The following is a 57,671-nucleotide window of genomic DNA, read 5'->3' on the forward strand; positions in this document are numbered from 1 at the left end:
ATCCACATAGCTGCTCGTCAGCGTGCTCCACTTTTCTTTGCCCAATGCCGCGATATCCAGCTTCAAGAGCGGAAGCTCGGCTGTCTGCGCCTTCGCGCTGCCGAGTTTGTCACCCAGCGACTGATACCCCTCTATCCCGTTAAGCGTGCGATAGCTTGCGATGGAGTCGGGATAATCACCGCCGATTTCAAGCACTACCGTTGGACTTTGCCAGCTCGCTCCCGATTCCGTCCAAACGTTATATTGATGCACGAAAGCACTCTTGCCGGCATCATCCGGCTGATTCTTGAATCCAAGCTCTGTCGTCACGACCGGTTTGCCACCCGCATCCGCGCTCAAATCATAAAGCGCGACATTGCCGCCGGCTGTGCGCAGCGCCGTATACGTAGCAAACATAACGCCGGGATATTGCCCTGCATAAGCATTGTTATCCGTAAAGAAAGAAGGCTTCAGCTTCACGCCCGGCAGCATCGGAAGCAGTCCGTCAACCACATCGTCCGCCGCGAATTTCAGCTCATAGGGAAACCGAAACGACTGCAGCGTGTCATTCGTGCCGTTCTGCACTTCAGCGCGAAGCGCAATGCGATTGCTGTCGTCGAAGGTTGCCGTCACATCCACCGCAAGCTTGCCGCCGTAATGCAGCAGCAGCTCGGAACGTCCGCTCTTCCACTCATAGTCAAACTTTGCCGCACCTAAGCTGTTGATCGATGAATTGTCCTTCAGAAAAGCCCACCACAGCGCCCCTTTGCGGTTGCCTTGCATGACCTTGCTGCCTGTGGTCATGTCCTTGATGTAGGCGATTCCGCCGGTTTCCCGCTGAAAACCGATTTCATAGCTGGCATTGGCAAGCACCAGCAAGCCGGCTGTTTCCTTGAAGCTTACCGGGTGGGAGGTAAACAGATCTTTTCGGAGGGAGAGAAGGGACAGCAGCGCTACCATAAGTAGCGCTGCTGCGAGGAAGAGTCTTGTTCGGGATTCCGGTTTCCAGGCCTGCATCGAACGGGACCTATTCAACCTTGATTGTGTTGTAGAACTTTTCTTGCATGTTTTTCGCTGCCGCATCCAGCTCTGCTTTCATGTCGACGTCTTTCTTCGAGAAGACTTCTTGCACGACATTCGTCATGGCTGCGTAGTAATCTTGCGTATTGAATTGCGCTTCCGGTTTACCGTCAAGCAAGCTCATGATTTCCGGGCTGTATTGATAGACGTTGTCGTATTTGTCGTAAACCGCTTTTACCTTCTGGCCGTATTCCGAGTTATCGTTGTAGTACTGGATAACCGGCGGAATGAAGAATTTGTTGTCCGTTTTGCGTTGTTTGATGCTTTCTTCAACGGACTCCAAGCCTTTATCGGAGAAGTAGTCGAACGTTGCGTAGTTGAACGCCATTTCTTGCTCTTCCTTGGAAGCATTCGGATTGATGACAAGGAAATCGCCTCCGAGTACGCCTGTGTGCTTGCCGCCTTTCTCCGCTGCAGGCATTGGGTACACAAGGATGTCTTCCGGCTTCATGCCGCCTTGGTTCAAGCCTTGGTCAACCGGGCCGTCCGGACCTGCGATAACCATTGCCGTTCTGCCTTGTGCGAATGCGCCTACCGCGTCGCCCCAGCCAAGTGCGAAGTCCTTCGGAATCGCGCTGGCTTCCCAAGCCAGCTTGTGGTAGAACTCAAGCGCTTTAAGACCTGCTTCGGAATTGAAGGCTGCCGTTACTTTGCCGCCGTCGACCGTTTGAATTTCGCCGCCAGCTTCGAACAGGAAGTTGGTCCAGTTCCAGCCCGCTTCATTGCCTTTACCCATTGGAGCGATGCCGGAAATGCCTTTCTTCGGCTCCGCAACCGCTTTCGCCGTATTCAGCATATCGTCCCAAGTCCAGTCAAAGGATGGAACCGCAACGCCTTTATCCGTCAGCATTTTCTTATTCACGACTGTGCCGGTTACGTAACCTTGCTGCGCAATCCCGTACACTTTGTCGCCGATAATGAATTGATTTTGCAGTATCGGGTTCATTTGATCTTTGAACTCATAGTTGTTGAACAGCTCCGTAATATCCGCTGCCCAGCCGCGCTCAGCAAGGAATTTGCCTTCGGTAGCGTAAGTATTGAACAATGTCGGCGCTTCGTTCGCGCCCATCTTGATCCCGATTTCGTTCGGGTTGTACTGCCATTCGCTCTTCACGATCTCAACGTTTGGATATTTCTCTGTAAAACGTTTGATTTTGTCGTCTTCAAGCGCTCTCTTCTCCACCAAATCCGGCGTTGGATAATAAATGCTGATGGTTACTTTCGCGGCAGGCGTTTCTTCCGCAGCTGTGTTATCGCCCGTGTTTGCCGCTGTGTTCGTGTTCGTGCTCGTATTCGATGAGGCCGCATTGTTCGTCTTTCCGGTGTTCTCGCCGGTGTTGTTGTCGTTCGAGCTTCCGCATGCCGACAGGACGCCTGTCATTAGAAACATGCTGGCCAGAATGAATGAAACCTTACGCATCTTACGCATGTTTTATCCCCTTCTCACGTTTATTTACCTTACACGCTCATCATAATAGAGGCGCCGGGAAAGCAGAATGTGTATTCCTATGTCGATCATGTGCAGGTCTACGATTACGCTGTAATCCTATCTAGCCTTTGACTCCGCCCATATGAAGTCCGCGAATAATAAATCGCTGGAAAATCAGGAACACGGCAATCGGCGGCAGCATGACCATGGTCAGCATCGCGAATTTCACGTTCGTATCCAGCCTGCGCACGTTAATGACATAATTGTAGATCGCCGTGGCGAGCGGACGTTTCTGGTCGGTATGCATCACGAGCGATGGCCAGAACCAGTCGTTCCATGCCGTAGAGAAGACGAAGATCGCAAGCGTCGAGAAGATCGGCACCGACAGCGGAATCGCAATCGATACAAACAATCTGAAATCCGATGCCCCGTCGATGCGGCCCGCTTCGAACAGCTCATGGCTGATGCCATCGAAGAAGTTCTTGAGCAGCAGCAGGAAGAAAGCATTCGCTCCGGCCGGCAGCCAGAACGCTTGGAACGTATTGAGCAAGCCCAAATCCTTCAGGTTGACGAAGTTCGGGATGATATACGTCGTCGGCGGGATGAACAAGGCCGCAAGAAAGAAGAAGTTAATCGCCCGGTTGTACGGAATATTGAGCCTCGACAAGCTAAAGGAAGCCAAGCCGAGCACAAGAACCGTGATAAACATATTGCCGCCGAAGATAATCATCGTATTCCGGAAGAAAAGCGGCAGCTGAATGTAGTTCCATCCTTTGGAGTACGTATCCGCCTGCCAGGTCTGAGGAATAAAATGCGGCGGGAACGAGTTGACCTCCACATTGGATTTAAAGCTGTTCAGCAGCGTAACCAATATCGGATAAAGCATGGAGCAGACCATTGCCGCGATGACGAGCAGCATAAGGCCATAAACCAGCTTGTTGGATGTTTTCTGCAAATCATAACGGGATAGTATACCGCGGTCATAGCTCTTCATCTTAGTTCACCTCTCTGCTGGAAAGTCGGTGCTGGAGGACGGCAAGTCCGCCGAGCACGAGGAACATGAGCACGCCAAGCGCGGATGCCGCACCGTAATCGAGCCTTGTGAAGGCGTATTTGACGATGAGCAGCGCATAGGTCAGCGTGGCGTTGTTCGGTCCGCCGTCAAGCATGGCGAACTGCGACTGGAAGCCTTGAGAGGTCGCGATAAGCTGTAAAATAAGCAGGAGAATGACCAGGTTGCGAATGAAAGGCAGCGTAATATGCCGAATCCGGTTCCATACGCCGGCACCGTCGATTTCGGCCGCCTCGTACAGATCACGCGGAATACTCAGCACCGCTGCGAGATAAATCAACATGGCCGCACCGAATTGCTGCCATGTCTCCATGAAGACGAGCGATATCATCGACCATTTCGTATCGGTCATGAAAGAGATCGGCTCAAAGCCGGCCTGCGTTATCGTCGCGTTGATCGGGCCGACCGGATCGTACATCCAGCGCCATAGCCCGTACAAGACCACGACCGGAATGACGTTCGGCAAGTATGCCGCAACGCGCACGAAACCCTGAAACCGTTTAAGCTCCGATATTGCGATCGAGAACACAATCGGTACCCAGAAGCCGATCAATAGGCAGAGCAGCATATAATACAGCGTATTCTTGACCGCTGTCCATACATCTTGATCATGCAGCACGGTCCGGAAATTATCGAGGCCGACAAACGTATTGCCTTTGACGAAATCGACTTGATAGAAGCTGTACACGAATCCTTTCACGATCGGCATCCATAAGAACAGAATGAAGATGACAGCTGCCGGTACGATGAACAGATAACCCCAAATATGTTTTTTAAACCGCGCGGACGTTCCCATATGGTCCCCTCTTTCATGTTGTAGCCTAGAAGAAACGGCTGCCTCCGCTTGGAAGCACGCCGTTTCTACTTGCCTACTTTTATTTTAGAGAAGCGGGTCATGGCTGAACATGTGCAGTTCTATGGGGATCATAGGCGATATTACTTCTTCAGCTCGGTTGGGCTGACGCCGAAATATTTTTTGAATATTTTGCTGAAATGCTCCGGCGACTCATAGCCCACCCGCTCCGCAATCTCGTACCTGCGAAGATCCGTCGTCAGGATCAGCTTCCGGCTCTCTTCCATGCGCAGCTTAATGACATATTCCCATAAATTATGGCCGGTGTTCTTCTTGAACAGATAGCTGAGGTAATTCGGGCTCACATGGTTCTTCTGCGCCACCTCATGTAACGTAAGCCCCTTCTGGGCATAGTGCTCATCGATATAATTCTTCGCTTTATCCACAATAATGTTGTTCTGCGCATCCAGCTCCTCAACCGTCGGATCCTGCTTCGCGTCATAACGGCTCCAGTTGAAGTCGCCATAATAGAAGACGCTCAGCTCCTTCTGGTCATGGTTCCATCTAATCGCCTTCTCCGCCTGTTCGCCGAGCTCGCTTAAGAATTCGACGCCTCTCAACACTTGGCTGATGCCGATGACACAGCTCATGCCAAGGTATTTCGAAATGTTGAATTGCAAGCTGCGACCCAGCATGTCGAGCTGATTGATCCGGGATGTGCCGCTATCCTCGAATCGCTTGTCGTCCCACTGAATGATGATGCTGACCTCATCCTCCGGCGAATAGAAGGCAACCGGATTCCAAGCTTGATCGAGCAGCTCCATCGCAATGTTGAGCGCCGCATACTGCAGCAGTTCCGAGGAGCGGCTTAGCTTCACGCGCAGCACGGAGAAATACGGCCCCGTGAGCACGGTGGCATGTTCATACTTCAAGAGTACGGCGGTTGCCAGCGCTTCGGACTCCGTCGTATCCGTAAGCAGCTTGTTCAGCAGTTCCATCCGTTTCGGCGAAGGCTGCTCCATGTGGAACTGCTCGCGAAAGCCTGCCAGCAGCTCATCCTGCGAAGGGCTTGTTTTGTTTGTATTGAGCAGTACGTTGCGAACCGAGTCGAGAAACTGGTCGCTGTTCAGCGGTTTAATGAGGTAATCCTTCGCGCCGAGCCGAATGGCCAGCTGAGCGTATTGAAACGTCTCGTGTGCGGAGATGATGATCGTCTGCACCCAAGGCTTGATCATTTTGGCCTGATGCATCAGCTCGATGCCGTTCATTTCGCCCATCTGGATATCGGTTACGAGCAAATCAATATCTTCCAGCCTTAGATAATCCATCGCTTCGTACCCGTTATGCGCAATGTACAGCTGGGATATGGCCAGACCGGATGACATGAGCAGACTGCTCAGTCCTTTACAAATTAACGGTTCGTCGTCTACAACCAAGATGGAATACATCTCTTGTGGTTCCCTCCTTGCTCTTGCTTATAGCGTCGGTCCCGCAGCTGCATCGCTGCTTTCGTCGTGGCTGCGCGGCAGTATGATGACAACGCGCGTTCCCCGCTCTTCCCGTTCCTCGTAGCTAATTCCGAAGCTTTTGCCAAAATGAAGCCGAATGCGCTGATCCAAATTCCGGATGCCGTATCCGATTGCCGGGTCGCCTTTCTCTTCGTTCAGCAGCCTATGGATCGCTTCGAAGTCGACTTTCTTGTAGCCGTTATCCTCGACGCGGATAATGATTTTGTCATGGTCCAGCAAGGCGCCGGAGATCGTAATTTCGCCGTCCTCGCCCATATTGCGCACGCCGTGAATGATCGAATTCTCGATTAACGGCTGCAAGGTGATCTTCGGAATCAGATTGTGCAGCAGTTCATCGGGGATGTTCCAGATGACTTGGAAGCCGTACTCGTACCGCTTCTGCTGCAGGCTGATGTAAGCCTTGGCATGCTCCATCTCGTCTTCAAGCGAGATGAGTTCCCGTCCGCGGCTTAAGCTGATCTTCATCAGCTTGGATAGTTCCTTGATCATTTCCGCGGATTCGGAGTTGCCTTCGAGCGTGCTTTTCCAATAAATACTCTCGAGCGTGTTGTACAGGAGATGCGGGTTGATCTGCTGATATAACAGCTGGAGCTGGGACTCCTTCTCCTTGATCTCCATCTGGTATTTGTAATGAATCAGCACATTGAGCCGCCTTGCCATGTCGTATAAGGAGGAGATCAAAACGCCGACTTCGTCTTTGCGTCCTTTGCCCGGCGTCTCCGGTACCCGCTTGCCCGGCTCGTAAGAGCGGACAAAATAAGCCAGCCGCTGAAGCGGAGTCATCAGCGAGCGCCAGAAATAAAGGATGACGATAATGCCGAAGATGGTATACACGATCGAAATAAGCTGGATGACGCGTTTGAGTTCATTTTGCTGCTGGAGCAGGGAATTGACCGGGATCTTATAAACCAGCTTCTGCTGGAGCAGATGATTGTCGTTAATGACGTAGATAAATTCCGGCGTGATGATGTTGCTCATGCCATCGGCCTCGGGTTTAATGCCTGCGGCTTCAGGAGGAAGCTGCAGGGTTGTGCCAATCATGCCCGGCGTGGTCGCCGTCAGCACCCGATTGGCGGAATCGGTAAAATAAATCTCGCCATCGGGCAGCGTCACCGTCTGAAACGACTCTCCAATCTTCTTATCCATCTTCGTTGCGACCAATACACCGATGACGCCGTGGCCGTTCGAGATGTTGTTGACGGAGCGCACGTAGGCCAGCGTCGTCTGCGTGGAGAAGCCGATGTTGTTGCGAATCAGCTTCATGTAGCCCTCCCCCTTCTTCTTCACGGCCTCGTCGAACCATTCCGGCTTGTCGCGATCGGAGAAGAAGTACACGCCTGTCTGCGTCATGGGGATTTTCGGCGCAAAATAATAGTAGTCCTCCGGGTCGTAGACGTAGAGGCTGTAGTAGACCGCTTCGCCGCCATTGACGCTGATCGAATAACCTGCGATGAGCTTATCGAGCTTCGAATACTCCTGCACCCGTTCGAATACGGATTCCCCCGGCGCCGGAACGAGCTGCTGGGTGAGCGGATTTTGAATGATCGTCGTGGTAATCTTGTTGACGGTGTCGATATCACGGCTCAAGAGGGCCATGTTCTGCTTGTTGAGCTCCACGTAGGCATTGGTCACATGGCGCTTCAGAATGAGCTCCGCCCTCGTGTTCCCATACCACTGCAAGAGTAGAATCGGACTCACCATGATGATAAATAGTAAAATAATTTGCTGCCTCACGTTCATCCGTGTGAGCGGGTTCGTCATATGGGCCATCGGTGCAGTCTCTCCTTCTCGCGATACTGGTACTATAACAAGTTGCGCCTCGCGCGCGTATGGCTATTCTTATGGATGTTAGGTGTAGTTCTATCGAGAATGGATCGGGGGAAACGCCGGTCGCGAGCATTGCCTCACGTTAGTCGCGACCGGTAACCCCACTATACTTTTGATCACTATATATACCTTGTATCATTACGTATCAATATTTTCACTACTTTTATTTTGCATGTAGCTGCATCATAATGAAACAGGAGCTTGACCATTCCATATGAAACTTTGGAGGATCCTATGACACAGAAGCTAATTCCGCTACAACGCCGTAATATAAATGCCAGCCAGCTCGTACTCGGATGCATGAGACTTGGAGGCGATTGGAATGCCAACAGTCCGATTACTGCCGAGCATTACCGCGAAGGCAACGAAGCGCTCGATGCCGCGCTTGAGATTGGTATCAACATGTTCGACCATGCCGACATTTATACGTCCGGCAAAGCAGAGCGCGTTTTCTCGCAGCTGCTGAAGGAGCGTGCTACGCTTCGCGAGGAGATCATTATTCAGTCCAAATGCGGCATTCGTTTCGGTGACGAGAGCAATCCGCATCGTTTTGATTTCTCGGCTGATTATATTTTGGATAGCGTCGATGGCATATTGGAGCGCTTGGGCACGGAGTACCTCGATATTCTGCTGCTACACCGTCCTGATCCGCTTGTAGAGCCGGAAGATGTAGCCAGTGCGATCCATGCGCTGAAAGCATCCGACAAAGTCCGCCACTTCGGCGTGTCCAACATGAGCCACGGCCAAATTCGTCTGCTGCAAGCTTACAGCGACGAGCCGTTCATCGTAAACCAGCTCGAAATGAGCCTGCACAAAATCGGCTTCTGCGACACCGCCGTCAGCGTGAACCAAGAAGCATGGCGCAACAACGTGTTCCCGGAAGGCACGATGGAGCATTGCCGCCTGGAGAACATTCAGCTGCAATCGTGGGGACCACTTGCGCAAGGCCGCTACTCCGGCGGTTCCTTGGAAGGCCAGAGCGAAAGCGTCGTGCAAACCGCTGCGCTCGTGGCTCAGCTTGCCGAGAAACATAACACGACGAGAGAGTCCATTGTGCTTTCTTGGCTGATGACGCACCCATCCGGCATTCAGCCGGTCATCGGCACGATCAACCCGGCGCGCATTCGCGCCTGCAAAGACGCGGCCACCCTTCGCCTCTCGCGCGAAGACTGGTACCGCCTGTACGTCGCTTCGCGCGGCGTGAACTTGCCTTAAGCGATTGGATGCCCGAGAGGAACGGAGCCGCACGATAGTGTGCTGCTCCGTTCTTCTCGGGCTTTTGTTTTGTATGGGGAGGTTAGGGAGGAGCTATAAGCGGAATAGCCGCTTATTGCGAGATTTATGGGCGATATGGTGCCACCTTTGGTGGTTGCCTACTCTCGGAGCGCGCTTTAACGCCTGATTTAGTCGAGCTGTCGGAGCTGAGAGTTCCATTTCCGAACTCTCGACTATCTCTTTCGCTATTTACGACACTGAGAGTTCCATTTTCGAACCCTCAAAATCTGTAGCTCCTGATTTAGCCACGTTGCCGGGGCTGAGAGTTCCATTTCCGAACTCTCGGATCTCTTTTTCGCTCGTTACGACGCTGAGAGTTCCATTTCCGAACTCTCGGCTCGCTCTTTCGCTCTTTACGATGCCGAGAGTTCCATTTTCGCACTCTCAGAAGCTGTCGCTCATGATGTTGCGGCATTGTCGGAGCTGAGAGTTCCATTTCCCGACTCTCAGCGTTCCACGAGCCGGGTTCGTCATTGGCTCATAACGACAAAAAGCCCTGCCGCAGTCAATGTGGCAGGACTCTCAACTAGCTGCGCACCGGCTACAGCTCTTTAACCTTATTTCACAAATATCCGCACCTGGTTCGGGCCGGTCCGCTTCATGACGCGATAACCCGCAGCGGCTGCTGTTGCTGCGCCTTCGTCATTAGGCAGGCAGTAGCCCCCCGGCACGCATGTGCCGTCATCCCGCACGAGCAGCTTGCCGACCACGCCGACAGCCACCCACTCCGGACGCTGCGAACGCGGCACATAGCTGAGCGCGTCGTTCCAATCCGGGTTCAGCATCGGCTCCGTCTTGCTGCCGGCTGGTCGCAGTACATTGCCTGCAGCATCAAGTACTTCGGGCACTTCCACCTCCTGATACTGAATGCGGTCCCATTCATCCGTGACAAACAGCTTGTGCCAGCGCAAATCGCTGGAATCGGCTAAGACGGCCGGACGAGCGCTGACTACGCCAAGGATATAATCGTCAAGAGCGTTTGCTCGGCGAATTTTATCGCATCCCTGATCGTCAAACGTAACAAAATAGCCGACATCGATCCCAAGCCCATCTGCCGTTTCGAACATTTCGGCATAATCGGCTGCATTCGGCGAGCTGACTGTGCCATCCAGGTACAAATTGCCGGTCAGCCCTTCAATAACGGCCGAGTTCAAGGTTGGCCCCACCATCAATCCATTAGCCAAGTGCCAGGAATACGGGAATCGGGTTGTCCCATTTTGCCCCATAATGTGAGCGCCGGTATGAACCATATCGACAATCGTATTTTCGCCTTCCGCATGAGAGGACGCCGCAAACGCTTTGGTAGCGGAGCCTTCCGCGTGCGATGCTTGGCCGCCTGCAAGCGTATCGGCTCCTTCGGCATGTGAATAAGGGCCATTCGCGCTTGTACCGATTCCCTCTGCATGGGAGAACGGCCCGCTCGCGCTGGTGTTTGCGCCTTCCGCATGTGTCCCCGGGCCGCTCGCCGTAGTCTGAAAGCCCTCCGCATGAGCGGCAGTTCCGCTGGCTGTTGTCGTTTGCCCTTCGGCGTGGGAAAATGCAGCGATAGCTCTAGGTCCCGGCGCAACCGTCACATCATTCGTGCCGCCTTCGGCATGGGCGGCAAACCCGATCGCCGCCGTGCCTATCCCTTCAGTATGGGAGCTGTCACCCGATGCAACGGTTGGCGCAAAATTACCAAGGGAATCCACCGCGCCACCTTCCGCATGAGAAGCTCGGCCGCTGGCTGTGTTGCTCTCTCCCTCGGCATGGGAGGCTTGGCCGCTCGCAATCGAATCCGCGCCTTCCGCATGCGAATATACGCCGCTTGCACTTGTTCCTATCCCTTCGGCATGGGAGAAGCTCCCTCCGGCTGTCGTGTTCGCGCCTTCCGCATGCGCACTGGGTCCGCTGGCGAGCGTTTGGAAGCCTTCCGCATGAGCGGCCGTTCCGCTCGCGACAGTGGTTTGACCCTCCGCATGGGCAAAGGATGCCGTCGCACGAGGGCCGGGAGCAATCGTGAAATCTACCGTTCCGCCTTCGGCATGGGAGCCGTCTCCGCTTGCTTCAGTTCCTATCCCTTCGGCATGCGAAGAAGAACCGATGGCTTGGTTTGGTGCAGGATTGCCTAACAGATCCACGCCGCCGCCTTCTACGTGGGAAGCCCGGCCGCTTGCCGTATTTCCTTCCCCTTCCGCGTGCGAATTCAAAGCAAGCGCTTGCGTATTGCTGCCCTCCGCGTGCGATGAACCGCCGCCGGCTACAGTCTGAGATCCTTCCGCATGAGCCGCGGCCGCAGACGTTAAAGTCTGATAGCCTTCGGCGTGTGAAGCATCGCCGGCCGTTGTAGATTGGTACCCCTCCGCGTGGGAGGTATCCGCATTAGCCGTCGTTTGATAACCTTCCGTATGGGAAGCTGCACCATTCGAAGTGGTTTCCCGGCCTCCGGCATAGGAGGCGGAACCGTTCGATACCGATGATATCCCCTCCGCATGCGAAGCAAGGCCATTGGCTACACTCAGATAACCCTCTGCATGGGCAGCGTCTCCATTGGCTACGGATGAACTGCCTTCCGCATGGGAGGCAACCCCGCCCGCAAAAGTCGCCGTTCCTTCCGCATGGGCGGTATCCGCCAACGTTTGCGTCTGATAGCCTTCCGCATGGGAAGCTCCTCCCCCTGCCGTCGTCCCACTTCCTTCGGAATGCGAAGCATCCCCGTTCGCGGTTGTTTGAAGCCCCTCGGCATGGGAAGCCATTCCGTTCGCGGTTGTATCACGACCTTCCGCTTCTGAGCATTCACCGACAGGATTTTGATTACAATCCGCCACTGCATTCACTCCTTATCCATAGAAAAATCAACTTACCATCGAGATGGATATAATCCTCTCATCTATTAATCTATGTGGAATGCGCCAACTAGCTTGGACAATTGAAGGAATGTATCTCCGAACGCGCGAATACTTTAGCGATATCCAAATCCACCAGGAGGCGAGCTCCAAATGCCTAAACTGAAAATTCCCCGGTAAGTCCGAGGACCACCCTCTCCCTTTCGGAAGTATGAACAGGATAGACCCATCATACAAACGAGAGGAAGATCGCAATGTGGCCCAAAACAGTAGATTGGAAACAACTTAAGTTCGGCGTGGAAATCGAGTTTATCGGCGGTAAACCCGCAGAGCTGGAGCTGCTGCCCGGCTGGGAAATGTCATTGAATGAGCATCAGCTGGATGAAACCGGCATCGAGTCCGGCAGTGAGCTGAAGCCCCCTCCGATGTTATGGGAGGAGCGGGATCAGATCCGCATCATGCTGAGTCGGCTTCAAGCACAGGGTGCAACTGCGAATTGGAGCTGCGGCCTTCATGTGCATGTCGGTCTCGAAGCATGGGGAGAACAAATGGTGCTCCCGCTTCTGGATGCGGCGCTGACCTATCAGGATACGCTGCAAGCCCTGCTTCAAACGAGCGAGCATCGGCTGCTCTTCTGCCCGCCGGTAACGACAGCGATGCGTGAGCGATTCGCGTTGGATCCTTCCGCCCAAGCCGTACACAACGCCGGCCGCCCGCAATCTCACCGCTGCGGGATCAACACGGCCGCTTGGTTCGATATCGGTACGGTAGAGATTCGCTACGCCAATGGCAGCGTGCATGTCAAAGAGGTGCTGCATACGATTGAGCTATGCCTTCGATTCGTTGCCGCAATTGGAGCCGGAACGGAGCTGCCGCTTGATCCGCAGCAATTCGCCGCTGCCCTCCAAGCACCGGCAAGCGGATATCCCGCTTCGATCCCCGTACCTCGTTGGTATCAGGAGCGAACATGGCTCGAAAATATGCTCATCCCTCTCTTAGAGCCGATTGCCCAGCAGCTTGTGCCGGGTGGTGAGATTCACAACCTACTGCCGGTGTCAGACGGGCTGCTCTTGGTTATTGAGAACCCGGATGGACAGCTGCGGCAGTACATCCTGGATGCGCCGGCCGATGGCTGGCAACTCAAGTCTGCCTCCGTCAAATAACGATAAAGCAGCCGGCCGCGATCACAGCGGCCGGCTGCTTTTCGCGCGCTCGATAGAACCGAATTAAGGTACAGCCCCCAGCTCGTTCGCATGCTTTTCCGAATGATGAATACATTTAAGTATTCGAGGATCAGGAGGAACGAAACATGGCACAAAAGAAGGAATCGTTCATGAGAGGGACGATGGCCTTATCTGTCGCTGCTTTCATCAACCGTATTCTTGGCTTTATCAGCGGCATGTTTGTCGCTCGCGCACTGGGAGCGGAAGGAATTGGCTTGTTAATGATGGCGCACCCTCTCGTGCCTCTTGTCATTACGATAACGGAACTCGGCTTGCCTGTTGCGATATCCAAGCTGGTCGCGGAAGCTTACGCTCGTGATGAGAAAGTGAAAGTCAGGCGTATCCTGCACGTATCCCTGGCGGTAACCGGCTTCCTGAGCGTGGCGCTGACGACGCTTTCCCTGCTGGGCTCGCACTGGATCGCATCCATCCTGCTGAGTGACCAACGCGCCTATTATGCAATGCTCGCGATTACACCGATTGCGCCAATTGTCGCCGTGTCCGCGGTGTTAAAAGGATACTTCCGTGGCGTTCAGCGCATGAAGGTGATCGCCGCTTCCGATGTGCTCGAGTATTCGGTGCAGATTGCCAGTGTTCTCGCGTTGGTGCATTTGCTGCTGCCTTATGGCGTAGCCTACGCCGCCGCCGGCGCAATGGCCGCCTCTGTCATAAGCGAAGCCATCAGCCTTTCCTTCCTAGTGGTCAGCTATAAGCTGCGCGGTGAAGCTAAGCTGCCGGGCGAGACATGGACCGGCCATCTCAAACAAGGCAAAAAGACGCTCTCCGAGCTGCTCCAGATCGGCCTGCCGACAACCGGGCAGGGTATCGTGCATTCGGTATACAGCGCGTTTCAGCCCTTACTTATTGCCACCAGCCTCGCGCTGGCGGGCATAAGCACGGCGCTGGCCACGAAGCAGTTCGGAATGCTGGCCGGTTACGCCTTTCCGCTGCTCTACATGCCAAGCTTTATTACGCAATCCTTGTCTACCGCGCTGATTCCGGCTATTGGAGAAGCGGCAGCGAATAAGAACGACCGGCTTATGCATGAACGGATGAACCAAGCGCTAAACTTAGGATTACTGATCGGTGCACCGGCTACCGTTATCCTGTTCCAGTGGGCGACTCCGCTTACCAAGCTTGTTTATAATGCGCCTGAAGCGGGCTTGCTGCTCAAAATATTAGCGCCGATGTTTTTCCTCCACTACTTCGATGCTCCGCTGCATGCGATTCTGCTCGGGCTTGGCCGGGCCAGCGCAACGCTCTGGAACTACATCGTGTCCACAACGTTCAAAGCCATTGCCATATTCGTGTTTGGCAGCCAATTCGGTATTGTAGGCATCACCTTCGGCATCGGGATCGGGATCGTCATGCAAACGCTGCTGAACTTCTTCTCCATATCCGGCTCGATCGGAATCTATATGAACATTCAACCTTATCTTAAAGTGGGCATCTGCATGCTGCTGATGGCGATTTGCGGGCGATGGTCCTTTGACTATCTAACCGTCGTCCAAGGGATACCGCTCCTCTGGAGCGTTGCCGGTTCCATCTCCTGCGCGCTGCTGATCTACTTCGCTGCTTTGCTATCGATGGATGCTTTGCTAAAGGCTAGCCGATCCATATTGATCCCGCGGTAAGAATGTTGCACACTCGGCAACATTGGCTCAGTCTCTCCCCTCAATTGCACAAATGCGCACGCCAAAAAAGCCGTCTCGACCGTTGCACCCGCAACTATCGAGACGGCTTCATTTATCCCCCGCTATCGGCGTCGGCCATAGTCCGACAATACGATGCGATCCTCAAGCAGCTTGCCGGTTTCCGCATACCGGCAATTAGCCGCCGCTACTTGGAAAGCGTAGGCACGGCGCGGCTTATCCGTATGATTTTGCTTGCTGTGATGCAGCGTTTCGCGATGAAAGAACACCGCATCCCCCGGTGCCATGGGGTTACATGGGATGCCGTTCTCCGGATCAGCGGCCCGCTTATGGCCGCCCTCCGCGTTCAAGTTCGGCTGCCGTCCCAGCCGATGCGAGCGAGGCGCAAGCCACAAGCCCGCATTATCCTGCGTGATCGGATCAAGCGCAATAAACCCGTTCAGCATATGCCCCAGAATATGGGTATATTGATTGTCTTGATGCCACTCCAGCCCGCTGCCATGCGGCGCTACAACGGCGTACATGCCCATCCATATTCGCGCTTTGTCGCCCAGTATCGTTTCGAAGATGTGCACGATGTCCGGGTCCGTCAGAAAAGCAATCGTATGGGGAAACCTGTTCTTCTCTTTCTCCACATCAATAATAGCCTGGCTTCTCCACTTGCCGTCTCCCTGCTCATTAGCAAATTCAACATTCTCGGCATTAATGGCGTCCACCGCATGAGCGGACAGGAAACCCGGGGCATAAAAGTAACCTTCCCGATAAAATTGTTCAATCATGTCTGAGGTCAAAACAAAGTCCGTTATTTTAGACACTGGCTTTCTACCTCCCAGGACTGTTCATTTATAGGATACACTTCCATTCTGAATGCCCCCATCCTGCCTGTCAATCCAAACAAAGAAGCTAGCCGCGATTCCCGCAGCTAGCTTCTTTCCCCGAACATTTCTCTTATCGGTGAGCTTTAAATCCCAATGCCTGCATCAGCTTAGTGAAAATTTCCGTGTTCTCGAAGCTGCCTGCAAACAATTGCGCATTCTTGCCTGTTGCCGTCACCGGAACATCCACTGCCGTATGGCCGGAAGTCGTCCAGTCTACAACAAAGTTAAACTTGGAGTTTGCAATGGCGAAAGGACCGTCTTCCTTCGAAATGCCGTCACCGGTCTCGTCATTAGCGTCCACTTCTTCAATGGACAAGCCGCCTGTTTCATGGTCAGCAAGGACCAGTACAAGCGTATCCGGATTTTTCTTGGCAAAATCCTTCGCGACTTGCACGGAGCGATCCAGCTGTTGACCTGCTTTAATCGTCATTTTGGCATTGTTTTGGTGAGCGAACTCATCCGTTCCTTCCTCTTCTACCATCAGGAAGAACCCTTTTTTGTTAGCCGACAAGGTGTCGATGGCCTTCTTCGTCATATCCGGAAGAGAAACGACCGGGTTGTAGATATCCCCTTCGCCCTCAGCACGCTGTTGGAACATTTCTTCGTTGGCGAACAGTCCGAGAAGCTTGCCGCCTTTCGCTTTTTGCATGTCCGTTTTGTTCGAAACATAGCTGTAGCCCAATTGTTTGGCTTTATTGATTAGATTGCCTTGCGTGCCTTTGCTTTTCTCCGACGGATCTTCAGCGGGCTCGTCCTTGAATTTACCCGGCTCGCCGGCTGGGTACCAGAAATCTTCGCCGCCGCCGAGAAGCACATCAATCTTGCTCTTCGTCAAATATTGCAGCGCGATATCGCTTTGCTTGGAACGGTCTTCAACATGGGCGCCGAATGCTGCGCCGGTAGCGTCCGTTACTTGGCTCGTTGTAACGACACCCGTCGATTTGCCTGCATCCTTCGCGTATTCCATGATCGTTTTGACCGACTTCTTATCGGCATCCATTCCGATGGCGCCATTGTACGTTTTCACTCCGCTGGCATAAGCCGTAGCAGATGCTGCCGAGTCAGTTACAGGTACAGTAGAGCTTGTATGAATAAGTCCTACGAACGGCATAGCGTCCATTGCCAGACTGCCCTTCTCTCCGACAGTTGCCAAACGAATCGCGTTACGCGCTGCGGTCCCCATGCCGTCACCAACGAACAAAATAACATTTTTCGTTTGCGAGGAAGCGGCCTCTGCTTTGTCATTCGACGGTGTAGCCACAATGCTTGTCACAACAAGCGCCGCTGCCGCTGTTGCAGCAAGCGTGCTTTTCAATCCGATTTTCTTTTGCGAAACCATTTTCCTACCTCCTAATAATCTTTTCTACTAGAGTTTACAAAAGGTAGGTTAAGAGGATGTAATCTGGGTATGTAGTTCTTGTTAAGCTGGCATTGATCGCAATGAAACTTTTACCATCTCTTTCATATTCCTTTAATCTTTCTATGCTAGGATGGGTAATGATTCCAAAAAAGAGGAGTGATAGAAACATGAAAGCCAAAATCGTAACCCTTGCAGCAGCATTACTGCTCATTGCAGCATTAGCCAGCGCCTGCGGGAACAACAACGGCAACAACGGCAATGGGAACAGCAACAATGGCGAGAATGAAAGCAAGGCGACTAACGAAACCTCCACGAACACGACAACCGCAGAACCGGATAGCGGATCCACGGTAGAGATCAAGCTCGAAGCCAAAGATTTCGAATACGATCAGAAGGAAATTCACGTGAAGAAGGGCGATCATGTCAAAATCACTCTTCACAGCGACGACGCCGGGCATGGTTTCTCAATTGCGGATTATAATGTAGACATCAAGGGCGATGGCGATGGCGAATTCGATGCCGTGAATGCGGGCACTTTCGAATTCCACTGCTCCGTCATGTGCGGCTCCGGTCATCGCGATATGGTGGGCAAGCTAATCGTTGACGAAGCCTGACAAAGATTGATTTCCCAAATACGAATGGCTGCGCATCGCTGCGCAGCCATCTTTATTGTAAGGCGTGTAGAATATGATCGACCATCTCTGTCGTACTTCGTGTACCGTCGATGACGATGTCCGAGTTCGGCTTGACGCTTCTGAGCATCTCCAGATAAGCATCCCTGCCGCGGGATAGATAGTTGGCTAATTCATGGCGCAAATCATCCATCGACCGATAATTATAATCGCGCAATAGCCTTCGGGCTACCGCAATATCCAATGGGGTATCTATAAATACCGTCAGATCAATGAATTCACGAATATCGTTATTCAAATAGGCAAAAGGATAATCGAGGATAAGATAGCGAAGCTCGGCATCCTGCAGATAGAGCTCGATATCATGCCTGAATGAAGTAAGATTCCATTCATTATAATCGGCTCCTCGTTCCACCCAATCGCAGATATCTTCCGGGCTGTCCTCAAAGTCATAATCGTCAAAATATAAAGCTTGCGCATGCGCTAGTCGTTCTAGCAGCTGCTCGGTCAGCGTCGTCTTCCCGCCTCCGGATACGGCAGCAATGGCAATTACGAAAGGTTTTTCGTCCATCGTTGTCCTCCAAAATTGTGTTCATGTTCCTATATGGAACATTTTTCCCATACCTTGCTAGCATAACACATTCGTTTTGAATTGGAATGGGCTTCCAATCCCTTCATTAGCACCGTAAGTCGTACATAGCCTCTATTGTACTAGCCCTCCAACTTGCATTATACTAATAAAATATATATTAATGAGACGGATCGGTTTGGAGGATCAGCTTGAAAGATCATAGACCCCGCTATCAAATCTTAATCGACTATTATACGGACCGCATTGCATCGGAGGAATTGCGAGCAGGCGATAAGCTGCCGACAGGTCCGGAAATCGCCGAACAGTTCGGCGTGAGCGCCATTACCGTAACCCATGCCATGAGGCGGCTGGAAACGGACGGTCTGATTAAGCGAATCAAGAAAAAAGGTACCTTCGTAACGGATAGAACGCCGCAACCGCCGGCAGGCTCTCTTACCGAATCGGGAGCTTCGGCAGAATCGGCTTCCCGAGCCGCAACGCTCCCTATCCCCGTCATTTCGCTCGTTATGCCGTTTAGCGAAACGATTGGCTATGAGATCTTCCGCGGTGTAGAGGAAGAATGCGCTGCGCAAGGGCTGTACGTCACGTTTCATAATTCCAAATATGACGATGCTGTCGAGCGCAGCATTATTCAGAAGCTGGCGAAGGATCGTGTCAGCGGCATTATCGTTTATCCGGTGTCCAGCTACAAGAACATCGATGTCTTCAGCCATCTTGCCATCGAGGGCATTCCGTTCACGCTCATTGATCGCAACATCGAAGGACTGGAAGCACCGCTAGTCGTTTCTAACAATATTGAAGCAGGCTATAGCCTGACTTCGCATCTCCTCCAGCTTGGCCATACACGGCTTGCCTTCGTATGCCAATCGTGGAAAGAAGCGGTATCCGTCAGCGACCGCTACAAAGGATACTGCAATGCACTTATTGAAGCGGGCATTCCGCCTAAGCCCGAATGGCTGATTAACATGGAGGAGCTTGAGGTTAACAAGGCTGCCGGCAACCCCTACGATGTGCTGCTCGACCATCTGCTCGCCATTACGCCAACGCCTACAGCTGCCGTTGCCGTGAATGATTTTACCGCGACCGGCCTGCTCAAGGCTGCACTCCAGCGAGGAATCGCCGTACCGGAGCGGCTGTCTGTCACCGGCTTCGATAATCATTCCTTCACCGCACATCTCGAGGTACCGCTCACAACTGTCGAGCAGGACTTTTACAGTATCGGCCGGGATGCGGCGAAGCTCGTCTTAGCTCCGGCACAGGAGCGCAGCGGCTCCAAGCTTGTGCTCGGTACCAAGTTGATTGCTCGGCAATCGACCGGCAAACCTACCTTCCCATGACCGTTGAGCGGTCGTGGGATTTTTTTATATATATTTTAATAAATACGGATTTACAAGAATCAGGGATCGATTTATGATTAAAGTATATTTTAATATTCCATTTGAAAAGAGGTCTGCCCTCGCTATGTCGACTCCAAAAGCAATCATACATGTCATTTCGCATACCCACTGGGATCGTGAATGGTATATGCCTTACGAGGCGCATCATGCCAAATTGATTCAAACGATGGACGGTCTGCTTGAAATTATGGATCAGGATCCGGAGTTTCGCAGCTTCTATCTCGACGGTCAGACGATCGTGCTCGAGGATTATTTGCAAGTATATCCCGAGAAACGCGAGAAGCTCATTGAGCTGGTCCAAGCAGGGAAGCTCTCTGCGGGCCCTTGGTATATTCTGCAGGATGAGTTTCTGACCAGCAGCGAAGCCAATATTCGCAACATGCAAATCGGACATCGCGACGCCAAGGTGTATGGTCCGGTTTCTAAGCTCGGCTACTTCCCCGATTCCTTCGGCAACATGGGCCAGGCCGCTCAAATCCTGCAGCAAGCAGGTATTTCAACAGCCGTGTTCGGACGCGGCGTGAAGGCCACCGGCTTCAATAACAGCGTGGCGGACGCGATGGATCTCGAATCGCCATTCTCGGAGCTGCACTGGGAATCGCCGGATGGCTCGCGGGTACTCGGCATCTTGTTTGCCAATTGGTACAACAATGGCATGGAAATCCCTGAAGAACCGGCAGCCGCGCGCAAGTTCTGGGACAATGCCATCGCGAATGCATCTAAGTATGCATCTACGCCGCATCTGCTGCTCATGAACGGCTGCGATCACCAGCCTGCTCAGGCGAATTTATCCACTGCGCTTCGGACGGCGCGCGAGCTATACCCGGACTATGCGTTCATTCATTCCAATTATGATGATTATGTCGCAGCCGTGCAGTCTGCTTTGCCGGAGACACTCAGCACAATCAATGGCGAACTTCGCGGTCAGCGTACAGATGGCTGGTACTCCCTTGTTAATACAGCGTCATCGCGTGTCTATATCAAGCAGCTCAATCAAGAGAATCAGACGATGCTGGAGAAGATCGCCGAACCTCTGGCTGCTTTTGCCCATGTGAATGGCCGCCCTTACCCACATGGTCTGCTCAATTATGCATGGAAAACGTTGATGCAAAATCACCCTCATGACAGCATCTGCGGCTGCAGCGTGGATGAGGTTTACCATGAAATGAAAACACGCTTCGAGAAAAGCAAAGGTGTTGCAGCTGCCGTTATCGCCGACAGCTTGGCTCACTTGAGCGCACAGATCGATACGGCGAGCTTCGCCTCCATTAGCTCGGACAGTGCGCCATTCGTTGTATACAGCACGAGCGGATACGCACAGAGCGGCGTTGTAACGGTGGAATTGGAGCTGGGCCGCCGCTACTTCAAACCGAACGAAAGCCCGGAGAACAATTCGAAATATGTCTTAGAGCATACAACGGCTGCAGGCTACCTCGTGAATTATCTGGGCGAGAAGCTGGCTTGCACAAGCATGGACCTTGGCGTGCGATTCGGCTACGATTTGCCGGACGATAAGTTTAGGCAGCCGTATTTTGCCCGCGTCATTGCGGTAACATTCGAAACCGGAGCGCTGCCTGCCATGGGGTATTCCAGCTTCGCATGGATTCCGGCAGCTCAATCGGCAGCCATGGTGCAGCCATCGTCGCTGGTCGCTGAGGAAAATACGATGGAGAATGCTTACCTCCATGTTACGGTCACCGATGACGGCAGCCTGACGATTAAGGATAAACGAACAGGCGAGACCTTTGACGGACTTGGCGTTTACGAGAATGTCGGCGATATCGGCAACGAATATATTTTCAAGCAGCCGGTCGGCGACACCGCCATTACAACCAGAGGACTTGCGGCGCAAGTCACGCTTGTGGAAGACACTGCGTACCGGGCAACATACGAAATTACGCATACCTTCGACATTCCGGAGCAAGCCGATGAACTCTTGAAGCAGGAAATCGCAACGATGGTGAACTTCCTGGACCGAAAAGCACAGCGTTCCGTGAAACGCGTGCCGATCACGATTGTGACGCGCGTAAGTCTCGGCCGATCCGAGGAAGGCGTCCGCGTTCACGCTGCTTTCCATAATCCTGCGAAGGATCAGCGTCTGCGCGTCCTGTTTCCATCCGGCGTGACAACGGCGAAACACTACGCCGATTCCATCTTCGAGGTCGCTGAACGAGCTACCATTCCGACGGTGGAGTGGGTGAATCCGAGCAATTGCCAGCATCAGAGCGCTTTTGTCGATGTTCATGAGAACGGCCGTGGTTTGACCATTGCCAATAAAGGCCTCAATGAGTATGAAGTATTGCGTGACGGAAGCGGCACGATTGCGGTGACGATCCTGCGATCGACCGGCGAGCTCGGTGATTGGGGCGTATTCTTAACGCCTGATGCCCAGTGCCTTGGACTTAACCATGCGGAATGGATGATCCTCCCTCACGGAGGCGGGGATTCACGGTTTACCGCTTATCAGCAAGCTTACGGCTTCCAAGTGCCGATGCAGGTTAGCCAAACCGGCATACACGAAGGATCGCTGCCTGCGCAGCAAAGCCTGCTCGAATGGAGCGCTGCCGGTTCGGGCCTCGCCCTCTCCAGCGTGAAAATCAACGAAGATCGCGGCGATCTGATCGCCCGCTGGTATAATCTCTCCGGCGAGCCGGCTGAGCTGACCGTCAGCTCGCAATCGCATGGCCGGCTTTACGAGAGCACTGTGCTCGAAGACGCGAATGTCCCGGGCGCGGGTGATTTAGGGACTGACGGCTCCGCTGCCGTGCCGGTTCAAGGGTATAAGATTATTAGCATCGGAATGAGCGCTAGCTAGGTAATAGCATGGGGAACTGGGAAAGGCAGTCTGGGATGCATGCATCCCAGACTGCCTTTTGTTGTGGCGTTTTGGCCGGGTTTGAGGTGTCCGAAATTCTAACGAATCGTAGAGACGTTATTGGGCCGGATTTGGGGTCTACGAAATTCTAACGAATCGTAGAGACCTTATTTGCAGTAAATCAGCTCCTAAATACACTTAAACCGCAAAATAAGACCGCTACGATTCGTTAGAATATTTTTAGCGGTATTTTGTGGCAAATAAGCCCTGTACGATTCGTTAGCGCATAGGCTGATGTTGAGAGTTCCATTTCGCGACTCTCGGCTGCCGAATCGGGAAAGCTGAGGTTAGTTTGATCGCTGAGAGTTCGGTTTACGGACTCTCAGCTGCCGGGACGGGAGATTCAGGGTTGGTTTAGATGCTGAGAGTTCCATTTCGCGACTCTCAGCTGCTGGGACGGGAGATTCTGGGTTAGTTTGGATGCTGAGAGCTCTATTTCGCGATTCTCAGCTTCTGGGACGGGAGATTCTGGGTTAGTTTGGACGCTGAGAGTTCCATTTGGCGACTCTCAGCTGCTGGGACGGGAGATTCAGGGCTGGTTTGGACGCTGAGAGTTCCATTTAGCGACTCTCAGCTGCCGGGACGGGAGATTCAGGGTTGGTTTTGATGCTGAGAGTTCCATTTCGCGACTCTCAGCTGCTGGGACGGGAGATTCAGGGTTGGTTTTGATGCTGAGAGTTCCATTTCGCGACTCTCAGCTGCTGGGACGGGAGATTCAGAGTTAGTTTGGACGCTGAGAGTTCCATTTCAAGACTCTCGGCTGCCGGGGCGGGAGATTCAGGGTTAGTTTGGACGCTGAGAGTTCCATTTCGCGACTCTCGGCTACCGGGATGGGAAAGCTGGGGTTGGTTTGAACGCTGAGTGTTCAGTTTCCGTACTCTCAGCTGCCGGACACAAACAAAAAAGAGGCCGATGATTGCTCATCAGCCTCTTTCCTATGTCCTAGTTCATCTATATCCTACAGATTGCTAAGTGTTTCAGTCAGCACAGGAACGATTTGCGATTTGCGGGAAACTACGCCCTTCAGAACCGCTTTGTTGTCGTCAAGCTTCACGTTGTACGCTTGCTCAACTGCTGCCGCTTGTTTACCAAGAGCCAGCGCAACGGAATCGTTGTTCAAGATGTCAGTAACGACGAATACGAACAGATCAAGACCTTTGTCAGCGATGATCGTGTTCAGCGCCGCTTCCACTTCTGCTTGGCGGGAAAGAACATCGTTTACGTCAACCGCGTTAACTTGCGCGATTTCCACTTTGTAGCTGCCCATGGAGAATTCTTTCGCATCAAGCGAAATCAACTGCGCGATTGTTTTGTCGCTGAGATCAGCGCCGGCTTTGAGCATTTCAAGGCCGTACGTTTCAGGCGTTACGCCTGCGATTGCTGCCAGCTCGCGAGCGGCTGCAACGTCTTCCGGCGTGCAAGTCGGCGATTTGAACAGCAAGGAATCGGAGATGATTGCCGAAAGCATCAAACCTGCAATGTTGCTTTCAATCGCGATGCCGTTTTCTTTGTACATTTTGTTAAGGATGGTCGCCGTGCAGCCTACAGGCTCGCAGCGGTAGTAGAGCGGGTGTGCAGTCTCGAAATTAGCGATACGGTGGTGGTCGATAACTTCAAGGACGCGCACTTTATCGATGTCGCTAGCGCTTTGCTGACGCTCATTGTGGTCAACAAGAATAACGTTGCTTGTTTCGTTCGAAACGGTCTCAACCAAACGAGGCGCAGCCGCTTTAAATTGATTCAGCGCGTATTGCGTTTCGCCGTTCACTTCGCCAAGACGAACCGCTTCAAATTCTTGGCCAAGCTTTGTTTTCAAGTCTGCATAAGCAATTGCCGAACAGATTGTGTCCGTGTCCGGGTTTTTGTGTCCGAAAATCAATGTTTTTGACATCTTCATACTCCTTATTCGCTGTTTATTGGGTGCTGGCGACCATAAGAACGCCGGTAAGAATAAATCCCTAATCGGTATTATACCGTTTATTGCCGTGAATTCCTATTCCATTACAGGCAAATTCATAAACAGTTCTATATTTCGTCAAAAAGTTCAGGTGCTTTGTCCGCCCGAAGACGCTTATCCACCAATTCGAAGAGCGCATCGCAGAACAAATCCGTCTCGTTCTCCCGCAGTGTTCCCAGAACCGGAATGGTCACGATGAACTCGCCCCATTGCTGCTTGAAATAAGCTTTGCGAATGGCATTCGCTCCATCCCGTTTCATCGGATTGTACGTCCACCGCAGATACGACGGCTTTCCTTCGCGATCGTACACGAGCTTCTGAATCTCGGCATGCGTAGTCGATTTATCCCCTGCATAAATCACCATATAGTAGTTGTCGTTCCGATGCCAATCGATAAACAGCACATATAACGCGCCGCCGATCGTTCGGGCAATATGATACGCATTCACAAGCGGTTTGCCGTTCGACCATTGATGGAAATTCGATAGCGGCAATCCGTCCGTACTGACGCGCGTGACGTCGTAAGCGCCGACCGGCCCAATGCTTGATCGCTCGATCCATTCCGCGAGTACGGCTGATTCCTGTTTCTCCACCTCTATCATCTCCTTTTGCATGCAGCATTCCTCACAATCGCGATATAATGAGGATAACCTATCATTGGCTAGTCCGAAAGGATGGAATTGGAGCTTGATGAATTCGTTCGAAATTGTCGGCACGCCAAGCGAATTTGCGCGGAGCCATCTGTTCTTTGGATTAATTGGCGGATATGATGCCCCACGGAAGGACTTCCTCTACACGCGCGACTATTATCCGGCTTATGAAATTCTGTTTATTACGAAAGGCAAAGGCGCTTTCAAGCATGCCAACCAGTGGATCGAAATTGTTGAAGGCGACTGCGTTGTGCATGACATGCGGCTCCCTCATGCATATAAGACGGAAGCGAAGGATGCTTTCGAAATGTACTATTTGGTATTCGACAGCATCGATATGGAACACTTCTGGCCGAAGCTGTTCGGCGAACCTTCCTATTCCATCGTGCAAAATCTTCCGGCCGTAAATGAAATCCACAGTCTGCTGGAACAGATCGCGGAGCTTATGAGAGAGCAGCATCCGGCCTATGAGATGCCTCTGTCCGCACATATCTATCAGCTGCTGATGGAGATTTTCCGGAAGCAGCGTGACTTAGGCGGCTCTTGGCTGACAAGCCAAGGCACCGAACCGGAGCCGCTGCAGCGTGCGCGGGCGTACATGGATGCGAACTATCTGGAGGTCGAGGAAGTCTCGCAGCTGGCACAAATCGCCAACCTCAGCCTGTATCATTTTATCCGTCAATTTAAGAAGCAATACGGCGTCACGCCGAAGGAATACGTGCTGCTCAAGAAGGTACATCACGCGAAGCGCTTGCTCATCAGTACATCGCTCTCGATCGGAGAGGTTAGCGTGCAAAGCGGATTTGCCAGCTATAACGCCTTTCTGCATGCTTTTCTGAAAGTGCAGCATGATTCGCCGCGGGATTTCCGCCGAAGCCTGCGCCGTCTCTAATAACGCCGGCCTCTCTTCTTACAAACAGCAATTTATTGAGTGTATTCGGCAATTCGCTAGCTTCAATCACTTCCTCCTTTATCGTAAACTAAAGTCAAATAAAGCGTTTACTAACTAGGAGGGTCTAAGAATGAGCCTATACGGATTAACGAGCGAACAGCAATTGATGTGGGAACGTGACGGTTTTCTGGTGATTGAGGATTTTCTGAGCAGCCAAGAGGTGGATTCCATTAACGAAGACATGGATCAAGCCTTCCATGAATTCGAAGTCAACAATCGCGTCAACCCGGCTACCGGCCAACTGAACCATGTGAAGCAGATTTGCGGCATTATTGAGTATGGCGAGACCTTCGCCGGGCTTATGGAGCATAAGCGCATGATGAATATTTTGCGGGATATGATCGGCAATCAGTTCGTCATGATCGATAACGATGCCCTACTCAAACCACCCGGCAAAATCTCGCACACCAACTGGCATCGTGACACGACTACGCGGATCTTCTTTGGTGACAAGCAAGCCCCTTTCATGGTTAAGGTGTTCTACTTCCTCTCGGATGTGCCGTACGACGGCGGTTGCCTCGCATTCTTGCCGGGCAGCACTCATATGAAGGATGAAGATTTGCCAAAAGTAGAGAAGCAAGAGGAGTTGCCCGGCCATGTCAGAATGAACGTGAAGGCCGGTACGGCTGTCATCTTCAATGGCTATACGTACCACTCGGCGCTGAACAACTTCTCTGATGTCACTCGCCGCTCACTCATTTATAACTACGCCCAATCCTGCCTTCGCACATGGCCGGGTTACGAGCCTTCCGAAGAGCTCAAAGCCGGTGCAACCTCGAATATGCGCAAAATGCTGCTCGGCGTAACGCCGTGGATGACCGATGCGAAAGCCTTCGAAGAAGAAGATGCCGCAGCGTCAGGCAGCAAAATGATGATGGGTTAACAAGCAAGGGTGCCGGGCTGCCGGTACCCTTTTATTTTGGACTTACACATTCCACTAAGCGACTAAGTTTCCATTATCACGAACGATTCTGCTATAATTTTGAATTGGACAATCACCGACGAAACACCTGCACACATTCAACTATTAAAGGAGCGAATCCCATGTTTGAGCATATCGTTATTTTCAAAATGAACGCCACCGTCACGCCCGAGAAAGAACAAGAGCTGGTAAGCAGCCTGCTTGCGTTCAAAGGCGCTATCCCGGGCATCGTTGAACTCACTGCGGGACAAAACATCACGGAAGAAACGGGCAATATCCACGGTTACTCCCTTGGACTTCGCGTGACCTTCGAGAATCGCGATGCGTTGCGCGCTTACGGCCCGCATCCTGTTCACCAAGCGTTCGTGAAATCGCTCGATGGTCTGCTTGAAAGTGTAGTCGTCGTCGACTATCACATCTAATATCAATTTCAGATATATATCTGATAATGTCAGCCATTGTCGCCGCCTCTCCTTCGCAGTAAGCTTGAGCTAATCAATGCGAGAGGATGAGAGCGATGAACAAAGTAGTCCCACGCCTAACAACGCCGATTACACAAGCCCAAATAGATCAATTTAATGAAGAGGGCTTCTTGCTGATTAAGAACGGCTGCTCAGCCGACCTAATCGATGCCTTTAACGGACATATTTATGATTTGCGCGACGAGAAGCCGATGCCGGAGTGGGCCGCATGCGAGGAGAGCAAGAAATATTCCATCCGCTTGTTTAACCCGCACCTGCATGACGGATTCGCGCGTCAAATGATGAAGCTGCCGATCGTCCGCGGAACGCTTGCTCAGCTCATGGGCCGTGAAGCCGTGTGCGTGCAGAGCATGTTTTTCTACAAAGAGCCGGGCTCTCCGGGTCAAGCGGCGCATCAGGATTTCTACTACATTAAGAACGATCCGATGACGATGATCGCCGCATGGATCGCGATGGAGGAGAGCGTTGACGAAGAGAACGGCTGTCTCTGGGTCATTCCGAAGTCTCACCGTCTTGGCCTCCTGCCGCATGGCGCCGTTAAGAATCTTGACGAGCATGAACCATGGACGGATGAAACGGAAGGCATTGATTTGAAGCAGCAGGTACCGGTCATTATGGAGAAGGGCGATATCCTGTTCTTCCATGAGCTGCTCATTCATTCCTCCACTCGCAATCGGAGCACAGACCGCTGGCGCCGTTCTTATGTATGCCACTATATCCGCGAGGATGCGACGACTTCACGCAGCGATCTGCAGAAGAAGTTTCCGCTCTATTAAGACGAGAAAGCCCGGCTGTGGATGCCGGGCTTTTTCTATTTTCCAGCAAAACACAGGTTAATTCTCTCTTTAGATGCTGATATGCTGGAATGGTGGTCTATACATAAACAGGGATGGAGGACATTCATGAGAAAGAAAACCATACTGGCGGCCATAAGCTTTATGCTTTTGTCAGGAGCCGTGCAAGCGACGACCTTCGCAGGACAAACTCATGCAAGCGCTGTCACCTATTCGATTGGTGCTTCGAGCGGCGTTGTGACGACTTTGCAGACGGATTTGAAGAAGCTCGGCTATTTCAACTATCCGACTGCAACCGGTTATTATGGCACCGTTACTCGCGATGCTGTCATCGCCTTTCAAAGCAGCTATGGACTAATCGCGGACGGCATTACCGGTCCGTTAACGCTTGATGCCGTTAGTCGTGCGATCTTGAAGCAAAAGCTTATCGCAGATACGTCCTCTTACCTCGGCATTCCTTATGCGTGGGGTGGAACGAGTCCGGCAAGCGGCTTCGACTGCTCCGGTTTTATCTATTATATGTTCACGAAATTCGGTGTTTCGCAGACGCGGACTACCTCCTCGAACCTATTCAGCCAAGGCTACGCCGTGAACAAATCGATGCTGCAGCCGGGAGATCTTGTTTTCTTCCATAATAGTCCATCAACGAGCGTGGTGGATCATGTCGGCTTCTACATGGGAGGCGGTTCGTTTATTTCGGCATTGTCCTCGAAGGGAATCTACGTTCAGCAGTTGGACAACTCCTACTGGGGGCCGCGCTACGCAGGTGCAAGACGAGTTTATTAGAGTGATAGAGACAGCCTGGCGGCCGCGCCGGGCTGTTCTTTTTTTGGGCTGTGTCATGTTCCTGTTTTGCAATTCGGGAGCTATAATGAAAGGAAGGAGGATCGATTGGTATGAGCTCTGGACTCCCTTACGACAAAATCACTTCCGCCTACGCCGGCACCATCGTCTATCCGCCGAAAGGCACTTATGGTCCGCGCGTGCAGCAAGACGTACAGCTTGTGCTGCTTCATACCGGCGAGCTCGATCTAACGATCGACGACACTCGGCATCATATCAAAGCCGGACAAGTCGTTTTGCTGAAACCGCAGCAGCACGAATATTTTGCTTTTGCCCAGTCGCAAGAGTCTTGGCATCGCTGGGTTACCTTATCCGTTTCTGCCCTTACGGAAGCCGAGCTCCATTATTTGGACAGCCTGCCTTTTAGCATGCCAATTCCGGAGGCACTCAATTCGGTGACCGATATGCTGCTTTCGTTGCAAAATGATTATTTAAAGCAGGACGAGCTCATGCTAAGTTTGGGCTATTCCGCCTTCCAATTGTTCACCGCCAGAATCGCGCAAACCAAGCAGCGGCAAGAGCAGCATCCCAGCATCGTAGCAGCATTAACCTATATTCAGCAGCACTACGCCGAGGAACTCTCTCTATCTGATCTGGCCGGTGCCGCAGGTGTTTCTCCGGAGCATCTGGTCCGACTGTTTCACGTTCATCAACACCTGACACCGATCCGCTATCTATGGCAATACCGCGTGCTCAAGGCAACCGAATTGCTCTCTCAATCCGGCCTTTCCATCGGCGAAATTGCGTCAAGATGCGGGTTCAAGACTGCTTTTCATCTCTCGCGGCTCGTGAAGGAGCAGACGGGCAGCAACCCTTCGGACATCCGCAAAGCCGCGTGGGGAACGACGAATTAACTTGGAGGACATGCGATGCGATTTATCGATAACGGCAACAACAATGATCCCTCGTGGAATCTTGCACTGGAAGAATACGCGCTTCGTAACCTGGGAGGCGACGGAGAAGATTATCTTCTCTTCTACATCAATGAACCTTCCATTATTATCGGCAAAAATCAAAACACCGCCGAAGAGGTAAACGGTGCTTACGTGGAGGAGCATGGCATTCATGTCGTGCGTCGTTTATCCGGCGGCGGCGCGGTCTATCATGATCTCGGCAATCTCAATTTCAGCTTTATCACTTCGGATGACGGTCGATCCTTCCATAATTTCCGCAAGTTTACCGAGCCTGTCGTAGAGGCGCTTCGCAAGCTTGGCGTTGAAGCAGAATTGAGCGGGCGTAATGATCTGCAAGTTGGGGAGCGCAAAATCTCCGGCAACGCACAATTCGCTTCCAAAGGCCGGATGTTCAGCCATGGCACGCTGCTGTTCAACTCCGAGGTCGATTCCATCGTGTCGGCGCTGAACGTCAACCCGGCCAAGTTCGAATCCAAAGCGACAAAATCCGTTCGCAGCCGTGTTGCGAATATTACGGAATTTCTGAATGAGCCGCTTACAATGGAGCAATTCCGCCGGTTCCTGCTGGCGTCCATCTTCGGCAGCAGCACCGAAATTCCGGAGTACAAGCTGACCGATGCGGATCTCGCCGCCGTGCAGCAGCTTGCGGTAGAACGCTACCGCAGCTGGGATTGGAACTACGGACGGTCGCCGGCATTCAATGTACGGCAGGTCAAACGGTTAACTGCCGGCACCTTCGACGTTCGGCTCAACGTGCAGGAAGGCGTTATTACCGAAGCTTCCGTCTTCGGCGATTTCTTCGGAACTGCGGAAGTGTCCCTCGTAACCGATCGGCTCGCCGGGGTGAAATACAATCCGCAAGCCGTCGCTGAAGCACTCGCGGACGTCGATCTGACGCAATACTTCGGTCCGGTTGACCGAGAAGAATGGCTTGCCCTGTTGTTCTGATTGTACTGACTGATTGGTTGGCTTACTGGCTCAAGTAATTCGAATCGAATGGGAGTGGAGAATCGCATGAACAAGGCCGATAATGTCACTTCTCTTAAAGCGCTGCAAGCATGGAAATCCATCCCGCAGCAGCTGCGGGACAAGCTCGTCCGCAACGTCTTCTGCGGGAATTGCAGCGGCGCCGTCGAAATCGTCGACTACAGCATCCGCGAGGAGAAACGGGCGCTGCTGCTAACCGGCAAATGCCGCACCTGCGCCAGCCCCGTCGCCCGCGTCGTCGAGAACGACTGACGTGAGGCGTGGCAGCCGGAAGCGATGGCGGCTTGTCCGCTGCTGTCGGCGGATCCGGGATTTTGAACGTGCTGAGAGTCGGGTTTTCCGACTCTCAGCTTTTTTTATTGGCCATTTGGCTGCTGAGAGTCGCATTTTGCGACTCTCAGCTCTCGCCAAGGGCGAATCCGGGCCTTTGAACGTGCTGAGAGTCGGGTTTTCCGACTCTCAGCTTTTTTTATTGGCCATTTGGGCGCTGAGAGTCGCATTTTGCGACTCTCAGCTCTCGCCAAGAGCAGATCCAGGCCTTTGAACGTGCTGAGAGTCGGGTTTTCCGACTCTCAGCTTTTTTATTGGCCATTTGGCCTCTGAGAGTCGCATTTTGCGACTCTCAGCTTCACTGTTTTGCCCACCAGCAAATCGCCGAAATCCAACTAATCTCGCCTTTTCTGGGAATTATAAGCGGATATGCCGCTTACTGCTCCAAAACACGGTCGAATAGCTGCACTTAAGCGGCTATACCGCTCTCGTTGTAGATCAACCGCCGAAACCCAACTAGTCTCGCTCTTTCCGGGAGCTGTAAGCGGATATTCCGCTCACACAACGGAGCACTCCCTCTTAACTGGAGTTGAGGTTCACCACGAGTGCTACAACGCCGAGATTCACATTTTTTCGGCCAATGGTAGCTCACCGAGGGATCTACTTTAGCGGAACTCACAGATCTTCCAGCCATGTAGCTCACCCAGTGATCTACTTGCGCGGAATTTTTGCACCCACTACTCGCCTGCAAAAGGCGTACCCAAATTTTTCTTGTTGTTAACTCAAATTTGAGTATAATAAAATGAGTAGTATTCAAATTTGAGTAGGTTACGCTCAACAAGGAAAGGATGAACGCAGTGGACTCCAAAAGAAGCAATGTTAAACTCGTAATTGCAGGCCTGCTCCTCGGACTGTTTATGGCTGCACTCGATCAAACGATCGTGTCGACGGCAATGACTACGATTATCGAGAAGATTGGAGGCTTCGATAAATTTATCTGGGTGTACTCCGCCTACATGATCGCGATGGTCGTGTCGACCCCGATCTTCGGTAAGTTATCGGATATGTACGGACGCAAGCGTTTCTTCCTAGCCGGTTTGATCCTGTTCATGGTTGGTTCCATCCTTTGCGGAACCGCGCAAAACATGGAGCAGCTCATCATCTACCGCGCGATTCAAGGAATCGGCGGCGGCGCGCTCATGCCAATCGTCTTCACGATTATTTTCGATCTGTTCCCAGCCGAGAAACGCGGCAAAATGATGGGTCTGTTCGGCGCCGTATTCGGCGTATCCAGCGTCTTCGGACCGGTAATGGGCGGTCTGATCACCGACAATCTCAGCTGGCGCTGGATTTTCTACATCAATGTACCGATCGGTATTCTGGCGGTGCTGTTCATCGCGCAGGCTTATCATGAACAATCTAACCCGCGCAAACAAATCATCGACTGGTTAGGTGCAATCTCGTTAACCGGCTTTGTACTTACGCTTATGTTCGGACTGGAGCTTGGCGGCTCGGACGGCTGGGCATGGGATTCGGCGAAAACCATTTCGCTCTTCGTTGCTGCCGGCGTATTGCTGATCGCCTTCTTGTTCATCGAACGGTCTGCCAAAGATCCGATCATCAAACTATCCTTATTCAAAAATAAAGTCGTCACCAGCAGCATGGCCATCAGCGTGCTCTACGGCGGCATTATGATCGCGGCTGCAACCTACATCCCGCTGTTCATTCAAGGTGTATTCCACAAAACAGCGACTGAAACGAGCAGCGTACTTACACCGATGATGCTTGGCGTCGTGCTCAGCAGCCAAGTCGGCGGCCGCGTGGTCAGCAAACTCAGATACCGTGACGTCATGGTCGTATCTGCGCTGACCCTACTCGTTGGCACTTTGCTTCTAGGTTATGTAATGGATCAAGAAACATCCAGACTCGTGATTACATTGTTTATGATCGTCGTCGGTCTTGGCATTGGGGTTTCCTTCTCCTTGCTCAACATATCGACATTGAACGCCGTTCCGCCGCAGTATAAAGGTTCGGCTTCGTCCTTGATTACGTTCTTCCGGACAATCGGCTCCGCGCTTGGGATTACCGTATTCGGCGCGATGCAGAAATCAGCGTTCCAGTCCGGCGTAAAAGAGATTCCGAATATTAATCCGGAAGTCGCTTCCCAAATTAAAGGCGGTCAAGCGCTGCTTAACCCGGATATTCAAGCCAAATTGGGATTGCCTGCCGATCTCATTTCACAGCTGATCAGCAAGCTCGGCGACTCCATCATCTTTATTTTCCAATGGACGATTATCCTGCCGGTACTTGCGCTCATCTTCGCGATCTTGATGGGACGCGCAAGGCTGGAAGTGTCCAAAGCCGGCGGCGGAACGCATGGCGCACCCGGCAAACCAAGCGCTGAAGGACAACAAGGTCCTCAAAGCGATGGCAAACCGGCGCCTTCGTTCCACGGAGGATAACCTCCATGTCAATGAGGCTCTTAATCTTAGGGCTGCTCATGGAATATGAACGCCACCCCTACGAAATTCGCCAGACGATTAAAGACCGCAACTGGAATGAATGCTTCAAGCTTCGCGACGGATCGCTGTATTATGCGGTAGACCAGCTTCGCGAGGATGGACTGATCGAGGCGGCTGAGGTCGTCTCGGTACCTGGGGAGAATCGACCGGATAAGACGATCTATCGCATTACGGATTCCGGACGAGCGGCATTCCAAGAGCTGCTTAACGCACAGTTCAAACAAATTTCTTATCCGCAGCATCCGCTGTTTCTTGCGATGGCGTTCGTCCGGCACGGCGATCCGAAGAAGGTAGAAGCGAATATCGTCAAACAGCTGGAAGCCTGCCAATCGCGAATCGAGCGCATGCATGCGGTACTCCAGCTCAAAGGAAACTTCTTGCCTCGCGGCTCCTCGCTGATGATTCAAGGCTTCATTCAATTCAGCGAAACGGAGAAGCAGTGGCTGACTATATTGCTGGAGGAAGCACGCTCCGGCAGTCTCTTCGAAGGACATAAGCTGACGCCCGAACAGTGGGAAGCTTTCATCAAGTATAAGCAGTTGCCAACGTCGGAATAGGAACAACAAACAAGCCGCTAAGCAGCGTGAGAGTAGAACGATATCCGTTCCCTCACATTGCCGAGCGGCTTTTTGCATATAGCAAACGCTAGCTAAGTCGCAGCAGACTGCCCTTCTGCGAGCAAATATACAGCTCCCCGTCCGCATCAACGCCAAACGAAGTAATTAAATGATCGGATTCGAGCAGCACTTTATTTTCAACGCTGCCATCTTCGCTCTGCCTTAACGCCCAGATCGTGCCCATCGCATAATCCGCATAGACATACCAACCGATCAGCTCCGGCAGCGCCTTGCCCCGATACACGAATCCGCCTGTAATGGACACGCCTTGATCGCGGCCATACGTGAAGATGGGTTCAATCAGTCCCTCCTTCTTACAGCCTTCCTTAGGCTTGAAACAGAGATTTCCCTCCATAACGTTCCACCCATAGTTGCCCCCGTTCTCGATGAGATTAATCTCCTCGAGCCGATCCTGCCCGACATCCGCTGCCCACAGTTTACCTGTAACGGTATCGAAGCTGAAGCGCCATGGATTACGCAGCCCGAACGCATAGATTTCCGGTGCTCCACCACCGCCTGCAAAAGGATTATCCGCCGGAATACTGTAATGTTTGCCGTTAACGCCTGTATTCACATCGATACGCAGCACCTTGCCGAGCAAGCTTTGCTTATTCTGACCGTTGCCATGCGGATCGCCGCCGCTCCCTCCGTCTCCTGCCGCAATATATAAGTAACCGTCCGGTCCAAAAGCAAGCTGTCCGCCTTTATGATTCGAGAAAGGCTGTTCATACGTCAGAAGCTTCACCTCGCTCGCCGGATCGAGTATCTCCGGATGCTCCGGATCCTTCATCACGAAACGGGCGATGACCGTATGGGTCTTCGTCGTATAATTCACGTACGCGACACCGGGCTTCTTCGGATGAAAAGCTAACCCGAGCAGCCCTTGCTCATTACCGTCGCTGTACACACGATCCCGGATATCAAGCACAACCTGCGGCTCGGTCGAGGGGTTCCCAAGATCCAGCATGACCACTTGTCCCGGCTGCTCGATCACGAATCCTTTATTCCGCAGCGCGGTGGTTACCCCGTACTCGCTCACCATCCCAACCGGATTATCCAGCGTCCCTTCCGGCACAACAGCCTCTAATGCTACGGCCTTTCCTACATCAGATGAAGCTTGCCCGCTTTCATTGGAAGGCAATACCGCCGACTCTTCATTTCCTTTACAAGCAGTGAGCAGCAAACAAAGTCCGAGCAGCCACACAGCTGCCGAAATTCCTCTCGGCCATGTCCTCATCCTCTTTCTCATCCTCCTCTGCTTTCTTCTCATTCGATCATCTCATAGCGGGAAACCTCAATTCAAGCCGAAGGCAACCACAACCGGCTCACCGCAAACAAAAAAATGGCCAAGCAAGGTCGCCCCAGCTCAGCCATTCTTCTTATTTCTTCACGATGTCCGCTACAGCTTTATCAAACTTGCCAAGCAGCTCGTCGGATTTGATGCGTTTGCCCATGTATTCCTGCATCGCAGCACCGAATTGTTGCGTGATGCCGTCAGGGAAGCGATCCCACTGCCAGCCCTTCACTTGATCCGGGTGTTCTTGGGAGAACGTTGCGAAGTCTGCCGCGATTTTGCCGATTGCAGCCGGATCAGCCGGAATCGAAGTGATCGACGGGATGAATTTGAAATCCGTTGCTACGAATTTCTTGCCTGTTTCCGAAGTAGCCATCCAGTTCAGGAATGCTTTGGCTTCGTCCGGATGAGCGGATTTATTGTTAACAACCCAGTTGCTTGGTACGCCTGTGAATACATTCGGAGCGCCTTCCAGCGGTACCGGCATCATGCCAAGGTTCAATTCCGGATTCACTTCATCCACCATGCCTTGGATCCAGTTGCCATGTTGAATCATGGCGTATTTACCGGCAGCAAACTCCGCTACTTGCGTGTTGTAGTCCGTTGTCAGCGCAGCCTTTTGGCCATTAGCGAACATGATGTCTACTAGGCGAACCCATTGTTTCGTAAGTGCATCGTCTTTGAATGTTTTCGTGCCTGCTTTGATTTCATCGATGAATGCAGCAGGATCAGCCTGCGTTGCGTTCGCGATATTAAACGTATGAATACCGAGCGACCACCACTCGTTCGTCAATGCGAAAGGAATAATGCCTGCTTCTTGAAGCTTCTTGCAAGCTGCTTCCAGCTCATCAAGTGTTTGCGGAAGCGTTGTGATGCCTGCTTTTGCAAACAGATCTTTATTGTACGTCAAGCCGTATGCTTCAAGCGTCATCGGCATGCCTAGCAATTTGCCATCGCGCGAAATTTGCGCTCGGGAAGCTTCTACCAGATCCTTCGCCCAAGGCTCGTTGGAGAGATCAACCGCACGATCTACATAAGGATCGAAGCCGGCCCAGCCGCTGGATGTAATGATTTCCGGCTCTTCGCCTGCTGCAAGCTCAGCCTTCAGCAATGCGCTGTAATCTTCGCCGCCGCCGTGCGTTTCGATTTCAACCTTCACGCCGGTTTCTGCTTCATAGGCTTCCGCCATCTTGGCAAGCGCGGCAGCAATTTCAACTTTGAATTGGAATACTTTAATCGTTACCGGTTCTTTCGGCGCGTTTGTTGTCTCTGTAGTCGCCGAATTGTTCGCTGCAGCGGTATTGTTTGCTTTCGCGTTTGCGTTCTCCCCGTCTGTGCTGTTGCCCCCGTTATTATTGTTGCTGGAACATCCGCTTGCGATCAGTGCAGTGGCAAGCGTAAGTGCGAATATCGATCTTTTTTTCATGATTGGCCTCCCAAATGGTATTGGTTACATTTCCAATTATAGAGTGCATATTTCCGCTAATACACCGAATAAATTGAACTAGATAGTGTAATATTTTGATTAAATTTGTTAAATATCAATAAATTACCCCTTAACGGATCCTGCCGTAATGCCTTGAATGATATGTTTTTGTAGAAAAAGGAAAAATGCAATGATCGGCAATGTACTAAGTGTCAGCGACGCCATCGCCAGATCCCATTTGCGCAAATACTGTCCGAAGAATTTCTGCACCGCCAGCGGGATCGTGGTGAAATTGTCGTTGATGACAAGCACCGGCAGCAGATAGTCGTTCCAAATCCACAGCACGTTCAGAATGATGACCGTAACGGCAATCGGCTTGAGCAGCGGGAATACGATGCGCCAGAACACGCCATAGGGCGAACAGCCATCCACAACAGCCGCCTCTTCAATCTCGAGCGGTACCGATTTGATAAAGCCGTGGAACAGAAACATCGAAAGCGAGATACCGAAGCCAATATAGCAAATGACGATTCCGTATACATGCCCCCGCAGTTCAAACATCGACGTGATGCGCATCAGCGGCAGCATAACCGATTGGAACGGAATAATCATCGCCGCCACATAGACGGTAAACAGAAACTTATTGAAGGTGGTCGGTTTTCTCACTAAACGGTAAGCGCTCATGCTCGCAACAACCACCAAGCAGCCTACGCTCAGTACCGTAATAACCAGGGAGTGCATGAACACGACCGGAAAATCAATTGCGATCCATGCTCTCTTGAAATTACCAAACCCCCAGCTTGTCGGCAGCTCTGCTGCGTTTAGGAGGATAGCGCCAAGCTTCTTGAACGAGTTTATCACCAGAAAATAGAACGGTGTCAGAAAAAGCAGCGCCAGTAGCACGCATAATAGCTCGAATACGAAAAGGAGTGGCGTATATCGTTGTTTGTCTTCCATCGTTACGCTTCCACCTCTTTCTTCTTGGTGAACCAAACCTGTGTGACCGTGATCAGCGCGACGGCGAAGAAGAAGATCATCGCTTTGGCCGTACCCAGTCCATATCGATTATTCGTCAACGCCTCGCGATAGATGTTGAGTGCGATCGACTCTGATGCATAGCCCGGTCCCCCGGCCGTTAAGGACAAATTCAGATCGAACATCCGGAATGCATTCGATGTCGTGAGGAACAGACAAATCGTAATCGCCGGCATTATGAGCGGAATGGTGATCGAGCGAAAAATCTGCCATGGGCTGGCGCCGTCAATACGGGCTGCTTCCGTCAAATCCTTCGGGATCCCAATAATCGCCGCGATGTAGATGATCATCATGTAGCCGGCTGTCTGCCATACGAACACGTTCACAATTCCCCAGAATGCCGTAGTCGGCGTACCGAGCCAAGGCAGACTGAAGAACTCCAGCCCCGTCGCTTCCCCGACGGCTGCAAATCCGCGAACATAGATAAAGTACCATATGTAGCCAAGCAGCAAGCCGCCGATTACATTCGGCAGGAAGAAAATGGTGCGAAGCACATTTCGGCTCTTCAGATTACGCGTAAGCAGCATCGCCAACAGCAGCCCCATCACATTAGTCAGGATAACCGCTGCAATCGTAAATCTTGCCGTGAACCAGAAAGCGGTCCAGAACCGTTCATCATCCGTGAAGATGCGATGAATATTCTGAAAGCCGACCCATTTCGCATGGTTCAGATCCAGCCCGTCCCACTCCGTAAACGTATAATAGAAACCCATAAAGAACGGCACCGCGACGATAAGCAGGAAAATCAGTAGTCCCGGTCCGACAAATACGGTTTGCTGCAGCCATTCATGCCATTTGATTTTGCGATTCACGCTCTGCACACAGATGTCCCCTTTCTTAACCCTCGTACCTCAGTATAGCGGCACTCCATAACCGCAATCGACAGACGATCGTGAACTTCATGGTGGAATATATTGACCAACTCACAATTGATAGCGTATGTTTATACCAAAATCCACGCCATCGATTCGGGAGGCGCATCCTTGACCACAACCTTGTTCAAAAACACGACAATCCGCAAAAAGATGATGATCCTCTTCTTAATCGCCACCATACTTCCGATCGCAGCTTCCATCGCAATCTCGTATCATCAGACGAAGTCTTCGATTACGAAAGAGGCCATCTCGAAGAATAACCGGCTGCTCGCGCTCGGCGGCACGAATATCATCAACTATATGAACAATATCAACCAGAAGTCGCTTGCCGTCTACAATTCGATGAATGTCCCCCGCTCGCTCTACTATATTTTGGAGCACAATATGGAGAACGAAGTGTTCCCCAACCAAATCAGCGATGTCATCCAGAACCGTAATTTGCTTAAGGATCATCTCTATAATATCTATCAGAGCGTGCAGGAATTTTATAAAATCAGACTCTATGTAGCGGGCCAGAATACAAGCTATCTACTATGGAATGACGACATCAAAGTAGGCAAACATCAGAACGGTTCCATAACGATGGCCTCCAAAACCAATATCGAACCGACGCATTTGAGTCACAATTACGGGTTATCGATTAAGTCTCCCGTGAAGGAAGAACAAGTCTTTACTCTTCATCGTCCGATCTTCTTGGCTCCGAGCGATGTGCAGCTGGCCGAGCTTACGATTGATGTGAAGACCTCCGTGCTGAATGATTTGAACCGTCAGCTCTATGATGCCGGTCATGAGAATTTCTATTTAGTTGACGCCGACGGCGGTGTATTGATCTCCTCCGATGATGCCCAAATTGGCAAGCGGCTGGACAGCGAATGGTTTCATACTGTACGGAACGCTTCGACGACAAAGGGGCATTTTGACTGGGATGGGAATGCGTTCTCCGGCATGATTTTCTACCAACAGGTGAAGACCAACTACATGAATTGGTATCTGATCAAGCAAACGCCGAACAGCCATCTATACGCGACCGCTAATGAAACCGCTTTAATTAATACTTGGGTTGGCGCAGCTTTCCTGGCTATTGCGGTCATCGCCCTGCTGCTCATCTCATATCGCTTCACGAAGCCGCTACTGGCGCTGATCGGTTACGTCAATAAGATCGATTCCGGTAATTTGAACGTCCAAATCGATATCCAGAGCAATGACGAAATCGGGCTGTTAGCCAAGCGATTCCGGTCCATGATGCAGACGATTAACAATTTGATTTTGAAGGAGTATCGGCTCGAGCTCGCAAACAAAACCATTCAGCTTAAAGCGCTGCAAGCACAAGTGAATCCGCACTTCCTCTATAATGCGCTGCAATCCGTTGGGACCGTAGCGCTGCAGCATGGCAACATGAAAGTATATCAGCTTGTGACGTCACTTGGGAAGATGATGCGCTATCAAATGGACATGGCAGATGTTGGGGTGGAGCTGAGCCGGGAGCTCGATTACGTGCAGGCCTACCTAGATTTGCAAAAAGAGCGCTTCGACAGCTCGCTCGACATTATCTTGATGATCGATGAGCGTACGCGCAGCATAAGGCTGCCGAAGATGATTTTGCAGCCGCTCGTGGAGAACTTCTTCAAGCATGGTTTCTTGCCGTCGGAGCAGCCGGCGAAGCTGGTTATTGCCAGTTCGCTTGGCGATGACGGGGCACTCACGATCGTCGTATCGGACAACGGGAAAGGGATATCTGCTGCACGTATGACGGAGCTTAACCGGCTACTAATGCAGGATCATGAGGTGGAAAATGAGGAGGAAGAAGGGCTGGCTATCGGGCTGCGGAACATCCTGTTCCGACTGCGGCTCTACTTTAAACAGGATGCGGCGCTCAGTATTCAGCATTTGCACCCGCACGGATTTTCGGTAACGCTTCACATTCCACATGCATTGGAGGACCCATCCTTATGAAAGCACTCATTGTAGATGATGAACGGCATGTTCGCGAGGCGATCCGCCTGCTTGTGCCTTGGCAGCAATTCGGCATCGAAACGGTGCTGGAGGCTGACGATGGCACGACCGGAATGGCGATGATTCAGGCAGAGCGGCCTGCGTTAGTATTTACGGATATGATGATGCCTGTCATGGGCGGCGACAAGCTGATGGAGTGGATGGCGGAGCATGCGCCGGAGAGCAAAATCATCGTCATCAGCGGGCATGATACGTTTGATTTTGTCCGCACGGCCGTGAAATTCGGGGGCATGGACTATATCTTGAAGCCCATCGACGCGGAGCAGCTGACTAGCGCGGTGGAACGGGCGGTCAGCAGCTGGCGCAGCGAGGATGCGAGCCGCTCCCGTGCGCGCGGGCAAGATATCGAGCTGAATCAGCTCAAGCCGCTCTATACGGAGCAACTGTTAGCGGCCCTGATGAAGGGAACGGGTTCCGCGCAAGAATTTGCGCTGGCGATGAAGCCGTTTGGCATGAGGTATGGAGCGGCGGCTGATGGTGGGACTGACGCGGTTGGCAGTGGGATCGGGTCTGCCGGAGGCGGGACTGGCGCTGCGAATTCGGCTGCTTCTGAGACGATGATTCGGACAGCCGTTGTGGAGCTAAGCTCCACTCCGCCTGCCGTAGCGGATAAATTCGGCTCCTCCGGCCGGGATCTCTTCGCCTATGCGGTCGCCAACATCGTGAACGAGATGTTGCGCGATCGCGGCGCGGGTCACGCCTTCCGTCACCATGCCGGCGCTGAGCAGGAGATCGTTCTGCTCTTCTGGGACAGCTGTGTTGATGTTCCCGGGTTACTGGTCGAGTGCAACGATGCTTTGTTTGTCGCACTGAAAGCGCGCCTGGCCATAGGCGTTGGTTTGCCGGTTGCTTTCCCATCCGGCCTTACCGCATCGTATCGGCAAGCGCGTACCGCATTGATGCAGCGGAATCTGCTGCAGACGGGTAAATGCATTCACTGCTTTGATGCCGGATCGGCTGTGTCCGCTGAATCGGCGCTGTTCTTCAGCCCTTACGAGGAGCGAGTGCGCTATGCCGTGCAAAGCGGCAGTCCAGATAACATCCGCCGCGCGCTGCAGCTGTGGTTCGATGCCCTCGATCAGAGAACCCGGCTTACCCCGGAGAACCTGCTGCTCTGGCAGCGGGAATTCCAGCTCGCCGCCGCGATCTGGGAGGGCGGCCGCAATGTCGTCGAGGCGGACATTCCCTATTCGAGAGAAGGCAGCAGCTCCCTACCTGTAGATGCGGGCGGCGCCTTTCAGTACGCAGCGTGGAAGGAAGCCTTCGTCCGCGAAGCATGCGTGATCGGAGCCAGGCTGAACGCGGTCAGCGAGCGCGGCAGCACCATTCGCGACATTGCCGCTCATATTGAGAAGTTCGCTCATGAGGACTTGACGCTGCAGAGCATCTCGGACAAATTTCATCTCAGTCGCGAATACATCTCCCGCAAGTTCAAGCAGGAGCTGAACCAGAATGTCTCGGACTTCATCACCGCGTGCCGCATCAATCGGGCAAAGATCCTGCTAGCCAGCGCCCATCTGAAAATCACCCAAGTCGCCGAAATGTCGGGCTTCCAGGATGAGAAGTATTTCAGCAAGGTGTTCAAGAAGCTAATGGACTGCACGCCAAGCGAGTTCCGCAAGCGGCAGTATGGGATGGAGTAGGTGACTCGCCAAAAACCAAACTAAGAAGCGCATGAAGGATCTCTACGTGCGCTTCTTTCGCTGAAAACCCAGCAATCACGCGCATGTAGATTCCTACGTGCGCTTCACCACAAAGAACCCAAAAAGAAGGCTGCCGATCACTGATCGGCAGCCTTCTTATATTTCGAATAAACTCTAACGGTTGCCAGCGTGGCTATTTCATGCAAATAGCTACTTTTAAAATTCTAACGGTTGTGAGCAACGTTATTCGCCGCAAATGGGTGATTTTGATCGCAAAATGCCCAAATAAGCGCTATGGCAACCGTTAGAAAATTAAAACAGGCTTTTAAGGCTAAATAGCCTCTGTCACAACCGTTACAGGCGGAAGATAACGTTTACCGCCGAGCCCGGCAGGCAGCCTTCCCTATTATCGCACCAGTTCCGGTTGATGCTCCTTCAGCCACCCGCGCAGCGGCACATCCTCGTCCGTCGGACTGTAGTAGCCGTTGCAATTGACGCCCGCGCCGAGCAGCTGACGGCGAATCGGGTCGGCGCTCTCCCACAGGTGCTGCACGGTCATATCGTCCTTCGTGCGAATCCAACGATAGCCGTAGCCGTAGAACAGCACCTTGCGCGTGTAGTCCGACCAGTTCGGCGAACCGGCATGCCAGGTGCGGCGATCGAAGAATACCGCCGACCCCGGCTTCACGCATACCGGGATCGCTCCTTCCGGCTGGCCTTGCCGATCAGCCGGCATTTCCAGATTGTCCTTCAGGTGGCTGCCCGGCACCACCCAGAAGTTGCCGCGGTCCGGCTCGGACACATCGGAGAGGAAATACGCGACCTTCAGCGATAAACGCGGACGCGGATGCGACTCCATCTCCATGTTGACGCGCCCGCTGTCCTGATGCCAGCCGAACGTCGCATCGCTCTTCGCTTTCCCGGACGGCGGAGTCGCAATCATATGCGCATGGTACAAATAGATGTTCCAGCCGAGAATATCCCAGACCTTCGGCAGCACTTTATCATAATCCACCAGATCAAGAAACGACCTGTGATCCGGAATGAAGTTTGGATAAAACAATGCCGTCTTCGGATCATGCCCGCCGCTCAGCTTGTCTTCATAGATACGGTCAAATTCCGTAGTCAGCTCAGCAACCTGCTCCGGCGAGAGCGCATTCTCCACAATCAGATAACCCAATTCGTTAAACTGTTTCCGTTCTTCTTCGGTCAACGCATACTGCAAGCATGATGGATCCACGCGTAATCCCCTCCGTATGATTGGTAATGAACCTGATTCAATCATAGATGGTTTGCCGGCTGCTTTCGAGTAACGATCTAGCTTTCTTTTGGACGATTCAACGATTATGATGACAGCGTTACCACAACTGCCGCTATCAACCCATTCATCCTGTCCTGCCCTTCATAAATGCCGTAGGCGAACAGCCTGTCACTTTCTTGAACACCCGGTTAAAATAAGCCTGATCGCAAAACCCCGTCTCCTCCGCGATTTCGCTGATCGACATCATTTTATCGATCATCAGCTCCTTTGCCTTCACGATCCGCACATGATGCAAATAATCGATCGGCGACAATCCCGTGACCGACTTGAACAAATGCGAGACATGATTCGGCGTTCTCCCCGTCAATTCGGCCAGATCATCCAGCGAAACCGAATCCTTATAATGATCGAGCAGATAGGTTTTGATATCCTCCGTCATCTCGATTTTCTTGGCCGGAAGCTTCCAATTATCCCGCTCATAATTAATAATGCTAAGCAGCTCCAGCAGAATCGCGTAACAAGTCGGCTCTGAATATGGTCCTCTCATGAGCCAATGATGCTTCAATAACATGAACCGCTGTTTAAAATATTCAAACCCGCTGATCGTCGTTTTGCAGTAACGATTCTCCGCCAGAAGCGGCAGCAGCATGCGATCATTATCATCCAACGTAAAATGCGTCGCATATCGCTGATGCTCTTCACTCGAAATCCCCCCGCGCACCGTACCGGCAGGCATGAAGAGAACATCCCCTTTTTGCAGCAAGACGGACTCCTCATTGACGTAGTAGATGATTTTGCCCTTCGTCACGACGAGCAGGATATGAAACTGCGTAGCGCTTTTGCCCATCTCCCATTTCCCGTGAAAATCCTTCGCATAACAGCTATGAAGCTTGATCAACGCCGATGACCTCCCGCAATCCGTTATTGCGCTAAACTCCAGATTTCAATGAAATTGCCATCCGGATCATAAAACGAGAACGATTTGCCTTGATAATCGAAGAGCTGGCCGACTTTAATGCCTCGCTCCACAAATGTATGATAAGCAGCCTCCGCGTCGTCCACCATAAACCCATACGAGGACTGAAGCGCGCCATCCGGATAAACGAAATGCGAATGTAGATAATGCTCATTTTGCTGGAATAAGATGCGAATCCCCGAATCATTCACCAGTTCGACGTAGAATGGATCTTCTTTCACTACTTGAAATCCCAGATGTTCACTGTACCATTCAACAGACTGAGTGAAATTGCTTACCGGAACGGTCAGGTACGTGCTCTTTAATTGAATCGGCATATATTATAGTCGCTCCTTCTCTTCCCGATTTGAACAGTCTAAGCAAACCAACTTCCCGTCGTCCAAAATCAAACCTTGCAGAAATCCATCCTTGCAGAAGATGTCCTTCTTGCACTGCTCACATTGCCCAACCAGCTCCTGCACCTCGTGACCTCCTCCAATCCTTCAGCCTCCATCCCTCGCTTAACCGGATGAACTATAGTAAAATGATGACTTAGCTACACTAAACGAGTATGAGGTGCCCGACATGTCCATTAATTTCACCAAAGCAATTGTCGATCGTTTGCAACGCGAAATTGCTGAAATAGAGAGCAAAATTCCGCAAGAGAAAGCCAAGACGGATAAGGCGCAAGCGAAAATCAAGCAGCTGCAGCGCGACATGAAGCTAAGTCAATCCGCCAGTGATTTAAGCAGCAAGATGTCACGGCTGAATAAGCTAAATGAAGATATTAAGACAAGCACCCGCAAGCAAGCCGATCTGGCTAAAGAGCTGGTCGCGAAAAAAGCTTCGCTTAAGCAGCATCAATCCAAGGGCTAACCTTGTCCTAGTTATTTCCATCTGTACCTTGATTATTAAGTTAGCGCCGATGGGAAGTCAACCAAAATAAAAAGCAGCCCGCCCGGGCTGCTTTTGTTATTTCCAAAGCTCTAATTGCTGCTGCATCGTTTCCTTCGTTATTCGCCTTTTTTGCAAAATCGCGCTCGGCACCATGTTGTTGTACTTCATGATTTTCTTGTTGATTTCAGAGAGCTCCGTTTCGATACTGCCACTGCCGCTGCCGCTACTGCCACCGTCTGATGAAAGTATCAGCTTCTGCAGCTGATCCCGGATTTCGTGCTGCAGCATGAGCCAAGCAGGCAAGAAATTGGCTTCTTTCAGAAAGCTGTTCGTAATATCGCCGGAAGGAACTTCGATTGGCTTCCCTTTGCCCGGCAGATGATCGAACGCGCCTTTTCGCTCCTGCTCCTTGTACATTTCGCCGATCCAATCCTGCGTGGACAGACCGGAATTCCAGAATTGCCTCGATTCGACCGCGGATTCCGGACGCTCCGTTTCCGTTTCCGCAGCAGATTCCACCTTAGATTCGGACTTCGCGTTCGGCTTTTCGTCTGCTTGAGGAGTATCGACTGATAGGGATTGTTTTTTGCTCTTTCTGAACCAAAAACCCATCTCCTGCTCACCACCTAAAATAGACTAGTAAACAAAAAACACTTCCTACTACTAGTTTACAAATAACGGCGTGAACATGTACCTTGCACCTTTGTAGAATCCTTGAACAGTACGGAATTTCCGCGCACAAGGTGAAACGGCTGACGCCGTCCTTTGATGGCGTAGCGCGGTTCATTCCGGAGATTTCCAAGCTCATTTATAGATGTGAAACTTATACATTCTTAGAAATTAGAGAAGGGAAGCGGCCAACCTTCAGAGGTCGGTGCTTCCCTTCTTTTTATTGATTATAAACCTCAAACTCATAGATGGATGGCGTATTGGTCGCGGAGTTGATCAGCAGCCTGACGCTCGTACCCGTTACCGGCGCGAAGGTCACCGTCTTGCTCGCGCCAATCGTCGTTCCCGTGGCGCTATCCACCCAAGCCGAGCCATTCCAGCAGGAGATCTTGAAACTCGCAATCCGCGTATCGAACTCTTTCAGCACCACCGTATTAAACGTCGTACTGCTGCCAAAATCAATCTGCAGCCACTCCCCCGCACTCGTTCCGGAAGCCGAATTCCATCTCGTGCCCGCTGAATCGCCATCGTTGGCTTTGGCCGGCGTATAGTTCGCATCCCACTGGCTTGAGCCCCAAATCGTCTTGTTCAGCCCTAAGTTCACCGGCGTTAAGCTCACATTGTCAAAGGCAATCCAATTCCCTCCGTTCGCGACGGAATAGAAGCCGATCTGTACGCTGCCATTGCTGACCGGAACGCTCGGTATCGTGACAGTTGTGTAGGTGGAGGTCGTCGGAATGTTCACAGACAGCTCTGCCCCTCCGTAATTCTTCGCAACCATTCTCGCTTGGCTCTGACCGCCGCTTGATCTTACATTCGCTTTGAGCGTGTACGTCCCGTTCGGCAAGCTAATATCTTGGCTGGTGTACACATTGTAAGCTGTCGCTTTCCAGTGTACCGCCTCGTAGGAACCTCCGCTCATTCCGCCTGCTTGCGTGTAATCCGCATCGATATTAGTCCCTTTATAGTCGCCGCCCCACGTAATCCAGCCCGGGATGTTCTGGCCGGCAACGGTCTCAAAGTTCGGATTTTGCACGAGGTTGCTTGTACCGCCGGTTGTTTGGACGGCAAATGTCGAGACCGAATTGGCGGGCAGGCTGGTCGTGAACGTTTTGCCTGACAACGCAATGGTCGACAGTGTGGCGCGGTTCTCCGTCGATGAGGTTCGGTAAGCTTGAACGGAGCCCGTCACGGTGCCGAATTTATTCAAATCGAACGTGTAACTCGCGGCCGAGGCTGTGTCATTGTAGACGATAATGGATATTTTGCCGGTAGCCGGATCGAGCGCCGTAATCGTCTTGGCATCGTTATTGGCAAGGATTGTGTACCCCCGACGAATGAAATTACTGTACTGCCGCATCACATGAAACTTCTTCGTAATCCAATAATTCTGAGTCCCGTCTGAGGCAAAATGGATCAAGCCCCAATTGCCGTTCCCCGCAAGCGACTCCGCTTCGGATTCAAGCGCCTGCCAGTACACCCATTCTTGCGGCGCGAGGTCTTTCAGATCGGTCGTAATGGCGGAAGCCAAGCCGAGATAGGCTGACACCGAACTATGATCATGCGTCCCCGAGGAGGTGGTCACCTCGGACATTTGCAGCCTGCGGCCGTTGCCGGCAGCCTTCTGATATAAACCTTGGCGATCCCCGCCGCTATACGTGTGCGTGTTGAACTGCGTGATCGCACCTGCTGCCGCCGCATCAAGGCTGTCCAATGAGCTGTGAGACATCGCGATGCTCGTTTCGTCCAGACCGCTGATCGTTGTGCCTGTTAACGACTTCGTCTGAAGCGCCGAATTTGTCGCATTAATAAGGGCAATCTGCTTGGCGCCTGCCGAAACCTTCATTCCCTCTTGTTTGCCGCCTGCCGCCCAGTAATTAGAGTTTGCCTCATTCATCGGATTCAACGTCCGAAACGTAATCCCCCAGCTGTCGCGAAAATGCTTGACCACCTCGGTCAAATAATCCGCGAATTGTGCCTCGTACCCGTTCAGCAAATTATCCTGGCTCGGATCGGTGTTGCCGGTCGATTGCCCGCTCTTCGTCATCCAATACGGCGCCGAATAGGAGATGGCATCCGCCTTGAAATCGGCTGCCGGCACTCTGGACTTCGCCGCTTGCAGCCACCAGCGCTGGTTCGCATCCGCTGTCCAGTCATAGGCGGAAGCCGAAGTCGCCTTATACCCCGGCACCGCAGCACCGACTCGCATGGAGCTTACATAAGCAGGGTCATTGCCGCCGCCGATGTTATAGCGGGCAATGTTGAACATCGTGCTCGGATTGGCATCCGTGTTCGTCGTGCTGTAGAGCAAATCTGCCAGCGTATCCTTGCTGGTCCAATTGCCGGTGTAATTCGCCGACCACGCAAGCGAGGTGCCCCACCCGCCAAATGGCAGCGACCGGATACCCGGATCGACGATCACCGTCGTTGCCGCTGAGGCGGGCTCCACCGCTATTACGCTCACTGCGAGCGCCGTCAGCAGCGCTATGCTCACGCTCTTTTTTACCTGTCGAATCATTACCAATTCCTCCTTTAGTTAAAATCATCAGTCGGACAATGTCCTCCTTTAGATCACATATATGAAAACCCTTTCATAAATAGATGCAGGTTCTGTCAATAGACAGCAGATCGAGCAATGATTATAATGGAATGACGAAGGTGAAACGTTTCACCATTACGAACAGGAGGAAGTTAACACATGAGTACACTTGAAGGCTGGATTGAAGTTTGTGAAGTTGACGATATTGATGAGGAGGATGTCATCCGTTTCGATCACGAGGATCGGACGTTTGCCGTCTACCATTCCGATAAAGGGAAATTTTACGCGACCGACGGCTTTTGCACCCATGAGAAGGTTCACTTATCCGACGGTTTGGTAATGGGGCATACGATTGAGTGTCCGAAACATAACGGCAGATTCGACTATACGACGGGCCAAGGCAAGAAAGCGCCTATATGTGAAGACCTCAAAACCTATCCGGTTCAAGTGGAATCGGGTAAAATCTATATTAAAATCGACTAAAGACAGGGGAACTATATAGAGATGACACAACCGGGAATGGTTATTATCGGCGCCGGCGAGGCCGGTGCAAACGCGGCAATGGAGCTGCGTAATCAAGGCTACACGGGCAGCATTACGCTGATCGGCAAAGAAAATCGGACGCCTTACGAGCGTCCGCCGCTATCGAAGAGCGTCCTGCTCGAAGAAGAAGCACCGGCTCCGACATTCATGCTGGATGCGGCTAAGCTCGAAGAGCTGAATATTCAGCTGCTATCGGATAGCCATGTAACGAGCATCGATCGCGATGCACACCGGATTGTGCTGGGTGACGGCAGAGAGCTGTCTTATGAGAAGCTGCTGCTTGCAACAGGCGCAAGCCCGCGTAAGCTGAACATGGAAGGCTCCGATACTTCCGGCGCCTTGTACCTTCGCACATTCTCCGATGCGCTTGCGATTCGTTCGCAGCTGCACCCGGGCAAACATATCGTCATCGTCGGCGGCGGCTTCATCGGCCTCGAAGTTGCGGCGAGCGCTCGCGAGCGCGGCTGCGACGTGACTCTGCTTGAAGTAGGACCGCGTATTCTGACGCGCGGCGTACCTGAAGAAATTGCGAATGTCGTGGAAGCAAGACATCGCGAAGCCGGCGTTACGTTCAAGATCGGCACGGCAATCAGCCGCATCACGAATGATAACGGCGCGCAAATTATTGAGATGGCCGATGGCACTGTCATTCGCTGCGACGCCCTTATCATCGGCATCGGAGCTGTGCCTGAGCTTGCACTTGCTGAAGGCTGCGGCCTTGCGATCGAGAATGGTATTCGTGCGGATGAGAAGCTCGCAACAAGCGACCCGGATATTTTTGCGGCCGGGGACTGCTGCTCCTTCCCGCTTGCGCTGTACGGCGGCACGCGCGTTCGTCTTGAATCCTGGCGCAATGCGCAGGATCAAGGCATTCACGCCGCGCAAAATATGCTCGGTGCCGATCAGCCGTATGAGGCGATTCCTTGGTTCTGGTCGGATCAATACGACGAGTCGCTGCAGGTAGCAGGCCTTGTCGACTTCGGCAGCGCGAACAAGATCAAGCGCGAATCGGCCGACAACGTGCATTTCTTCTTCCATCTGGCGGAAGACGGCACACTGGCAGCAGCCAGCGGCATCGGTCCCGGCATCGCCAAGGACATCCGTTTGGCGGAAATGCTCATCGAGCGCAAAGCCGTCATCGACCCGGCCGTTCTCGCCAGCGCGAGCACGAAGCTGAAATCGCTGTTGAAATAAGAGAAATCGCCCGTTATGATGCCCAAGTGCATCGTGGCGGGCGATTTACGTTTCCGCTCACAATATAAAATAATCCGTAACGAGCAACGCAGCGCCTAACGAGAGATTCATCCATCCCAAAACCTTGGATAATTTACGCTCCTTGTCCATCTTCTTAACCCGATATTCCTTAATATCAAATTGCAGAATCAGAAAGCCGGTTAGCAGAAATAACGGGATGGAGTAGCTGATGAAACTGACGGCGATATAGCTTCCACTGAACAAGAGATCCACCCCTTATGTAGATTTCATGCCGACCCTTCTTACATTGATTTTCACGTGAAGATCGAAAGAGGCTTCTTTGTACATCTCCTGCCAGCGTTTCTTCGAGCGGACCTGCGAATTCCAGAACCCCGGCTTCTTCGCACGAACAATTTCGCCAAAGCCGAATATATCCGAACCGTCCTCCTGCGTCTGCGCAAGCAATTTCTTATACACAGCAATCGCCTTTTCTTTCTCATCTTGTTCGATTTTTCTTAAGATGCTTGAATATCGGATGGTCACGGCATCGCTTATTTTCTCTTCCACACTGATCTCCAGCGCAATAAATAGGGTGAATACAGGTCGACCGTTTACGATGCGCACGCTAATCTTCTTGTCCCGATGCGTCGTCGTCATCATCACATTCTTCGATGGACCGCCAAGATCGACAAAGATGCGGTAGCCTGCGGGATTCATCCCTTTAACGCCCATGAAGGCCCCGATTTGGCTCGCATTTGTTGTTCCTACCATCTTATTGTCTCTAAAATAAGCCAACCCGGTAATCTGGATGTTCTGTTCCTTACGGATAGCTACATAGGGCAAATACCCTTCCTCCCCCAGCTTTACCGAGTTGCTCCAGAAGTTGCCGATGTAATCAATCGGAAATTTCCCCATTCGGATTCCTTCATCCAATGTGGCTATGAGATATAACGTCGGCACTCGCTCCAGCTTAGGCGCAGCCTTCATCAGCGCCTTCGCGCTGCCTTTCGTAATCATCAGCCACGCCATGCGCCTGACTTCCGAATTGCGATGGAAGAAATCGTTAATATTCTCCATGCCGCTTCTCGCCACGCGCTCCGACACGACAATGACACGTAAATGGCCGAAGAACAATCGACTTGAAATCTGCTGCTGCAAATTCATTAGTGCATCATCGACGGAATGCCCGACGGAATCAAGTACCCAGAGGGTTTCCTGCGTGCCGGCACCGCTGCTGCCGCCGCTTTCCCCCGGGCCAAGCGGAATCCGGCCGGGGAGCGCGATTTGGACCGTAACCCTGACCATGTCGGTCTTAGGCGTAACCTGAATGACTTGCGATTCTCGCTCCTCCTTGGAGATGAAACCGGCCGGATCTATCGATATGCCTAATACGACCGCGCGTTCCTCAATCTCAAGCCGATCCCAGCAGCCGCTCAACATGGGCACAATCAGTACTACCACAAGGGAAAGCTTAATGGTCCGTATCCAGCGGCTGTTCTTCAACACGATCCCCTCTCTTCCCGCGAATGTGTGTGATGATGAACAGAAGTGCCGGATAACCGATCGTTACCAACAAGCCGATTCGTCCGATTTCCTCAATGATTTCGTACATTTGCAAAATATTTTGAGGAAGCACCGCCATGATGAAGACGAAAGGAAGCAAGAAAAAGGAGAACATGTTGTGGTCCTTGCTTCCGAAGAGATGGCTTATGAATCGAAGGGTCAAATAATAACTGGAAAACAACGTCGTAAATACAGCGGTTACCCAGACCGCCAGAAACGCCGCATCCATCCGCTCGAGGATATTGGCCGGCAGCGATGTTGCTTTGGCCAGCTCCAGCGTTGGCCATAGCAAATTTTTGATTTCTTCGGCACCAAAGACGCCTACCGCCGCTATGACGATGATGACATACATGCCGCCTGCAATACACATGGCAACAAAACTTGCCTTGATCGATTTGTTCGGCTTCTGCATAGCCGGAATTACAATCGTCATCACGAAGGAGCCTTGAAACAAGGACGCGATCGTTATAATACCCGGGAGCATATGAGCTTGGCTGTTTCCCCAAATCGGCTGCAGATTAATAACATCCGCATTCTTCAAAGAAAGCGCGACAATAAGCAAGGCCGGACCGAGGAGAAACGGGAAATAGAACAAATGGATATAGGAAAACGTCACCAAGTTGTTGCGCGTAGAAACAGCCGCCAGCAGCAGCATTACGATGACGGTAACCTCAAGCGGCGTATTCTTGAGAACCGAGGTGACGACAACCTCGCCGAATTCACGCGCCGCAAGCGATGTCAGAATAGCAAAGAACGCGATGATCGCAAGACTGCCAATTAGCGACGGCCATTTACCGATAATATCCTCGCTGTACTCGACAATGGACTTATTGGGAAATCGCATGCCAAGCAAGCTGATCAACAGCAGTCCGCAAAAGCCGACTATAGCCCCCAGAAGGGTAACAAGCGGTGCGCCTGCATCTCCCGCACGTACGGCAAACAAGGGCAGCGGAAGCACGCCGACTCCGATGATGGTACTAACCAGAATGGCTGACGATTGAAGCGTCGTAATGGTACGGGTGTTTGCCATGCCTTATTGCCCCTCCTTGGAAGGTTCGATTTCACTTGGATCCAGCACATTCTTAGGCTGCTTCTCTGCGGACGGTTCGGAAGATACTCGTTTCTTATCCTGTGTATGCAAGGCGGGCGGGCGTTCTGCCATCCACTTCAGCGGACTCCGTATGAGGACATCCTTCATCCCTTTGAAGTTTCCCGGCACAAGCGGGCTCAAATATGGAAGGCCGAACGACTTCAAGGAAAGGAGATGGTTGGCAATGAGAATGAGGCCGATTACGACGCCATACAGCCCGAATATCCCTGCCATAATAATGAGCGGGAAACGCAGCAGCCGCAATGCCAGAGCGGCATTATAGGCCGGTGTTGCAAATGAGCCGATCGTGGTCAGTGCGATAATAACCACCGTAATCGGGGATGCGAACCCGGCTGCAACCGCAGCTTGCCCGACAACCAATACGCCGACAATCGACAGCGCGCCGCCGACCTGCTGCGGCAGCCGAATCGTCGCTTCCCTTAATACCTCCATTGAGATTTCAATTATCAGCACCTCAACTACAGCCGGGAATGGCACTCCGGCCCTGCCGCCGGCCACCGCCACCGCGAATTCCGTCGGGATCAGCTCCGGATTGAAGGAGATGATGGAGACATAAATCGCCGGGAATACAAGCGAGAAAACCAGTGCCACCAATCTCGCCATGCGGATCGCGCTCATTAGCAGAAACCGTTCCGTATAATCCTCGATCGTCTGATAGAACTGGCTGAATACCGTTGGGACAATAAGCGCAAGCGGTGATCCGTTCACTAGAATGGCCACCCTGCCCTCCAGTAGATTCGCAACCACCTTATCCGGGCGCTCCGTGTACTGCACCTGCGGAAACGGAGTTACGTGGTTATCCTCGATAAATTGCTCCAGATATCCTGAATCCAGCACGGCATCAATATCAATGGCCGAAAGCCTGCGTTTCACTTCTTCTACAAGCTCTGCATTCGTAACGCCATCCAAATAACAGACCGACACCTTAGAGCGGCTTCGGCGGCCGATCTCGAGCGAATGAATGCGCAGCTCCGGCGTTTGGAGGCGATACCGGATCAAGGCGATATTCTTCTCCAGCATCTCGATAAAGCCTTCGCGAGGCCCGCGTATGACCTGCTCGGTAGCCGGCTGATCGACCGCGCGTTTCTCGATGCTGCAAGTACAAATCGAGATGCCTTCCTCCACTCCTTCGATGACCATCGCGGTATCACCGCGCAGAATGCACGAAATAAGCCCGGAAAGCTTCGTTTCGGGCTTAATGCTGCTGTGGTAAAGGACATCATCGATAACAAGGCCGCGCAATCTTTGAGGCTCTAGGTCGCCGCCTTCCAAATGAGCGGGCAGGTGCATCAGAGGCTTAAGAATATGATTGTTTATCGTCGCGAGATCTGTCATTGTGGCATAGAAGAACAATACCGCTTCATAACGCCCGAATAGATGGAAGCGGCGCACGATGAAATCATCGTCATCCTTCATTATCCCTTGCACCGCTTCGATTGTGTCTTCCAGCCTGCCCTTCAAGCTTATATCTAGTGCTGCGTCCAATATAGGAGCAGACGCTCTCGTAATGATTCTCGATTTGCCTTTGCCAGATGCCTTCTTCATCGATTTAGCTGCCTACTCTCGCCAGTCCGCTTGGATAATAGTAGTAATTTGCCCTAAAGCAGGAATAACTATTAGGAAGCCGGATGAAAAAAAACAGCGGTACAGGTATTCATAACCTGTACCGCTGTTTTCCTAAATTCCCTTAACGCTATAAGACGAATATTGCGTACGACTGCCCTTATCGTTCGCGAAGCCTACCATGCCGTTCACGTAAGGCGCAGACTCGTCCTTGTATCGAATCACAGTCGCTCCATTAACGGTCACTTCGAAGTCGCTGCCAACAGCATTAATGCCTACCTCATACTCCTGGCCGTAAGCCCATTCGAAGTCGACGCTTGCGAGCTCGCGATAGCCGTTCTCGTTCTTGTACAGGCGGAACGTATTCCCTTCGGAGAAACCTGCGGCATAAGAGCGAATGCCACCTTGCACGCGGAAGAGGATACGGTGCTCGCTGCCAGATTGCGGGATGACCGAAGCTGAGTAGCGGTAATCCTTCCACTGCAGATCCCCCGTATAGCTCTCGGCAGACTCGCCATAATAGCTGCCGCACAGCTTCCCTTCATCCAGCGTCCACAAGCCGCGCAAATAAGTGAGCTGGCTCACTTCGATATGAATGCCGTTCCACTTCTCCAGACGTTCCTGCGCAAAGTCGATCGAATAATCAGGCTTCCCGGCGAAGTTCATGTCGTCCACATAAGCAATCAGCGCTCCCCAGCCCCCTTCGGGAATCCACTCTATGCCCGCTTCAAGCAGACAGACGTTTTCCATTGCCGGGATCGAATAAGTAAGCTCCGTCCATTGCCCCGGAGTCAACGTCGTTTTTTCTCCGTAATGACGGACATCGGCATTTCGGTCTCGCACGTAAAGCCGCACCTGGACCGACCTTTTCTCTGTCTGCGGCAGCATGACCTTCGCCGCAATCGACTGCCCCGGGTAAAGATTCGGCGAGAAGCATGGATCATAGCGGCTGTCGTTGAAATCCTCGGGACGGTAATAGGTTTGACGGTAAGCCCGATAGCCTTGTCCGCCGTGCGAACGATCGAATACGACTTTGAGCGAACGCTCTCCGCTTGCCGCGGCTTCCGTCGTGTTCTCCACGAAGCTCGTGACATGATGGCTCCGGTCGTCCCAATCGGTCCTGAACGCATGCGTAGAGCCCGGAAATTCAAAATGGAATTGCGACTGCTTGCCGTTCAAGATCGGCTTCCACTTCTCTGCCGGTTCCGAACCGGCAATGCGATAGCCCAACTCGGCAACGTACTGGGCGCACCACGGCAGATCGATCGCGTTCAAGGAACCAATGACGCTTGAGCAGCAGAGGAAATCGTTGATTGGCTTGCGCCACGATGGATCGATGCCGTCCAGGCCGACCATCACGCCCATAATCGTACCCACGTTACCGACGTTGCAATCGGTGTCCCATCCGCACATATTGCATATATTAATCGCCTTGGAGTAATCGCCTCCGGAATACAGCAAGGATAAGACGATGACCGCGGAGTTCGGGATAATATGGCAGACGCCGGGATAGCGGTCATAACCGTAGTTGTCGAATACGAACTTGAAGCAATCCCGCCAATTTTCCGGATTGCGGTGATAGAACGCGATCACGTCTTTTGTCATCCGGGTATATTCGCAATCCTCAGGAATAACGGCAAGGCCTGCCGCGATAATCGCTTCGATATCCCGTTCCACAAAGGCGGCTGCGATACAGGCCGCAATGAACATGCCTCCGTATTTGCCGTTGCCGTCATGCGAAACGCTGGCAATTTTCTCTGCATAATGAGCAGCCAAACTTGGGTTGCCAGGTGCGATCAATCCCCATGCGTCGATGAAAATCTGTCCGCCGATTTGCTCCGCGACAGCGCTTCCATTTAACGCCATAGAACCGGAACGCGGTGCCATGATCCCATTCTTCAAGTTCAGATACGCGGTATGCTCCGTCGACTTCCCATAGCCGCCCCACCAATAGAAGCCATGGCCGTCAGGCGCATAATTGAGCCAAGTCAGCCCCATCTGCTCCGCGGAGATGTCAGGCGTATGCGTATAATCCTCAAGCGCCCGCAGGAAGAACAGCGGGCCGTTCGTGTCGTCGTCGGCCGCGAAATTTTTGAATTGGTGCAAATAACCGGTAATTTCGCCGAACGTACGCTCCAGCTGCTCGTAGGACCAGCCTTCGACATTCCCGCCATGGCGGACGCCGATCGTTTTCCCCACCCATCCCGCATATACGCGTTCCACATAGTCCTCAGGCATTGTATGATTCACAAGAGCCGATCTTTCGGAATTCCCCATCATTCCTTTTCACACTCCGTTCTCTCATTTTCCATTCCAGCCGTGTTGTCCGCGCCAGTGGAATTGTCCTCATCATACATCAGGGCACCTGCTTCGACATATCAAAATTACCGGACATTTGTGCTCGAAAACGTTCCTTTATTCCGTTTGATAAGGCAATCGGATGAATACCGACGTCCCCGAACCAGGCTTGCTCTTCACCTCTACACCGTAATCATGTCCGAACTGCAGCTTGATTCGTTCGTTCACGTTTCGCAGCCCGTACCCTCCCTTCTGGTTCAGCTGGGCACTTTCATCCAGCAACATAGCTACAACCTCCGGCTCCATGCCGACTCCGTCGTCACTCACCTCAAGCAGGACGATGCCGCCTACATACCCGCCTTTGATCAGAATCGAGATTTGTTCCTTCTCATGACTGAGTCCGTGCAGAATCGCGTTCTCGACGATCGGTTGCAGGATCAGCTTCAGTACGGTGGCATCCATGA

At 52.3% G+C, this 57,671-nt stretch carries 48 protein-coding genes (2 of these 48 running past the window's edge); 21 read left to right on the forward strand and 27 right to left on the reverse strand.

Features of this window, described 5'->3' with window-relative positions:
• The 6 genes from BM412_RS19720 to BM412_RS19745 all read right to left on the reverse strand — a co-directional run.
• Positions 1–996, reverse strand: the start of a protein-coding gene (locus BM412_RS19720) for a discoidin domain-containing protein (protein ID WP_177245945.1). It extends 1,764 nt beyond the left edge of the window; the window shows 996 of its 2,760 coding nt (coding positions 1–996); it begins with the start codon at positions 994–996; its stop codon lies beyond the left edge, outside the window.
• Between the two features lie 10 nt (positions 997–1,006).
• The gene (locus tag BM412_RS19725; RefSeq protein WP_091222965.1) at positions 1,007–2,479 is read right to left on the reverse strand and encodes an ABC transporter substrate-binding protein; all 1,473 of its coding nucleotides are present in this window, start codon (positions 2,477–2,479) and stop codon (positions 1,007–1,009) included.
• A gap of 130 nt (positions 2,480–2,609) precedes the next feature.
• Positions 2,610–3,482 carry a carbohydrate ABC transporter permease gene (locus tag BM412_RS19730; RefSeq protein WP_091222144.1) on the reverse strand — a complete coding sequence of 291 codons (873 nt, stop codon included), beginning with the start codon at positions 3,480–3,482 and terminating at the stop codon, positions 2,610–2,612.
• A gap of 1 nt (position 3,483) precedes the next feature.
• Positions 3,484–4,356, reverse strand: coding sequence for a carbohydrate ABC transporter permease (locus tag BM412_RS19735; RefSeq protein ID WP_091222147.1), 873 nt, complete (start codon positions 4,354–4,356; stop codon positions 3,484–3,486).
• Between the two features lie 140 nt (positions 4,357–4,496).
• On the reverse strand, positions 4,497–5,801 hold the full coding sequence (locus BM412_RS19740; RefSeq protein ID WP_091222149.1) for a response regulator: 1,305 nt from the start codon (positions 5,799–5,801) through the stop codon (positions 4,497–4,499).
• Between the two features lie 27 nt (positions 5,802–5,828).
• Complete coding sequence (locus tag BM412_RS19745) at positions 5,829–7,652, reverse strand: sensor histidine kinase (RefSeq protein WP_256256462.1); 1,824 nt, start codon at positions 7,650–7,652, stop codon at positions 5,829–5,831.
• 291 nt (positions 7,653–7,943) lie between these two features.
• Here BM412_RS19745 and BM412_RS19750 point away from each other — a divergent pair, with 291 nt between their 5' ends.
• The gene (locus BM412_RS19750; RefSeq protein WP_091222152.1) at positions 7,944–8,924 is read left to right on the forward strand and encodes an aldo/keto reductase; all 981 of its coding nucleotides are present in this window, start codon (positions 7,944–7,946) and stop codon (positions 8,922–8,924) included.
• 617 nt (positions 8,925–9,541) lie between these two features.
• Here the strand turns inward: BM412_RS19750 and BM412_RS19755 are convergent.
• Positions 9,542–11,791 (reverse strand): peptidase G2 autoproteolytic cleavage domain-containing protein, encoded by a 2,250-nt coding sequence (locus tag BM412_RS19755; protein WP_256256463.1) that lies wholly within the window; start codon positions 11,789–11,791, stop codon positions 9,542–9,544.
• A gap of 272 nt (positions 11,792–12,063) precedes the next feature.
• On the opposite strand from BM412_RS19755, the gene BM412_RS19760 reads away from it, so the two are divergent.
• On the forward strand, positions 12,064–12,972 hold the full coding sequence (locus BM412_RS19760) for an amidoligase family protein (protein WP_091222154.1): 909 nt from the start codon (positions 12,064–12,066) through the stop codon (positions 12,970–12,972).
• Between the two features lie 146 nt (positions 12,973–13,118).
• Complete coding sequence (gene spoVB, locus BM412_RS19765) at positions 13,119–14,666, forward strand: stage V sporulation protein B (RefSeq protein ID WP_091222157.1); 1,548 nt, start codon at positions 13,119–13,121, stop codon at positions 14,664–14,666.
• Positions 14,667–14,788: 122 nt separating this feature from the next.
• Here spoVB and BM412_RS19770 read toward each other — a convergent pair whose 3' ends face one another.
• Both BM412_RS19770 and BM412_RS19775 read right to left on the reverse strand, forming a co-directional pair.
• Positions 14,789–15,499 carry a phytanoyl-CoA dioxygenase family protein gene (locus BM412_RS19770; protein ID WP_091222160.1) on the reverse strand — a complete coding sequence of 237 codons (711 nt, stop codon included), beginning with the start codon at positions 15,497–15,499 and terminating at the stop codon, positions 14,789–14,791.
• A gap of 133 nt (positions 15,500–15,632) precedes the next feature.
• Positions 15,633–16,901 (reverse strand): alkaline phosphatase, encoded by a 1,269-nt coding sequence (locus BM412_RS19775; protein WP_091222164.1) that lies wholly within the window; start codon positions 16,899–16,901, stop codon positions 15,633–15,635.
• 188 nt (positions 16,902–17,089) lie between these two features.
• Here BM412_RS19775 and BM412_RS19780 point away from each other — a divergent pair, with 188 nt between their 5' ends.
• The gene (locus BM412_RS19780; protein WP_091222167.1) at positions 17,090–17,536 is read left to right on the forward strand and encodes a cupredoxin domain-containing protein; all 447 of its coding nucleotides are present in this window, start codon (positions 17,090–17,092) and stop codon (positions 17,534–17,536) included.
• A gap of 52 nt (positions 17,537–17,588) precedes the next feature.
• On the opposite strand, the gene BM412_RS19785 is transcribed toward BM412_RS19780, so the two are convergent.
• Positions 17,589–18,125, reverse strand: a complete 537-nt coding sequence (locus BM412_RS19785; protein ID WP_091222170.1) for a nucleoside/nucleotide kinase family protein — start codon at positions 18,123–18,125, stop codon at positions 17,589–17,591.
• Between the two features lie 209 nt (positions 18,126–18,334).
• Between BM412_RS19785 and BM412_RS19790 the strand changes: the two genes are divergently transcribed.
• Both BM412_RS19790 and BM412_RS19795 read left to right on the forward strand, forming a co-directional pair.
• Positions 18,335–19,483 (forward strand): GntR family transcriptional regulator, encoded by a 1,149-nt coding sequence (locus BM412_RS19790; protein ID WP_091222173.1) that lies wholly within the window; start codon positions 18,335–18,337, stop codon positions 19,481–19,483.
• Positions 19,484–19,607: 124 nt separating this feature from the next.
• On the forward strand, positions 19,608–22,358 hold the full coding sequence (locus BM412_RS19795; protein WP_091222176.1) for an alpha-mannosidase: 2,751 nt from the start codon (positions 19,608–19,610) through the stop codon (positions 22,356–22,358).
• A gap of 1,018 nt (positions 22,359–23,376) precedes the next feature.
• Here BM412_RS19795 and BM412_RS19800 read toward each other — a convergent pair.
• Both BM412_RS19800 and BM412_RS19805 read right to left on the reverse strand, forming a co-directional pair.
• Complete coding sequence (locus BM412_RS19800; protein ID WP_091222178.1) at positions 23,377–24,309, reverse strand: manganese-dependent inorganic pyrophosphatase; 933 nt, start codon at positions 24,307–24,309, stop codon at positions 23,377–23,379.
• Between the two features lie 134 nt (positions 24,310–24,443).
• Positions 24,444–24,968: a hypothetical protein gene (locus tag BM412_RS19805; RefSeq protein WP_143111664.1), complete on the reverse strand. Its 525-nt coding sequence runs from the start codon at positions 24,966–24,968 to the stop codon at positions 24,444–24,446.
• A gap of 64 nt (positions 24,969–25,032) precedes the next feature.
• On the opposite strand from BM412_RS19805, the gene BM412_RS19810 reads away from it, so the two are divergent.
• The 10 genes from BM412_RS19810 (at position 25,033) to BM412_RS19855 (ending at position 34,268) form a co-directional block, all read left to right on the forward strand.
• Entirely contained in the window at positions 25,033–25,917 is an 885-nt protein-coding gene (locus tag BM412_RS19810; RefSeq protein WP_218163164.1) for a helix-turn-helix domain-containing protein, read from the forward strand.
• Positions 25,918–26,047: 130 nt separating this feature from the next.
• The gene (locus BM412_RS19815) at positions 26,048–26,860 is read left to right on the forward strand and encodes a phytanoyl-CoA dioxygenase family protein (RefSeq protein WP_091222186.1); all 813 of its coding nucleotides are present in this window, start codon (positions 26,048–26,050) and stop codon (positions 26,858–26,860) included.
• A 161-nt stretch (positions 26,861–27,021) separates the two neighbouring features.
• On the forward strand, positions 27,022–27,321 hold the full coding sequence (locus BM412_RS19820) for a Dabb family protein (protein ID WP_091222190.1): 300 nt from the start codon (positions 27,022–27,024) through the stop codon (positions 27,319–27,321).
• 95 nt (positions 27,322–27,416) lie between these two features.
• Positions 27,417–28,157, forward strand: coding sequence for a phytanoyl-CoA dioxygenase family protein (locus tag BM412_RS19825; RefSeq protein ID WP_091222193.1), 741 nt, complete (start codon positions 27,417–27,419; stop codon positions 28,155–28,157).
• 126 nt (positions 28,158–28,283) lie between these two features.
• The gene (locus tag BM412_RS19830) at positions 28,284–28,961 is read left to right on the forward strand and encodes a C40 family peptidase (protein WP_177245947.1); all 678 of its coding nucleotides are present in this window, start codon (positions 28,284–28,286) and stop codon (positions 28,959–28,961) included.
• 110 nt (positions 28,962–29,071) lie between these two features.
• The gene (locus BM412_RS19835) at positions 29,072–29,872 is read left to right on the forward strand and encodes a helix-turn-helix domain-containing protein (protein WP_091222198.1); all 801 of its coding nucleotides are present in this window, start codon (positions 29,072–29,074) and stop codon (positions 29,870–29,872) included.
• 15 nt (positions 29,873–29,887) lie between these two features.
• Positions 29,888–30,880 carry a lipoate--protein ligase gene (locus BM412_RS19840; protein ID WP_091222201.1) on the forward strand — a complete coding sequence of 331 codons (993 nt, stop codon included), beginning with the start codon at positions 29,888–29,890 and terminating at the stop codon, positions 30,878–30,880.
• A 48-nt stretch (positions 30,881–30,928) separates the two neighbouring features.
• Positions 30,929–31,171, forward strand: a complete 243-nt coding sequence (locus tag BM412_RS19845) for a hypothetical protein (protein ID WP_256256465.1) — start codon at positions 30,929–30,931, stop codon at positions 31,169–31,171.
• A gap of 866 nt (positions 31,172–32,037) precedes the next feature.
• Positions 32,038–33,651 carry an MDR family MFS transporter gene (locus BM412_RS19850; protein ID WP_371264838.1) on the forward strand — a complete coding sequence of 538 codons (1,614 nt, stop codon included), beginning with the start codon at positions 32,038–32,040 and terminating at the stop codon, positions 33,649–33,651.
• 5 nt (positions 33,652–33,656) lie between these two features.
• A complete protein-coding gene (locus BM412_RS19855; RefSeq protein ID WP_091222208.1) occupies positions 33,657–34,268 on the forward strand; it encodes a PadR family transcriptional regulator in 612 nt (203 codons plus the stop codon).
• Positions 34,269–34,356: 88 nt separating this feature from the next.
• Here the strand turns inward: BM412_RS19855 and BM412_RS19860 are convergent, their stop codons facing one another.
• The 4 genes from BM412_RS19860 to BM412_RS19875 all read right to left on the reverse strand — a co-directional run bounded on the left by BM412_RS19860 (position 34,357) and on the right by BM412_RS19875 (position 38,895).
• On the reverse strand, positions 34,357–35,565 hold the full coding sequence (locus BM412_RS19860; protein WP_218163165.1) for a PQQ-dependent sugar dehydrogenase: 1,209 nt from the start codon (positions 35,563–35,565) through the stop codon (positions 34,357–34,359).
• A gap of 142 nt (positions 35,566–35,707) precedes the next feature.
• Entirely contained in the window at positions 35,708–37,048 is a 1,341-nt protein-coding gene (locus tag BM412_RS19865; protein WP_091222211.1) for an ABC transporter substrate-binding protein, read from the reverse strand.
• Positions 37,049–37,171: 123 nt separating this feature from the next.
• A complete protein-coding gene (locus BM412_RS19870; RefSeq protein ID WP_091222213.1) occupies positions 37,172–38,005 on the reverse strand; it encodes a carbohydrate ABC transporter permease in 834 nt (277 codons plus the stop codon).
• A gap of 2 nt (positions 38,006–38,007) precedes the next feature.
• On the reverse strand, positions 38,008–38,895 hold the full coding sequence (locus BM412_RS19875) for a carbohydrate ABC transporter permease (RefSeq protein ID WP_091222973.1): 888 nt from the start codon (positions 38,893–38,895) through the stop codon (positions 38,008–38,010).
• A 171-nt stretch (positions 38,896–39,066) separates the two neighbouring features.
• On the opposite strand from BM412_RS19875, the gene BM412_RS19880 reads away from it, so the two are divergent.
• Both BM412_RS19880 and BM412_RS19885 read left to right on the forward strand, forming a co-directional pair.
• Complete coding sequence (locus tag BM412_RS19880; protein WP_091222215.1) at positions 39,067–40,911, forward strand: sensor histidine kinase; 1,845 nt, start codon at positions 39,067–39,069, stop codon at positions 40,909–40,911.
• Positions 40,908–42,614, forward strand: coding sequence for a response regulator (locus BM412_RS19885; RefSeq protein WP_091222217.1), 1,707 nt, complete (start codon positions 40,908–40,910; stop codon positions 42,612–42,614). Before BM412_RS19880 ends, BM412_RS19885 begins: the two co-directional genes overlap by 4 nt.
• A 406-nt stretch (positions 42,615–43,020) precedes the next feature.
• On the opposite strand, the gene BM412_RS19890 is transcribed toward BM412_RS19885, so the two are convergent.
• The 3 genes from BM412_RS19890 to BM412_RS19900 all read right to left on the reverse strand — a co-directional run bounded on the left by BM412_RS19890 (position 43,021) and on the right by BM412_RS19900 (position 45,168).
• Positions 43,021–43,854 carry a phytanoyl-CoA dioxygenase family protein gene (locus tag BM412_RS19890; RefSeq protein ID WP_091222220.1) on the reverse strand — a complete coding sequence of 278 codons (834 nt, stop codon included), beginning with the start codon at positions 43,852–43,854 and terminating at the stop codon, positions 43,021–43,023.
• Between the two features lie 145 nt (positions 43,855–43,999).
• Positions 44,000–44,773 carry a helix-turn-helix domain-containing protein gene (locus BM412_RS19895; protein WP_091222222.1) on the reverse strand — a complete coding sequence of 258 codons (774 nt, stop codon included), beginning with the start codon at positions 44,771–44,773 and terminating at the stop codon, positions 44,000–44,002.
• 23 nt (positions 44,774–44,796) lie between these two features.
• A complete protein-coding gene (locus tag BM412_RS19900) occupies positions 44,797–45,168 on the reverse strand; it encodes a VOC family protein (protein ID WP_091222224.1) in 372 nt (123 codons plus the stop codon).
• A 247-nt stretch (positions 45,169–45,415) separates the two neighbouring features.
• Between BM412_RS19900 and BM412_RS19905 the strand changes: the two genes are divergently transcribed.
• Positions 45,416–45,706 (forward strand): hypothetical protein, encoded by a 291-nt coding sequence (locus BM412_RS19905; protein WP_091222227.1) that lies wholly within the window; start codon positions 45,416–45,418, stop codon positions 45,704–45,706.
• A gap of 96 nt (positions 45,707–45,802) precedes the next feature.
• Here BM412_RS19905 and BM412_RS19910 read toward each other — a convergent pair whose 3' ends face one another.
• Both BM412_RS19910 and BM412_RS19915 read right to left on the reverse strand, forming a co-directional pair.
• The gene (locus tag BM412_RS19910; protein WP_091222230.1) at positions 45,803–46,339 is read right to left on the reverse strand and encodes a DnaJ family domain-containing protein; all 537 of its coding nucleotides are present in this window, start codon (positions 46,337–46,339) and stop codon (positions 45,803–45,805) included.
• Positions 46,340–46,616: 277 nt separating this feature from the next.
• Positions 46,617–48,914, reverse strand: a complete 2,298-nt coding sequence (locus BM412_RS19915; RefSeq protein ID WP_091222232.1) for a discoidin domain-containing protein — start codon at positions 48,912–48,914, stop codon at positions 46,617–46,619.
• A 180-nt stretch (positions 48,915–49,094) separates the two neighbouring features.
• Between BM412_RS19915 and BM412_RS19920 the strand changes: the two genes are divergently transcribed.
• A complete protein-coding gene (locus BM412_RS19920; protein ID WP_091222235.1) occupies positions 49,095–49,418 on the forward strand; it encodes a MocE family 2Fe-2S type ferredoxin in 324 nt (107 codons plus the stop codon).
• A 21-nt stretch (positions 49,419–49,439) separates the two neighbouring features.
• A complete protein-coding gene (locus BM412_RS19925; RefSeq protein WP_091222238.1) occupies positions 49,440–50,672 on the forward strand; it encodes an NAD(P)/FAD-dependent oxidoreductase in 1,233 nt (410 codons plus the stop codon).
• Positions 50,673–50,729: 57 nt separating this feature from the next.
• Here BM412_RS19925 and BM412_RS19930 read toward each other — a convergent pair whose 3' ends face one another.
• The 6 genes from BM412_RS19930 to BM412_RS19955 all read right to left on the reverse strand — a co-directional run.
• A complete protein-coding gene (locus BM412_RS19930; protein ID WP_091222240.1) occupies positions 50,730–50,936 on the reverse strand; it encodes a CLC_0170 family protein in 207 nt (68 codons plus the stop codon).
• A gap of 12 nt (positions 50,937–50,948) precedes the next feature.
• Entirely contained in the window at positions 50,949–52,178 is a 1,230-nt protein-coding gene (locus tag BM412_RS19935; RefSeq protein ID WP_256256466.1) for a Ger(x)C family spore germination protein, read from the reverse strand.
• Entirely contained in the window at positions 52,144–53,265 is a 1,122-nt protein-coding gene (locus BM412_RS19940) for a GerAB/ArcD/ProY family transporter (protein WP_091222242.1), read from the reverse strand. The genes BM412_RS19935 and BM412_RS19940 overlap by 35 nt, the downstream gene beginning before the upstream one ends.
• 3 nt (positions 53,266–53,268) lie before the next feature.
• Positions 53,269–54,891 (reverse strand): spore germination protein, encoded by a 1,623-nt coding sequence (locus tag BM412_RS19945; RefSeq protein WP_091222245.1) that lies wholly within the window; start codon positions 54,889–54,891, stop codon positions 53,269–53,271.
• 132 nt (positions 54,892–55,023) lie between these two features.
• Positions 55,024–57,159, reverse strand: coding sequence for an ADP-ribosylglycohydrolase family protein (locus tag BM412_RS19950; RefSeq protein ID WP_256256467.1), 2,136 nt, complete (start codon positions 57,157–57,159; stop codon positions 55,024–55,026).
• 165 nt (positions 57,160–57,324) lie between these two features.
• Positions 57,325–57,671 carry the end of a cache domain-containing sensor histidine kinase gene (locus BM412_RS19955; protein ID WP_177245948.1) on the reverse strand. It continues 1,471 nt past the right edge of the window, so 347 of the gene's 1,818 nt are visible here — the last part of the coding sequence; the start codon falls outside the window, past its right edge; the stop codon is at positions 57,325–57,327.

The sequence above is a fragment of the Paenibacillus sp. BC26 genome (assembly GCF_900116125.1).
GTDB classification, from domain to species: Bacteria; Bacillota; Bacilli; order Paenibacillales; family Paenibacillaceae; genus Paenibacillus_Z; species Paenibacillus_Z lignilyticus.

Coding starts and splice junctions, on each gene's coding strand:
- BM412_RS19900 (WP_091222224.1), bottom strand. CDS start 45,168: ATGCCGATTCAATTAAAGAGCACGTACCTGACCGTTCCGGTAAGCAAT.
- BM412_RS19860 (WP_218163165.1), bottom strand. CDS start 35,565: ATGAGGACATGGCCGAGAGGAATTTCGGCAGCTGTGTGGCTGCTCGGA.
- BM412_RS19850 (WP_371264838.1), top strand. CDS start 32,038: ATGAACGCAGTGGACTCCAAAAGAAGCAATGTTAAACTCGTAATTGCA.
- BM412_RS19825 (WP_091222193.1), top strand. CDS start 27,417: ATGAACAAAGTAGTCCCACGCCTAACAACGCCGATTACACAAGCCCAA.
- BM412_RS19735 (WP_091222147.1), bottom strand. CDS start 4,356: ATGGGAACGTCCGCGCGGTTTAAAAAACATATTTGGGGTTATCTGTTC.
- BM412_RS19840 (WP_091222201.1), top strand. CDS start 29,888: ATGCGATTTATCGATAACGGCAACAACAATGATCCCTCGTGGAATCTT.
- BM412_RS19855 (WP_091222208.1), top strand. CDS start 33,657: ATGTCAATGAGGCTCTTAATCTTAGGGCTGCTCATGGAATATGAACGC.
- BM412_RS19925 (WP_091222238.1), top strand. CDS start 49,440: ATGACACAACCGGGAATGGTTATTATCGGCGCCGGCGAGGCCGGTGCA.
- BM412_RS19915 (WP_091222232.1), bottom strand. CDS start 48,914: ATGATTCGACAGGTAAAAAAGAGCGTGAGCATAGCGCTGCTGACGGCG.
- BM412_RS19820 (WP_091222190.1), top strand. CDS start 27,022: ATGTTTGAGCATATCGTTATTTTCAAAATGAACGCCACCGTCACGCCC.
- BM412_RS19760 (WP_091222154.1), top strand. CDS start 12,064: ATGTGGCCCAAAACAGTAGATTGGAAACAACTTAAGTTCGGCGTGGAA.
- BM412_RS19750 (WP_091222152.1), top strand. CDS start 7,944: ATGACACAGAAGCTAATTCCGCTACAACGCCGTAATATAAATGCCAGC.
- BM412_RS19745 (WP_256256462.1), bottom strand. CDS start 7,652: ATGGCCCATATGACGAACCCGCTCACACGGATGAACGTGAGGCAGCAA.
- BM412_RS19920 (WP_091222235.1), top strand. CDS start 49,095: ATGAGTACACTTGAAGGCTGGATTGAAGTTTGTGAAGTTGACGATATT.
- BM412_RS19815 (WP_091222186.1), top strand. CDS start 26,048: ATGAGCCTATACGGATTAACGAGCGAACAGCAATTGATGTGGGAACGT.
- BM412_RS19940 (WP_091222242.1), bottom strand. CDS start 53,265: ATGGCAAACACCCGTACCATTACGACGCTTCAATCGTCAGCCATTCTG.
- BM412_RS19870 (WP_091222213.1), bottom strand. CDS start 38,005: ATGGAAGACAAACAACGATATACGCCACTCCTTTTCGTATTCGAGCTA.
- spoVB (WP_091222157.1), top strand. CDS start 13,119: ATGGCACAAAAGAAGGAATCGTTCATGAGAGGGACGATGGCCTTATCT.
- BM412_RS19795 (WP_091222176.1), top strand. CDS start 19,608: ATGTCGACTCCAAAAGCAATCATACATGTCATTTCGCATACCCACTGG.
- BM412_RS19830 (WP_177245947.1), top strand. CDS start 28,284: ATGAGAAAGAAAACCATACTGGCGGCCATAAGCTTTATGCTTTTGTCA.
- BM412_RS19945 (WP_091222245.1), bottom strand. CDS start 54,891: ATGAAGAAGGCATCTGGCAAAGGCAAATCGAGAATCATTACGAGAGCG.
- BM412_RS19725 (WP_091222965.1), bottom strand. CDS start 2,479: ATGCGTAAGGTTTCATTCATTCTGGCCAGCATGTTTCTAATGACAGGC.
- BM412_RS19905 (WP_091222227.1), top strand. CDS start 45,416: ATGTCCATTAATTTCACCAAAGCAATTGTCGATCGTTTGCAACGCGAA.
- BM412_RS19845 (WP_256256465.1), top strand. CDS start 30,929: ATGGGAGTGGAGAATCGCATGAACAAGGCCGATAATGTCACTTCTCTT.
- BM412_RS19800 (WP_091222178.1), bottom strand. CDS start 24,309: ATGTCAAAAACATTGATTTTCGGACACAAAAACCCGGACACGGACACA.
- BM412_RS19835 (WP_091222198.1), top strand. CDS start 29,072: ATGAGCTCTGGACTCCCTTACGACAAAATCACTTCCGCCTACGCCGGC.
- BM412_RS19730 (WP_091222144.1), bottom strand. CDS start 3,482: ATGAAGAGCTATGACCGCGGTATACTATCCCGTTATGATTTGCAGAAA.
- BM412_RS19865 (WP_091222211.1), bottom strand. CDS start 37,048: ATGAAAAAAAGATCGATATTCGCACTTACGCTTGCCACTGCACTGATC.
- BM412_RS19785 (WP_091222170.1), bottom strand. CDS start 18,125: ATGGACGAAAAACCTTTCGTAATTGCCATTGCTGCCGTATCCGGAGGC.
- BM412_RS19740 (WP_091222149.1), bottom strand. CDS start 5,801: ATGTATTCCATCTTGGTTGTAGACGACGAACCGTTAATTTGTAAAGGA.
- BM412_RS19775 (WP_091222164.1), bottom strand. CDS start 16,901: ATGGTTTCGCAAAAGAAAATCGGATTGAAAAGCACGCTTGCTGCAACA.
- BM412_RS19780 (WP_091222167.1), top strand. CDS start 17,090: ATGAAAGCCAAAATCGTAACCCTTGCAGCAGCATTACTGCTCATTGCA.
- BM412_RS19910 (WP_091222230.1), bottom strand. CDS start 46,339: ATGGGTTTTTGGTTCAGAAAGAGCAAAAAACAATCCCTATCAGTCGAT.
- BM412_RS19885 (WP_091222217.1), top strand. CDS start 40,908: ATGAAAGCACTCATTGTAGATGATGAACGGCATGTTCGCGAGGCGATC.